This is a genomic window from Spartinivicinus ruber (assembly GCF_011009015.1).
GTDB lineage: Bacteria > Pseudomonadota > Gammaproteobacteria > Pseudomonadales > Zooshikellaceae > Spartinivicinus > Spartinivicinus ruber.
In genome coordinates this window covers 5,214,941-5,272,611 of sequence record NZ_CP048878.1, presented here as the reverse complement: position 1 = coordinate 5,272,611, position 57,671 = coordinate 5,214,941, and the positions used below count along the sequence as shown (strand labels likewise).

At 38.6% G+C, this 57,671-nt stretch carries 48 protein-coding genes (1 of these 48 cut by a window edge); 23 read left to right on the top strand and 25 right to left on the bottom strand.

Features of this window, described 5'->3' with window-relative positions; translation table 11 throughout:
- Window positions 1-946: the 5' portion of a polysaccharide deacetylase family protein gene (locus G4Y78_RS23895; protein WP_163835393.1), read on the bottom strand. 47 nt of this gene lie to the left of the window's left edge; the window shows 946 of its 993 coding nt (coding positions 1-946); the start codon lies at window positions 944-946; the stop codon falls past the left edge of the window.
- A 163-nt stretch (window positions 947-1,109) separates the two neighbouring features.
- Between G4Y78_RS23895 and G4Y78_RS23890 the strand changes: the two genes are divergently transcribed.
- The 5 genes from G4Y78_RS23890 to G4Y78_RS23870 all read left to right on the top strand — a co-directional run bounded on the left by G4Y78_RS23890 (window position 1,110) and on the right by G4Y78_RS23870 (window position 4,262).
- A complete protein-coding gene (locus G4Y78_RS23890; RefSeq protein ID WP_163835392.1) occupies window positions 1,110-1,610 on the top strand; it encodes an HAD family hydrolase in 501 nt (166 codons plus the stop codon).
- 12 nt (window positions 1,611-1,622) lie between these two features.
- Complete coding sequence (locus G4Y78_RS23885) at window positions 1,623-2,120, top strand: cupin domain-containing protein (RefSeq protein WP_163835391.1); 498 nt, start codon at window positions 1,623-1,625, stop codon at window positions 2,118-2,120.
- Between the two features lie 127 nt (window positions 2,121-2,247).
- Window positions 2,248-2,790, top strand: coding sequence for a DUF2058 domain-containing protein (locus tag G4Y78_RS23880; protein ID WP_163835390.1), 543 nt, complete (start codon window positions 2,248-2,250; stop codon window positions 2,788-2,790).
- A 3-nt stretch (window positions 2,791-2,793) separates the two neighbouring features.
- Window positions 2,794-3,285 (top strand): gamma-glutamylcyclotransferase family protein, encoded by a 492-nt coding sequence (locus tag G4Y78_RS23875; protein ID WP_268935016.1) that lies wholly within the window; start codon window positions 2,794-2,796, stop codon window positions 3,283-3,285.
- 143 nt (window positions 3,286-3,428) lie between these two features.
- Window positions 3,429-4,262, top strand: coding sequence for a type 2 periplasmic-binding domain-containing protein (locus tag G4Y78_RS23870; protein WP_222937571.1), 834 nt, complete (start codon window positions 3,429-3,431; stop codon window positions 4,260-4,262).
- Between the two features lie 47 nt (window positions 4,263-4,309).
- Here G4Y78_RS23870 and G4Y78_RS23865 read toward each other — a convergent pair whose 3' ends face one another.
- Window positions 4,310-5,254: an AEC family transporter gene (locus tag G4Y78_RS23865; RefSeq protein WP_163835388.1), complete on the bottom strand. Its 945-nt coding sequence runs from the start codon at window positions 5,252-5,254 to the stop codon at window positions 4,310-4,312.
- Window positions 5,255-5,492: 238 nt separating this feature from the next.
- Complete coding sequence (locus G4Y78_RS23860) at window positions 5,493-6,362, bottom strand: LysR family transcriptional regulator (protein WP_163835387.1); 870 nt, start codon at window positions 6,360-6,362, stop codon at window positions 5,493-5,495.
- Window positions 6,363-6,962: 600 nt separating this feature from the next.
- Between G4Y78_RS23860 and G4Y78_RS23855 the strand changes: the two genes are divergently transcribed.
- Window positions 6,963-10,346, top strand: a complete 3,384-nt coding sequence (locus G4Y78_RS23855) for a trypsin-like serine protease (RefSeq protein ID WP_163835386.1) — start codon at window positions 6,963-6,965, stop codon at window positions 10,344-10,346.
- Between the two features lie 306 nt (window positions 10,347-10,652).
- Here G4Y78_RS23855 and G4Y78_RS23850 read toward each other — a convergent pair whose 3' ends face one another.
- The 4 genes from G4Y78_RS23850 to G4Y78_RS23840 form a co-directional block, all read right to left on the bottom strand.
- Window positions 10,653-10,961: a PepSY domain-containing protein gene (locus tag G4Y78_RS23850; protein WP_163835385.1), complete on the bottom strand. Its 309-nt coding sequence runs from the start codon at window positions 10,959-10,961 to the stop codon at window positions 10,653-10,655.
- Between the two features lie 88 nt (window positions 10,962-11,049).
- Complete coding sequence (locus tag G4Y78_RS31440) at window positions 11,050-11,178, bottom strand: hypothetical protein (RefSeq protein ID WP_268935015.1); 129 nt, start codon at window positions 11,176-11,178, stop codon at window positions 11,050-11,052.
- A gap of 224 nt (window positions 11,179-11,402) precedes the next feature.
- Complete coding sequence (locus tag G4Y78_RS23845) at window positions 11,403-11,813, bottom strand: GNAT family N-acetyltransferase (RefSeq protein ID WP_163835384.1); 411 nt, start codon at window positions 11,811-11,813, stop codon at window positions 11,403-11,405.
- A gap of 345 nt (window positions 11,814-12,158) precedes the next feature.
- Window positions 12,159-12,593 (bottom strand): universal stress protein, encoded by a 435-nt coding sequence (locus tag G4Y78_RS23840; RefSeq protein WP_163835383.1) that lies wholly within the window; start codon window positions 12,591-12,593, stop codon window positions 12,159-12,161.
- An 86-nt stretch (window positions 12,594-12,679) separates the two neighbouring features.
- On the opposite strand from G4Y78_RS23840, the gene G4Y78_RS23835 reads away from it, so the two are divergent.
- Entirely contained in the window at window positions 12,680-13,057 is a 378-nt protein-coding gene (locus tag G4Y78_RS23835) for a SpoIIAA family protein (RefSeq protein ID WP_163835382.1), read from the top strand.
- 112 nt (window positions 13,058-13,169) lie between these two features.
- On the opposite strand, the gene G4Y78_RS23830 is transcribed toward G4Y78_RS23835, so the two are convergent.
- From G4Y78_RS23830 to G4Y78_RS23820, 3 genes are all read right to left on the bottom strand, one after another.
- Window positions 13,170-16,268, bottom strand: coding sequence for an efflux RND transporter permease subunit (locus G4Y78_RS23830; protein WP_163835381.1), 3,099 nt, complete (start codon window positions 16,266-16,268; stop codon window positions 13,170-13,172).
- The gene (locus G4Y78_RS23825; protein WP_163835380.1) at window positions 16,246-17,307 is read right to left on the bottom strand and encodes an efflux RND transporter periplasmic adaptor subunit; all 1,062 of its coding nucleotides are present in this window, start codon (window positions 17,305-17,307) and stop codon (window positions 16,246-16,248) included. The genes G4Y78_RS23830 and G4Y78_RS23825 overlap by 23 nt, the downstream gene beginning before the upstream one ends.
- 104 nt (window positions 17,308-17,411) lie before the next feature.
- Complete coding sequence (locus G4Y78_RS23820; protein ID WP_163835379.1) at window positions 17,412-18,005, bottom strand: TetR/AcrR family transcriptional regulator; 594 nt, start codon at window positions 18,003-18,005, stop codon at window positions 17,412-17,414.
- 293 nt (window positions 18,006-18,298) lie between these two features.
- Here G4Y78_RS23820 and G4Y78_RS23815 point away from each other — a divergent pair, with 293 nt between their 5' ends.
- Complete coding sequence (locus G4Y78_RS23815) at window positions 18,299-18,973, top strand: ParB N-terminal domain-containing protein (protein WP_163835378.1); 675 nt, start codon at window positions 18,299-18,301, stop codon at window positions 18,971-18,973.
- Window positions 18,974-19,019: 46 nt separating this feature from the next.
- Here G4Y78_RS23815 and G4Y78_RS23810 read toward each other — a convergent pair whose 3' ends face one another.
- The gene (locus G4Y78_RS23810; RefSeq protein ID WP_163835377.1) at window positions 19,020-19,865 is read right to left on the bottom strand and encodes a hypothetical protein; all 846 of its coding nucleotides are present in this window, start codon (window positions 19,863-19,865) and stop codon (window positions 19,020-19,022) included.
- 523 nt (window positions 19,866-20,388) lie between these two features.
- On the opposite strand from G4Y78_RS23810, the gene G4Y78_RS23805 reads away from it, so the two are divergent.
- The 3 genes from G4Y78_RS23805 (at window position 20,389) to G4Y78_RS23795 (ending at window position 25,566) form a co-directional block, all read left to right on the top strand.
- Window positions 20,389-22,461, top strand: coding sequence for a bifunctional diguanylate cyclase/phosphodiesterase (locus tag G4Y78_RS23805; RefSeq protein ID WP_163835376.1), 2,073 nt, complete (start codon window positions 20,389-20,391; stop codon window positions 22,459-22,461).
- Window positions 22,462-22,584: 123 nt separating this feature from the next.
- Window positions 22,585-23,463 carry a type 2 periplasmic-binding domain-containing protein gene (locus tag G4Y78_RS23800; protein ID WP_163835375.1) on the top strand — a complete coding sequence of 293 codons (879 nt, stop codon included), beginning with the start codon at window positions 22,585-22,587 and terminating at the stop codon, window positions 23,461-23,463.
- Between the two features lie 51 nt (window positions 23,464-23,514).
- Window positions 23,515-25,566, top strand: a complete 2,052-nt coding sequence (locus G4Y78_RS23795) for a bifunctional diguanylate cyclase/phosphodiesterase (RefSeq protein WP_163835374.1) — start codon at window positions 23,515-23,517, stop codon at window positions 25,564-25,566.
- 59 nt (window positions 25,567-25,625) lie between these two features.
- Here the strand turns inward: G4Y78_RS23795 and G4Y78_RS23790 are convergent, their stop codons facing one another.
- Window positions 25,626-27,782, bottom strand: coding sequence for a M14 family zinc carboxypeptidase (locus G4Y78_RS23790; protein WP_163835373.1), 2,157 nt, complete (start codon window positions 27,780-27,782; stop codon window positions 25,626-25,628).
- Between the two features lie 569 nt (window positions 27,783-28,351).
- On the opposite strand from G4Y78_RS23790, the gene G4Y78_RS23785 reads away from it, so the two are divergent.
- From G4Y78_RS23785 to G4Y78_RS23750, 8 genes are all read left to right on the top strand, one after another.
- Window positions 28,352-29,548 carry a putative manganese transporter gene (locus G4Y78_RS23785; protein ID WP_163835372.1) on the top strand — a complete coding sequence of 399 codons (1,197 nt, stop codon included), beginning with the start codon at window positions 28,352-28,354 and terminating at the stop codon, window positions 29,546-29,548.
- Window positions 29,549-29,621: 73 nt separating this feature from the next.
- On the top strand, window positions 29,622-30,461 hold the full coding sequence (locus G4Y78_RS23780; RefSeq protein WP_163835371.1) for a 23S rRNA (adenine(2030)-N(6))-methyltransferase RlmJ: 840 nt from the start codon (window positions 29,622-29,624) through the stop codon (window positions 30,459-30,461).
- A gap of 221 nt (window positions 30,462-30,682) precedes the next feature.
- Window positions 30,683-31,585, top strand: coding sequence for a penicillin-insensitive murein endopeptidase (gene mepA, locus G4Y78_RS23775; RefSeq protein ID WP_222937570.1), 903 nt, complete (start codon window positions 30,683-30,685; stop codon window positions 31,583-31,585).
- 439 nt (window positions 31,586-32,024) lie between these two features.
- A complete protein-coding gene (locus tag G4Y78_RS23770; RefSeq protein WP_163836584.1) occupies window positions 32,025-33,293 on the top strand; it encodes an ABC transporter substrate-binding protein in 1,269 nt (422 codons plus the stop codon).
- A 9-nt stretch (window positions 33,294-33,302) separates the two neighbouring features.
- On the top strand, window positions 33,303-34,274 hold the full coding sequence (locus tag G4Y78_RS23765; RefSeq protein ID WP_163835369.1) for a carbohydrate ABC transporter permease: 972 nt from the start codon (window positions 33,303-33,305) through the stop codon (window positions 34,272-34,274).
- A 279-nt stretch (window positions 34,275-34,553) separates the two neighbouring features.
- On the top strand, window positions 34,554-35,396 hold the full coding sequence (locus G4Y78_RS23760) for a carbohydrate ABC transporter permease (protein WP_163836583.1): 843 nt from the start codon (window positions 34,554-34,556) through the stop codon (window positions 35,394-35,396).
- Window positions 35,397-35,406: 10 nt separating this feature from the next.
- The gene (locus tag G4Y78_RS23755; protein WP_163835368.1) at window positions 35,407-37,026 is read left to right on the top strand and encodes an alpha-amylase family glycosyl hydrolase; all 1,620 of its coding nucleotides are present in this window, start codon (window positions 35,407-35,409) and stop codon (window positions 37,024-37,026) included.
- An 86-nt stretch (window positions 37,027-37,112) separates the two neighbouring features.
- Entirely contained in the window at window positions 37,113-38,168 is a 1,056-nt protein-coding gene (locus tag G4Y78_RS23750; RefSeq protein WP_163835367.1) for a LacI family DNA-binding transcriptional regulator, read from the top strand.
- Window positions 38,169-38,223: 55 nt separating this feature from the next.
- Here G4Y78_RS23750 and G4Y78_RS23745 read toward each other — a convergent pair whose 3' ends face one another.
- From G4Y78_RS23745 to G4Y78_RS23735, 3 genes are all read right to left on the bottom strand, one after another.
- Window positions 38,224-38,721, bottom strand: a complete 498-nt coding sequence (locus tag G4Y78_RS23745; RefSeq protein WP_163835366.1) for a hypothetical protein — start codon at window positions 38,719-38,721, stop codon at window positions 38,224-38,226.
- A 17-nt stretch (window positions 38,722-38,738) separates the two neighbouring features.
- Window positions 38,739-39,542: a zinc metalloprotease gene (locus tag G4Y78_RS23740; RefSeq protein WP_163835365.1), complete on the bottom strand. Its 804-nt coding sequence runs from the start codon at window positions 39,540-39,542 to the stop codon at window positions 38,739-38,741.
- 180 nt (window positions 39,543-39,722) lie between these two features.
- On the bottom strand, window positions 39,723-40,247 hold the full coding sequence (locus G4Y78_RS23735) for a hypothetical protein (protein ID WP_163835364.1): 525 nt from the start codon (window positions 40,245-40,247) through the stop codon (window positions 39,723-39,725).
- A gap of 193 nt (window positions 40,248-40,440) precedes the next feature.
- Here G4Y78_RS23735 and G4Y78_RS31800 point away from each other — a divergent pair, with 193 nt between their 5' ends.
- A complete protein-coding gene (locus G4Y78_RS31800) occupies window positions 40,441-40,689 on the top strand; it encodes a DUF6316 family protein (protein WP_222937569.1) in 249 nt (82 codons plus the stop codon).
- Window positions 40,690-40,797: 108 nt separating this feature from the next.
- On the opposite strand, the gene G4Y78_RS23730 is transcribed toward G4Y78_RS31800, so the two are convergent.
- A complete protein-coding gene (locus tag G4Y78_RS23730) occupies window positions 40,798-41,763 on the bottom strand; it encodes a hypothetical protein (RefSeq protein WP_163835363.1) in 966 nt (321 codons plus the stop codon).
- 505 nt (window positions 41,764-42,268) lie between these two features.
- Window positions 42,269-44,287, bottom strand: a complete 2,019-nt coding sequence (locus G4Y78_RS23725) for a DUF7507 domain-containing protein (protein ID WP_163835362.1) — start codon at window positions 44,285-44,287, stop codon at window positions 42,269-42,271.
- A 187-nt stretch (window positions 44,288-44,474) separates the two neighbouring features.
- Between G4Y78_RS23725 and G4Y78_RS23720 the strand changes: the two genes are divergently transcribed.
- Window positions 44,475-45,410: an IS1595 family transposase gene (locus tag G4Y78_RS23720; protein ID WP_163830705.1), complete on the top strand. Its 936-nt coding sequence runs from the start codon at window positions 44,475-44,477 to the stop codon at window positions 45,408-45,410.
- 277 nt (window positions 45,411-45,687) lie between these two features.
- Here G4Y78_RS23720 and G4Y78_RS23715 read toward each other — a convergent pair whose 3' ends face one another.
- Window positions 45,688-47,676, bottom strand: a complete 1,989-nt coding sequence (locus G4Y78_RS23715; protein ID WP_163835361.1) for a DUF7507 domain-containing protein — start codon at window positions 47,674-47,676, stop codon at window positions 45,688-45,690.
- A gap of 791 nt (window positions 47,677-48,467) precedes the next feature.
- Between G4Y78_RS23715 and G4Y78_RS31895 the strand changes: the two genes are divergently transcribed.
- The gene (locus G4Y78_RS31895; protein ID WP_456242948.1) at window positions 48,468-48,716 is read left to right on the top strand and encodes a CBU_0592 family membrane protein; all 249 of its coding nucleotides are present in this window, start codon (window positions 48,468-48,470) and stop codon (window positions 48,714-48,716) included.
- 76 nt (window positions 48,717-48,792) lie between these two features.
- Here G4Y78_RS31895 and G4Y78_RS23710 read toward each other — a convergent pair whose 3' ends face one another.
- The 3 genes from G4Y78_RS23710 to G4Y78_RS23700 all read right to left on the bottom strand — a co-directional run bounded on the left by G4Y78_RS23710 (window position 48,793) and on the right by G4Y78_RS23700 (window position 52,829).
- Window positions 48,793-49,833 carry a metallophosphoesterase gene (locus tag G4Y78_RS23710; protein ID WP_163835360.1) on the bottom strand — a complete coding sequence of 347 codons (1,041 nt, stop codon included), beginning with the start codon at window positions 49,831-49,833 and terminating at the stop codon, window positions 48,793-48,795.
- A 142-nt stretch (window positions 49,834-49,975) separates the two neighbouring features.
- Window positions 49,976-51,160 (bottom strand): hypothetical protein, encoded by a 1,185-nt coding sequence (locus G4Y78_RS23705; RefSeq protein ID WP_222937568.1) that lies wholly within the window; start codon window positions 51,158-51,160, stop codon window positions 49,976-49,978.
- Between the two features lie 781 nt (window positions 51,161-51,941).
- On the bottom strand, window positions 51,942-52,829 hold the full coding sequence (locus tag G4Y78_RS23700; protein ID WP_163835359.1) for a LysR family transcriptional regulator: 888 nt from the start codon (window positions 52,827-52,829) through the stop codon (window positions 51,942-51,944).
- Window positions 52,830-52,923: 94 nt separating this feature from the next.
- Between G4Y78_RS23700 and G4Y78_RS23695 the strand changes: the two genes are divergently transcribed.
- Window positions 52,924-54,186, top strand: coding sequence for an FAD-dependent oxidoreductase (locus tag G4Y78_RS23695; RefSeq protein ID WP_163835358.1), 1,263 nt, complete (start codon window positions 52,924-52,926; stop codon window positions 54,184-54,186).
- A gap of 26 nt (window positions 54,187-54,212) precedes the next feature.
- On the opposite strand, the gene G4Y78_RS23690 is transcribed toward G4Y78_RS23695, so the two are convergent.
- The 4 genes from G4Y78_RS23690 to G4Y78_RS23675 all read right to left on the bottom strand — a co-directional run bounded on the left by G4Y78_RS23690 (window position 54,213) and on the right by G4Y78_RS23675 (window position 57,575).
- Window positions 54,213-54,803, bottom strand: coding sequence for a thymidine kinase (locus G4Y78_RS23690; RefSeq protein WP_163835357.1), 591 nt, complete (start codon window positions 54,801-54,803; stop codon window positions 54,213-54,215).
- A gap of 132 nt (window positions 54,804-54,935) precedes the next feature.
- Entirely contained in the window at window positions 54,936-55,676 is a 741-nt protein-coding gene (locus G4Y78_RS23685; RefSeq protein ID WP_163835356.1) for a substrate-binding periplasmic protein, read from the bottom strand.
- 233 nt (window positions 55,677-55,909) lie between these two features.
- The gene (locus tag G4Y78_RS23680) at window positions 55,910-56,554 is read right to left on the bottom strand and encodes a lysophospholipid acyltransferase family protein (protein ID WP_163835355.1); all 645 of its coding nucleotides are present in this window, start codon (window positions 56,552-56,554) and stop codon (window positions 55,910-55,912) included.
- 97 nt (window positions 56,555-56,651) lie between these two features.
- Window positions 56,652-57,575, bottom strand: coding sequence for a phosphatidate cytidylyltransferase (locus G4Y78_RS23675; protein ID WP_163835354.1), 924 nt, complete (start codon window positions 57,573-57,575; stop codon window positions 56,652-56,654).
- Window positions 57,576-57,671 lie beyond the last annotated feature (96 nt).

The window sequence follows — 57,671 nt, the reverse complement described above, 5'->3', positions numbered from 1 at the left end:
TATTATTCGCTGTTGTATAAGCTTCAAACAGGTCCACTGCATCGCGGATACGATTAATGTATTTAGAGGCAGATTCTTGATGGAAGCCAATAGAAATATAAACGTTTTTATCTGGGTTTTGACGCCACTTTTTCACATTACGTTTTAAAACAGTAAGCATTTCTTTACCTGTGATATAGTCTGCCAATATCCCGTTATCAGGCAGCTCCCACAAAGGAGCCTCACTAGGACCAATGAAATATGGCTGTGAAACTGTATTGATATTTCCCCACAGTTCATTTAACCAGTTGTATAAACGGTCAGACCACCGTCTTCCTTTTAACAGAATGGGGGCTGCTGCTGAGGAATCAAATTGAAAGCCTTCTGCTGACAGTGCATTGATGACATGAGGGGCAGCCATCCACCCACCTGCACGAAAACTGATAGGATAATCAAAACCTGCATTAAGCAAAGTGAGGCTGCTAAATTGGATGAGATCACGTAACTCGTAATAGGTGTAGGCACTGATAGGAACATTATGGCCGCAATCACCTGTTAGATGACAATTGTTTAGAGTGATAGGCCCTGGATATGACCAGTTGGGTTCTGTACGAAAGTTGACGCCTGCTGCTTCAACTAAAGAACGCCAAGCATGGATATGTAAGCCGTGTTCATCATTAGGCTTTAAGACTGAGCGGATAGCTTGAGTAATAGCTTGGTGATTAGCATTGGGTTTCGTATAGTAAGCAGTATTTAAAAACTGTAAGAGACCCACATGGGGGTAATCTTCACGAAATGCTTGCATCGCTTGTAAATTTTCGGTTTCTAAGGTCCTGCCTTCCCAATCAACACTAACAATTGCTATTACTTTTCCTTGTGCGCTTACCGTATTCCATAGAGTTGCGAATAAAAGAAGAAAAAATATGATAATTTGAATTGATGTAGGGTGGTATTTACTTGCTTTCATTTAATGTCCTTTTATATTGCATGTCCATGGGTATTACTTCGTGATTATAAAATAATCTATACTTTCACAGTATTGATTAATATCATTACACTATTAAGCTTTGGTAATAATACTTAAATATGGCGTGAGATGGTAGGAATTCACAGAATGGGCTTTTGATAAAATGACGAGTCAATTTGCACACATTTTGTTTGACTGGGGTAACACCTTGATGGTGGATAATCCTGATATGCAAGGACCAATGATGGCATGGCCGGAATTATCAGTAGTAGAGGGAGCGATAGAGACCTTAATTATGTTAAATAAGAAAGGTATTTGTTGTCATTTGGCTACCAATGCTAAAAACTCAAATGAAGAACAAATTCGTTCTGCTTTGTCGAGAGTAGATATAAATCAATATATTCAGAGAGTTTTTTGTTATACAACAATTGGCCACGCTAAACCTTCACAAGCATTTTTTGATGCCATTGCCTTTTCACTTGGTTGTACCAAAAGTGAGCTGTTGATGATTGGTGATAACCTTGATAATGACGTGAAGGGAGCGTTGGCTTGTGGTTTATCTGCTATCTGGTTTAATCCTGCGAAGTTGCCTACACCGACAGGAGTAAACGACATTTACAGGTTAACGGAACTGTTTGATATTTTCTTTGTAAATGACGTTTAGAGGCTAAAACTCATGTTATATAAAGCTGAAGATATTATAAAGTTGTTAAGGTTAGAGCCTCACCCATTTGAATCTGGCTATTATCGTCGAACTTATGAGTCGAATAATCGGATTGTAGAGAGTACCCAAGTAGGTAGTAGTAGACGGCTGTGTACTTCAATCTTTTACCTATTAACTAAAGATTATCCAGTAAATATCTTGCACCGTAATAAGTCGGATATTATTCATTACTTTCACTTGGGGGGAGCAATAAGGTATACAACTGTAACTGAACAGGGGGTACTACGGCAGCAGTTGCTAGGGGCAAACCTTGATCAGGGGTATCAGTTGCAAATGGTGGTACCTGGTGGGGTATGGAAAGCGGCAGAATTGTGTGAAGGTGATTATGGATTAATCAGTGAAGTGGTTACACCTGGTTTTGAGTATGCTGATAATGAAATAGCATCTAAAGCCCATATTCAGTCATTTAATAGTGAGGTAAGGGCTGTATTAGAACCATTAGTAAGGTAAATAGCGACTATCTTTGGTAAGATAACGTATAATGTAGCAACTTAATTCCTTATATATTTTGGACTATTGGGGTTGGCAAGCATTCTTGGTGAGAGTAGCCAACCCGTAGAAGAATCAAGGTTACAATATGAGCAAGTCATTACAAGATCAGTTACTCAATGCGGGGTTGGTGGATAAGAAAAAGGCAAATCAAATAAAGAAAAGCCAACATAAGCAGAAAAAAACCAAGCAAAAAAGCAAAGAAGCAACGATTGATGAAACTAAGCTGAGTGCTCAGCAGGCTATAGAAGAAAAAGCTGAGCGGGATAGACAGCTAAACTTAGAGCGCAAGGCTGAAGCAGAAAAAAAGGCTATTGCTGCACAGATTAAGCAGCTAATTGAGCTAAATAAAGTTGCTAAGGGTGATGGTGATATCGGATACAATTTCACCGACGATAAAAAAATTAAAAAAATCTATGTAACAGAACAGATACAAGTTGATCTTAGTAAAGGCCGACTAGCAATTGTTAAACTAAGTGAAGGCTATGAATTGATACCAAAAGGTATAGCAGAAAAAATTAAATTGAGAGATGAGTCATGTGTTGTGTATAGTGCTGACAATACGCAACAAGGGATTGATGAAGATGACCCATATGCCGATTATCAAATTCCTGATGATCTGATGTGGTAAACCGTGCTGTATTTTGCTTACGGTTCAAATATGTCTGTGCTGCGCTTGCAACAGCGTATTGGTGCGGTCAACCTGGTTGATATCGGTAGGTTGACACGCTATCAGCTGCGATTTCACAAGTGTGGTATGGATGGATCGGGTAAATGTGATGCTTATTATACAGGGAGTAGTGATGATTCTGTTTGGGGAGTCATTTATCAGCTGGAGCCGGATCATAAAAAGCAGCTCGATAAAATTGAAGGACTTGGTAAAGGGTATTTAGACAAAATCATTAATATTATTAATCACCAAGGTGATACTTACAAAGCTTTTTTATATTACGCTACGAAAATAGATAGTTCTTTACAACCATTTAGCTGGTATAAAACCCACGTTGTATATGGTGCAAAATCCATAGGACTACCTAGTCACTATATTCAAATGTTAGAGTCAGTAAACACAATAGAAGATCCTGATATTTCGCGAGTAAAGCAAGAAATGTTAATTTACAGTTAATATTCTAAAACTGAAAATTGTAACTATCACTTATTAGTCAACTGTACGTCATTATTTAGACTTAGCCTATAACAAGTATTTAGGTTTGACTTACTATAAAAATAAACTAGCCTTACCAAATATACTTGTCTTTTGAAATCTTCATGGCATTTGATAACATGTTTTACTGGCTTCGTGGGTGGTCATTGTTATTTTTAACATTTATTTGTCTATTAGTTTATGGAGAAAAAAAATCCGTAGTTATTCATGTGGATGATAGCTATAAGCCCTATTCTTACAAACTGAAGCAACAAGCAGAAGGTGTTTATATTGAGGTTTTAAAAACCGTTTTTAATAACATGAAAGGTTTTCAAGTTAAAATGGTCCCTGTTGCTTGGCAGCGTGGTAAGCAAATGATGGAAAAAGGGCAAGGTTTTGGTTTGGCACCTGTTTTTTTTCATGGTCATGATTGGCCTTATTTATATCCTTACTCGATCCATTTTTATGAAGAAAAAATATTAGCTGTCTGTCAAGAAGAAGTGATGGATAAGGAGAGAACACTTTGGCCTGATGATTTCATCGGCTTACATATCAATAATATTGTAGGCTTTGATGGTTGGGGTGGGAGCCGCTTTAGAGAGTTTATTCAGCAAGGTAAAATTAAGTATGGCGAGGTGAGAGGTATTGAAAATGTTATTCTTATGACCGGGTTGGGAAGAGGGGATTGCTTTCTAGCAGAAGAATCTTCATACGATGTAATTTATGCTAAGTTAGTAAAATCGAGGCAATTTGATGTAGGTGTAAGGTATGTAAACTTGGTGAAAGGACCGGTGGTTGGACTTGATCCAGTTTATATTGGCTACTCGCAAGTGGCAATTGATCAAGGTAAATATCCTTTTTATAAAGAATTTATGAAAAGTTTTGATGTTGAACTATATAAGCTTAAGAAAAGTGGAATGGTTAAAAAAATTATGCAAGAGGAATTATTAAAACATTGAAAAAATAGCTTGAATATTATCAAAAAAATAATTTTTTTATCATTTAATTATAAGCTGCTGTTAAACACAAAAAATTGATTTGTCATCCATAATGATACCGGCATTGTTATAAATGATAATAACGTTTGTGTGGTGATAATAGATGCCATTGATTGATGATCTCCTCCCATTTGCCGTGATAAAATATAAGAAGAGGGGGCTGTTGGGACACTAAAAAAGATTATGATTACGGTTGCAGTTATAGGTGTTAGTGAAAAATAGCTGATAATAAATACTGCAGCAACAGGCTTAAAGGCAAACTGTACAAAAGAAGCTAATAAAGATGGTTTCCAGTCACTAAATAACCGTTTTAGTTCTAATCCTGCACCCACGGCCATTAGCCCAATGGGAAATGCAGCACGACCTAATAATGAAATAGAATCCGCTATAGCTTTTGGTGGTTGAATATTGAGGATATTGATCAATAAGCCCACCAAGCAAGCAATAATTAATGGGTTTCTAGTAAGTTGAGCGATAAGAGAAGGTGAGGTGCTGCTATCACTTTTAATTAATAAACAAAAAATAGCCACACATAAAATATTAATAAGAACAATCATTGTGACAGCCACTAAGGCGCCAACGATTAATCCTTTGTCGCCAAATAGAGCATTGGTAATCGCCAGAGCTATAAAAGTATTAAACCGAATTCCCCCTTGAAAAACAGAAGTAAATGTTGGTTTTGATAAGGATTTGTCAAACAGTAACCAAAAGGCCAACAAGAGACAACAGGCAAAAATTGTAGTGTTTGTTACCATAACAATGGTTGGCCATGGTAACTCTGCTAAAGAATGTCGAGTAATAGTATCGATAAGAATAGCAGGTGCGAGCAGGTAGTAAGTGACCTTTTCGATACCAGACCATACACTTGTGTGGATGTTTGCTAAATGTTTGATGATATAGCCACTGGCAATGGCAAAACAGATAGGGATTAGTGCTTCAATAATTGTATTCATGGTCAGTTTAAGATGGCTATAAAACAAGTTTTTCTTTAGGGACTGTTAACACTATTTGAATATCACTATATGGCATTCCTTGTGCGTTGCTGGGCGAAAAAATAGTCTACGGCAGTGGTGATTCAAATAGTGTTAACAGGTCCTAGGCCGCCGCAAAAGCGACTTTGTTCCTCTCTAGCATACAGCTTAAACTGACTTAAAAAAATTTTTATTTTCTTGATAGATAGTTTAAAAAAACTCAACTAAAAATATGCTTCATCATTAGCTCATATACAAGCTTAGTCACAGGAGCTCTACTGTTATTAGGTTTTTGATAGACCCCAATGGTGCGCTTTAAAGGCGGGCTGCCAAAAGGGATTAGCTGGAAGGACTTTGCCAGCTGTTGCAACCGTTGCTTGTTTAAAGGCATGATTGTAATACCTAAGCCATATTCTACCATTCTTAGTGCTGCCTCCATCGAGTCCAATTCCATCCATTCATTGACCTGGATACCACGTCGCATTAGCTCGTCATCAATAATGGCGCCAGCCCAAGCACGCTTATCAAAACGAATAAAAGGGACTTCATGCAGCAACTTGGTTTCATCGGATAGTGTCGTACCTTGATTCGCGACTATATAAAATGGCTCTTCAGTATAGGGAATAAAAGTACAACTGGAGGCGTAATGAGTTAGAGGTTCGGTGATTAAAGCAGCATCGAGTCTATTTTTTTCAACGCCATTAGCCAGCTCAGCTGATTGACCTCTTCTGACCCTAATCTGCAAGTTTGGGTGGTCTTTATGCAGGTTTGCCAAAATAGGCGCTAAAGGACCAATTTGCACACTATGAATTGCTCCAAGGGAGTACTGCCCGGAAAAGTGCTCACTGTCACCTAGGTCATAACTAAGCTGATTATAGAGATTAAGTATTTGTTCAAATACCTGTTGTCCATTATGATTCAGCTTAGCATTTCGGCCAGATCGATCAAATAAAGCAGTATTGAGTTGCTGCTCAAGGGCTTTTATTTGCAAACTAACAGCAGAAAGGGTTAATCCTAGCTGATCCGCAGCAGCAGCAAAACTGCCTGTTTCTGCGATGGCTTTTAGTGCTCGTAGGGCTTTGATGGACATAGGTTCCTTGTTTTATGGTCTTGTTTAGTGACTATTATAACTAAATTATAAGGTTTTAGGGGGATTCTGCTGAGATAAAGTATACGCTGGTATTATTTATTTGATAAAAAATAAAAAACGATTATTAAATTAATAAGTGATCTTGATTTGTTGATTGTTTGTAAACTATTTGAAAACTCATTCATCCCATATTTATGAGATAAATAATTAGTGCTGCCTATAAATAATTTGCACTTATTTTATGAAGAACAGCTAAAAAATAGCTTAAAAGCTAATGCTGTCTTAGTTTCTTGTGCTTTAGTGTAACAGTTACTATTTTATTGCTAGCGTTCTGATTAGTCTTTACGACAATTGTGATTTGTTAAATGTTAATACCCTAGTGTTCCATGCGTAAAGTTGGTTAACAGTCTTCAAAGTCACTTATTTTCTGGCAAGGTGTTTTTTACAGGCATAGTGGGCCTAGATCGAGAAAAAGTAACACAGCTAGAGAGTAAATGGAGAAGAAACTTTTACCTTATTTTGTTCGTGGGCTACTAATTTTGGGGCTAACTGCACCACATTTCTAGTATTTTTCCGCAAAGATTAACAGGACTCACAGTAATGAAAGTGAAGCCACTTCCCACATATTCTATACGATTAACACTGTCTACATTATGTTTAGCTGTTATTGGTACCGCTCATGGAGGTTCTATAAAAAATGAAGCAGGTCAAAATAAAGCTGAGCTTATTAAGAATAAGCCTACAATGGCGGCAATTGTAGGAGGCCGAGAGTCCAACTTTGCTGAGCGAAAATTTATGGCTTGGTTAAATGGCTGTGGCGGAAGTATTTTAAATAAAGAGTGGATTTTGACTGCAGCTCACTGTAAAGGGGTGAATAGGGTTACCGTAGGACGCTTTGATCGAACCAATAACCGTGAAGGAGAGGTAATTTCTATTGAGCGTTTTATACCGCATCCGGAGTATAATAGCCGCTCTTCTGATAATGATATTGCTTTAGTTAAGTTGAACCGTCCTATTAAAGCTGATGTTGCCCCTATAAAAATAGCTGATATCAATGTTCACCATTCAGCTGCACAGCCAGGTGCAATGATGACCGTAGCGGGTTGGGGAGATACTCGACAGAAAAATATCGCTGCTTCTTTAGGGTTGCCTAATAAATTGCGAGAAGTGGATGTGCCAATTGTTAAACAGCAAGAGTGTCAGCAAGCTTATTATGGCTTAACTGAGAATATGGTGTGTGCTGGTTATAAGCAAGGAGGGAAAGATTCTTGTCAAGGGGACAGTGGTGGTCCGCTATTTGTTAAATGGTATAACGAACTATATCAAGTAGGTGTCGTGAGCTTTGGTCAAGGGTGTGCTAAACCTGGTTATCCAGGTGTGTATACCAAAGTGGCTAATTACACTGACTGGATTAAAAAGTATGTGGATTTAGCTGATAGTCCCAACCCAAAACCAGATCCAGATAAACCAGGCCCTAATGATCCTGATGGCCCGGATTGGCCAGACCAACCAGATCCAGATAAACCAGACCCAAATGATCCTAATGGCCCTGATTGGCCAGACAAGCCAGATCCGAATAAACCAGACCCAAATGATCCTGATGGTCCTGATTGGCCAGACAAGCCAGATCCGAATAAACCAGACCCAAATGATCCTGATGGCCCTGATTGGCCAGATAAGCCGGATCCAAATAAACCAGATCCTAGTGATCCTGATGGACCCGGTTGGCCAGATCCTGACAAGCCAGATCCAAACGGGCCAGGAAAACCTAATCCAGATCCAGACCAACCAAACACAGCATGTAGTAAACCTGATTTACTCAAAGGCAATTTACTTGGGCAACCGGATTTTAATCAGCTGACTAAATGGCGTGCTTATTACACTAAAGCAGTCAAAATAAAACAAACATCAATGAAAAAAGACTGCGGTACTGATTATCAGGTAAATATTAGTGGCCGTGGTAGTTATTATGATGGCATTATTCAAAAAATTAAAACGCCATTAAAAAAGGGCATAACCTATCAGTTCAGTGCCAAAATGCAGTTAGAGAAAGGAGATGTTAAAGATTTTGGTTTTGCTGCTTTGGCATTAAAAAGCGAAATAGGCGTTTACTATTACCAGTATATTGGTATTGATCAAATAACTGATCAGCAAAATACTTTAAAAGGAGAATTTCAGTTAAATACGGTGGGGGGAGAGGTAAAAGCAGCTCACTTATTACTATTTGGCCCCAAAGGTAAAAAGAATCTAATTATTGATGAGGTTAAAATTGCAGAAAAAGACGCTAGTCAACCAGATCCTGATTTAATACTGAAGCATGACTTTGAAGCGGATACTCAAGGCTGGAAAGCAGCCTGGAAAATGGGTGAGTTAAGTCAAAGTACTCACCGCGCCAAAGATGGCCAATTTAGTTTGCATATTGGAAAGCGGAATCATTGGTATGCTGGTGGAGGTTTAGCTGTTACGGATAAAATAACGGGCAATCAAGGTTATACTTTAAATTTATCTGCCAGTTTGGGCGAGTCAGTTAAAAAGTCTCAAACTCTCGATATACGTCTATTTTATGTGGACGAGAAGGGATATCATTGGAAAACGATTAATACCAGTAAAATTCCTGTGGGAGAAAAGTGGTATGACATTGCTTCAGATTTTGCTATTAATCCAATGGGCAACTTGAAAAAAGCAGAACTTTATATTTTTGGACCAGAACCTGAAGCAGACTTCTTTATTGACTCAATAAAATTAGTCAAAACTGATAAAGTGCCGAAGCCAGATCCGAAGCCAGATCCGAAGCCAGATCCGAAGCCAGATCCGAAGCCAGATCCGAAGCCAGATCCGAAGCCAGATCCGAAGCCAGATCCGAAGCCAGATCCGAAGCCAGATCCGAAGCCAGATCCGAAGCCAGATCCGAAGCCAGATCCGAAGCCAGATCCGAAGCCAGATCCGAAGCCAGATCCGAAGCCAGATCCGAAACCAGATCCGAAACCAGATCCGAAACCAGATCCGAAGCCAGATCCGAAACCAGATCCGAAACCAGATCCAGGTGATAATGATAAACCTGATGATGACAGCAATGGCTCAGGGTTATTTGAAAAAATGACCGCAGCGAATTGTGTGGATGGTCAATATAAAGAGTCTGGAATGGGCAATCCGGCAGTCAATATTGATCATATTATGAAAAAACATAGAACTAATGCCCCACTGGCAGAAGTGTCAAAAACTATTTTTGCTGCTCTGGATGCTCGTTATCCGTTTGGTGCAGAAATACTACGCAAGGCACCTAAACATGGGGGGCAAAAATGTTCTGACTACTGGATTAAACGGGCAACAAGTATTTGGAAGGGCCTGCCAGCAAAAGAGTTATTTCATGCAGCTGACTTAGCGGTTCATGAGTGTGGTCATGGCCTGGCTCATGAATTATCTAGCTGGTCAGAACAGGCGCACCCAATAGCAAAAGGGGTAACGCCAACCTGTCCATTAAGGGAATCACGCAAGTACCCTGCGTTGTATAATATTCAGCGTGACAAGTTTTCAGCTGATGTACCTAAAAACCACTATGATGACACCTATATTAATAAAGGTAGTCCAGTTGGTGATCAAGGCTGGGAGTCGGTAATGGATGAAGCTGTACAATATAGCCACTCACTTTCTATTGGTTATGCTTTTTATGATTACACTACTTATGGCAGTGAAGCCGATGCTGGGTTGAGCTTTGTCTGGTATATCCAACGCTATTTGTATTTCCTGCGTAACAATCATAAGGAAATTTATGATGAAATTATAAATAATGACTGTTGGCGCAATACTATTCTGACATTATGGGGAAAAGTCTGGCGTTATGAAGACAAGTCATTATCAGTAAAAGAGGACCCTAGAGAAGATAATTTAACTTCTGAAAAAACCAAGCTGTTTTTGAAAGCAGTACAACGACCTGAATTAATGGCAGAAATTAAAGCCATTCGTAGTGCCCATCAATGTAAGTAGTAATCAGTAACCAATCCACGGCAAACCAGAGTAGCCGTGAAATTACTATCTTGTTATTAGGTATATTCTAAGGGTAATATCAATATGAGGTTCGCTTAAGTTTGATTGTTTTGTGATCAGCTGACTAAAGAGCCTAACTGTAGGAAATATTGACTAAATATAAGTTACAATGTTGTTGGGAAGTTCTGAAGACTCTGTTTCTTTCTCATAGCAAGGTCACGCCAATAAGTATTTAATTAAATCAAAAATAAATAACCAGGCTTTAGGCCTGGTTATTTTATGAAAAATCGACATCAGTAAGAAAAGTTAATCATCTTTTTCTACTTCTAGAACAGCACCCGTTTGGGCATTGATTTGAACTTCCCATAAGATGTTTTGTGCATCCTGCACTTTGGCTTCGTATTCATACGCGCCAGTATCATCGTCTTGCTCCAGGTTAGAGTAAATAACAGTTGTGCCCTTTACCTGGTTTTTTGCTGTGGTTTCTAACTCAGTAAGTGGCTTGATTTTTCCTGTTTGTACCAATTGATCTGCTTGTTGTGGGCTGATATTGATATCTGCGAAAGCATTAGAAACAGCAAAAACTGAAATAAAAGCGACTAGCATTGGTTTCATAATCATATTCTCCATCTATATAAATAACATGGGTTAGTTGATGGAGAGAGATGATAGAGTAGTAAGCTTAATTCAACCTTAAGCCCTTTTACTCTTCTTGATATCTTTTTAAATACTTTGTTGCAACAGACTCTATTAGTCCTTCATCTCTGATTTGGGTCAGTGCAACTGTTGCGCGTTCTACTACGTCATCTGGAGTTTGCAGACTGAATGCCAAATAATATCCCTCCTCATCTCTCCACAAAAGAAATACTTTTTCTAACTGGTTATAAGACAGACCGGCTGCTTTCACTTTAATTGGAAGAGTTAACTCTGTCCAAATAATTAGGAAATCTTATGAGTAGCCCAAAGACAAGGAAAAAATTGGTGAAAAAGCAAGTAAATATTAAGTTTAACATACAGCTTGCTAGCGATACATCACACTCAAAGTATGTGTAAGGCTTAAAAGCGCTTACACATAAGTTGGGCTTTATGGAATTCATAGCCTAGGCCCTTGTAAAAATCCACTACATCTAAACGGCTGTCTAAAAATATGCCCCCAAGGTTTTTTTCAGAGGCAATGCTTTCAACATATTCCATTAGCTTTCTGCCAATACCAGCAGATCTTTGGGCTTTTGAAATCACCAGATCGTCAACGTGAATATGTGGCCCTCTAGCCATGGTTTCAACGTCTCGAAAGCCAATGAGTCCAACAATTTCATTTTCAATTGCACCATGTAGCTCATAGCCATGTTGTTGTTGCCTTTCCAGGCGCGCTACAAAAGCCTCAAATTCTAATGCTGACCGCAGTTCTCGCATAAGACTAAAAGCCTCTTCATGTTGTTGCCTGGTAATGCGACAAATCGTTAGCACTTTTTATTACCTCAATACTGTAGTCCGTTTCTGGTTGTATAATGATATATTAAGTCAAAGATAAAAGCTGCGAGAGTATGATTGACTATCTTGATCATGTCGTCATAGAAAGTAATCTTTAGAAAGCATAGTAAAACGGTTTTACACTCAATGTCCATATTAAGAACTACTACTATAGTCTTGTATTGCTATATCACCTGATGGTGAAAACTTTGGGCAATAAATTGCTCAAATTAGTACAACAAAATTAGTGTATTATGATCTTGGGGTTGAGGAAAATATTGAAAATAGTTAATTGGTAAAGCAAGATCTAGTTCTATTAATTTAAACGATAATTTTTGTAATTTAATCCTTACGCTTAAGTATTAAGACAGGACAAGAGGCTAAATTAATTACTCGATCAGCGACTGAGCCTAACATGAGTCGTTTAAATCCATGATAACCATGAGTGGGAATAATAATTAAACTGGCATTATTTTTTTCAGCGTAAGTTGCAATTTCATTACCAGGGTCACCTGATAATACTATACTTTCAATATTTTGCCAGCCATGCCGAAGAATAAATTGTTGCAGGCCGGTTTCAACTTCTTGTTTATGTCTTTCTTCATCAATGTGTACATAAGCGGTACCGGCATTAATGTAACTGGCTGGATATTTCACATGTAGGAGGGTAACCTTGGTGGGTTTTTCTGCAAGCTCTAGGGCTACATTGACAGCTTCTGCACACTCTTCAGAGAAGTCTACTGGAACAATGATGCTGTTAAGTTGTAGTAAGTTCATAGAGAAAAGCTCACCTAACGGGGTTAAAAGACTATAGGTACACTATAGTGTAATCTTGGATAAAGTGGAGAGTGGAGAAATTAATAATGATATCAATTGATGTTGATGAGAACGCGGGTATTGCCATATTGGAGCCACATGGAGCATTATCTGCAGAGGATTTTAAACGGATTGCTGATACCATTGATCCAATGATTGAAAAGAGTGGTGAGTTAAAAGGACTATTAATCCACTCTAAGTCATTTCCTGGTTGGGAGAGCTTTTCGGGTTTTATCTCCCATATCAAGTTTGTTAGAGATCATCATCAATTGGTAAGAAAAGTGGCAATTTGTACGGATAGCCATCTTGCTGATTTGGCTAGATATTTAGGTGCTCACTTTATTAAGGCTGAAGTAGTAGTTTACCCTTTTAATAAGTTGGATGAGGCAAAAAGCTGGGTAAGCAGTTATACCCTTCCCGAATGATTTCTAGGTTTTGTTATCTTCATTCCTCACCCCAATCACCTATTATTTATAGGCTCATGGAGCATCGTTACTCGATGGCCTCACCTAAAAACCATTCGTATTGGGTATAGAACTAAACTATTTGCTTTTTAGCTTTTCGTTGCATCGACATTTGATATAAGACTGGCACTATAAATAGTGTTAAGAATGATGAAAAAACCAAACCCCATACAATAGCGGTAGCAACTGGTGACCATATCAGTGAGTGGCCACCCAAGCCCACGGCTAATGAAAATAACCCTGCGATAGTTGTCAGTGTGGTAATAATAATAGGTAACATCCTTCTTCGGGCAGCATAGAAAGTAGCATGCATTAAACTCATGTTTTTGGCTAAGTTATTATTAGCGGTGGAAATTAATACAATTGCTGCATTAACTGCTATACCCGCCAGGGCGACAATACCGTACATGGTAAATAAACTGAGGGGATTACCTGAAACCAGCAAGCCTAATACTACCCCAACAAATGCCATGGGGACTGTAATAAGCACCATTAAGGGTTGGAAATAACTTTGGAATTGAGTACTTAAAATTAAATACATTAAGCCAATTCCAAGTAAAAACAGCATGGCTATTGCGTCAATACTCTCTTGTATGTCATCCAGCTCGCCAGAAAAATCCAAGGATACATTCGGGTAGTTTGCAGCAATGGTTGGCCAATGGCCTTTAATAAGTTCATTGGCAGCAACTGTATTGATGCGTAATTTATCTATATCGGCTTCTAAGGTGATGGTGCGTAAGAAATTATAGTGACGTATATTGCCTTTCACTTGTTCGGTATTAATAACAACCAACTCTCTAAGTGGTACATTATTCCCTGTTGGTGTTGGCACTGAGAGCCTTAATAGGGCTTCAGTATCATGAAACTGATTATTCACAGCAGCTGTTGACTTGAGCCGTAAGGCTGTTTGATCGCCTTCATGCTGAACATAACTGACAATTTCACCATCAATCAGCATTCTCACAGTGCGATAAATATCATCAGGGCGAATGTTTAATTGGTTGATAGCATCATAGTTTAATTTTAACGTTAACCCGTAACGCCCTTGGCTGTCATCATCAGAAATGTCTCGAAACCGATTATCATTAGCCATAAATGTTTTTAGAGCATCAGTGGCTTGTCGCAATTCGTTGTAATCTTTTCCTCTGACTTTAACGCTAATTGGTTTGCTGGTTGGTGGGCCTCCTGCTAATTTCAGGAAGGAGATATTGGTGGGGCCAACCACGGTTGCAACATCAGCACGCATGTCCTCAATTATTTGTTCAACACTACGAAATCCTTCAGCAGGTGGTTTTAAGCTGACTAAAATTTGCCCTAGATGCTCGCCAAATAAGGGTGCTGTTTCAGTAAACATTTGGCCAGAATAACTTACAATTGAGCGTGTTTCTTCAGTAGATAAGTCTTGGTATGCGAGCTTTTCCACTTCTAACACCTTCTCCATGGTTTCATCCAGTGAACTAGTCGTGGGCATTTCAACATTAATGTAAAACAGACGGATGGTATCTGCTGCAAAGAAGTCCATTCTGATTAAACCGCTCATCACTGCAGATAGTGATAAGATAAATAGTAATACTAGTGTCGTTAGTGTTTTTATTGGGTGTCGCATAATTTTTATTAAGGCAAACCCATAATACACTTTTAACTTATGAATAAAGCGTTGTCGGTATTTATCTACTTTTGATGGTTTGGCGAATGAGACTTTGGCTGCCAGAATATGGCCTGGCAGCATCCAATAGGCTTCGATTAAGCTGATAGCTAAGGCGGTTGTTACTACCAACGGAATAATCATCATAAACTTGCCTAAAATGCCGGGTAGTAACATAAGAGGCAAAAAGGCAGCAATAGTAGTGAGAACAGAAGCAGTAACTGGGCTAATAACTTCTAATAGTCCTGTCCAGGCAGCTTCTATGCCGGTGATTCCTTGCCTTAATTTACTGTAAATAGATTCTACAACGACTACTGCATCATCAACCAACATCCCTAAGGCAATAACAATGGCTAATAACACTGAGGTATTTAGGGTTTGATCAAGAATATTTAAAGTAATAAATGTGCCCGCTAAGGTAAAGGGAATACCAATGGTTACTAAAAGACTGATGCGTGAGCCCAAAAATACCCAGGAAACAAAGAGTACGAAAATTAAACCCAGTAATGCATTGTTCTGCATAATATTAAGGGCATTACGGGTAATCAGAGTTTGGTCATCGATTAAACTGATATTCACCCCAAGTTCTTCTGCATAAGTGTTTTTTTGTTGCACAAATTGATCAATACGTTCAACCAGCTCTAGGGTATTGGTGCTTTCTTGCTTCATGATGGCAAACATGACAGCTGGTCGACCTTGAAAGCGAACGAGCCGATCTGCTTTTGCGCGGGCTCGTACTACAGTAGCAACATCTCCTAAACGGATTTCTGATAAACTGCCTTCATTAGTGAGAATAGGTAATTTGGCCAGTTCATCTGGATTAGTGGTGGTGCCTTCAATGCGAATTAACCACTGATCTTTACCTATACGGGCACTGCCTGCTGATATGTCAGAATAAAAATTGCGAATGGAGTTAGCAATAGTAACGGGTGAAATACCTAGCAGCTGAATTTTATCGATATCGAATCGAATTTGTATTTCGGGGTCTTTTTCTCCAGTCAATTGTACTCTATCAACACCTGGTATTCTGGCTAGCTCATTTTCTAAAATACTAGCCTGACGGCGTAAATTTTCATCATCGGATGGGCCTGCAACTACCACAGTAGCGGTTGGAAATGCATTGGCTGAAGTAATTTCAACAATGTTAGGGCGTTCAATTTCTTCGGGTAGCTCATCTTCAACATTGTTAATTTCTCGCCGGAGATCAGCCATCCGCTTATCAAAAAGCCGTTGGCTGATGTCTTGAAAGCGCACTAAAATGCTGGATACGCCTTCACGGCTAGTGCTGGAGACAAACTTAATGTCTTGTACTTTTTCTAAGGATTCTTCGAGAATATCAGTGACTTTTTTTTCGATATCTTTTGCTGAAGCACCTGGCAGCAGAGTGGTGATTTGCACCCAGTTAAAATTAATACTAGGGTCTTGTTCCCTGGGCAGTTGTTGATAAATTAAATACCCCATTAACAACACTAGCCCAAACAGTAGGTTAGTTAACTTGTGGTTTTCAATTAAACTGCGAAGCCACATTATTATTGTGCTCCTTGGTATTGGTCAGTTTAATAGATTGTCCATCTATAAGGCCATGGCGGCCATCAATTATCACTAAATGGTTACCATCAATATTTAAAGGAATTGGACGACCTTCCTGCGCTTGGTTTGCAGGAATAAACTGTGCCTTATTATCATCAATAATAAACACACCGTATTTCCCATTACGCTTTTGCAGTAGGTGCGCAGGTAAGTGAGGGGTAGGGCTTTGCCATAATAAGCGACCAGTGGTGCCTATAAGAGTGCTTTTAGTGTTAAAGACTAAGCGTGCTTCGCGACTTCGCGTACTGTTTTCAATAAAGGGTAAAAAAGAGCGTAATTTTAACGGATACTGTACACCATTGGTTTTTAGTGTATAGGATGATGCTTGTTTAAATGAGTTTTCATCAGTTAACGCTATTTGGGCGGAAACTTCTACATGATTGGTTTGCAACAATTCTATAATGGGTGTGCCAATGGCTAGCATTTCTCCAACATTCGCTACTTTCTTAGTCACCAGACCAGAAAAAGGGGCAGTCACTTGGCAGTGTTGGGTATTTAATTTAGCGATGGCTAAAGCAGCTTGTTGCGCTTCTAATTGTGATTGAATATCCACTACATTGGTTTTATTGCGATCTAGCTCTGCCTCACCAATATTTTTCTGTCGAGCCAGTTTTTCACTGCGTGAAAGTTCTCGTTGATTAAATGCCAGCTGATTTTTTAGTTGAGCATACTTAGCTTGTTGTGTTTCAAGATTTAATTTGGTTTGTTGACAGTCTAAGGTAGCCAGTAGGTCCCCTTTGTTTACAGAGTCACCTACATTGACTGGCATATGAGTTAAGCGGGCGGCAATTTCTGCAGGTATCAGGCTTTTATTAAGTGCAACGACTTTGGCTGGTGCAGATTGGGTTGGATAAAACTGTAATTGATGTACGGCTTTTGCACTGACCAGGGTAGGGGTATCCGACCAACCAACTTGGCTCGCAAAGGCAAGCCATGTAATGGTACAAGCTTGGAGAATAAATGAAGAAAATCTCATGTTAAAGCCTGCTCTTTTACGAAGACATTGCAATGACGTTAACACCGACCGACCAGTCGGTCAATAGGTTGGTAGCTAATTTCCTCACCCTGTGAGGTAGTTTGTTAGGGTCTGTTTAGGTAATCCTCTAGCATATCGACAAAGTCTTGCCAGATAGCTTGATAGCGTTGCTTATCTTGATAAATGGTTTGATGCACACCAAAGCCGATACTGAATATGTCCACCATGCGTATTGCTCTGGTCACTTTTTCATCGCTAACCTTGTTGCTGTAAAACTGTTTGATGGCTGGGGATATCTGGGCGCATACACCATCTAATAATTCTTGTGCTTGAATACGAAATTGTGGGTCTTGCATGCCTTTTGGGAGAAAACCATAAACCGTATTGATCAGTCGAGAATCCTGAAAAAAACAGTCAAGCTGGTATTCACCAATGGCATAGAGATATTCACGCATAGAGCTAAATTGTTTGATTGGCACACTGTTCATGCAATCTTCAACAATTTTGCTAATCATTGCATAGATGACTTCATCTAAATTTTTAAAGTGGTGGTATAGCGTGCCTTTTGCTATACCTGCCCGCTGAATTAGGCCGTTGGTGGTTAGAGCCTCGTAGCCTGAATCGCCAACAATTTCAAATGCAGCCTGAATGATATTTTGTCGGGTAATTTCTGCTGAAGCTTTACGCGTAAGTGACATATGCTTTCATAACTATAATATGTTAAAAAACCATTGTAGGTTTCACCGACTAAGCGGTCAACGAGTTTGTTAGCGCGTATTCAAACCAATATATCATAAAATATCTGATTTTTCGCATTAATGTAATAAAGAGGGCACTAGAGTACCTTACAACTAAGAGAATTATTACATTGTAATAGTGGGATTTAGTTTGCAGAAAAATAGGCAAAAGTAAAAGCTTGATTGAATTAAACAACAGTAGCATGATATATCAAATATTTTATTTAAATTAGATAATAATTATAAGGACGTACATGCTAACTTCAATTGATCAGTCGTATATTAATTGTGTTAATAGCTACTGTATTGAAATGGGTAGTGTCGATACAGGGAGTGTTAATAATAGTAGTAAAGTGGAGAATCCATTAAAGGAAATCATAAATACTAAACAGCATGGGAGTCGAAATAAGAAATATACTGGTTTAATAAAAGACAAGATTAGTAAATATAACAAAGCTGCTGTATCTCGTAAAAATGAAAATAAAATAAGTAAGACCAATCCCAAAAGCACACTTAGATGCCTGATAGCTGACTTAGTATCAGCTGATAATAGTCGGTTAAAAAGTGTTAGCTTCAATAAGCTGTTATTCAATACAACTGGTGTAGGAGATGTGGTGGCAAGGACTACATTGCCAGAAGACTTTCCTGATATCAAGCCTGCTCAAGAAGCAGTTATTCCCTATGTGCTTGAACAAAAAAAGCATTACCTTAATGGCTCAACTAAACCAATTATTATTGATGTATGGCAAAATCCAAAAGATAAAGCCTTATATATACAAGATGGTCAACATCGTTTTGTTGCTGCCTGTTTGCTTGGTAAGCAAATTATCTTGCGGTTAAAGAAGATAGGGTTTCCTGCATTTAATGGTAGTTGGGATCAAACCCGATATATTGATACATTGGCAGCCAAAGACCGGATTAAACCTTGAAGAGAAAACAAATCCAGAGGTAATATATTGAAGGATACGGTAAATATTAATCAGAATTTAATGTTATCCAATCTTTAACTCTTTTATTGAAAAAACCAGATTGATAAAAAGCTTCTTGGAGTTCCCTGCTTTCACGTACTTTTTTCAGACCCATATTAAGGGTCTGAAAGATCTTTTCACTATCAGGGTGTTTTTTTGAAATGATAAAATGGCGACTTCCTTTTAAAGCAATCTTAACACCTTTAACTGGAATCAAGTTGTAACCTGCCACATCAGATGCGAGATCATCTCTGCCGGAAAATTTCCAAAGTAAAAAATCTGCGCGATTATTATCAACCATAATGGCCATTTGTTCGAGTTTTGGTACAGAATAAACATTTTTCAGATTGAGACTGTTAAGAATTTGCCAATCTATCTTCCAGTTTTCTGATGAAACTGCTGAAAAGTCTTTTAAATCATTTTTAGACTTTATATTCTGTACCGCCTTGTTTGATGGTGTTGTATATAAGCCTACTTCAAATTCACCTTCCTCTATTACTGGTTCACTGACGTAAAATCCACTTTTAGGAACTTCTACCTTCCAGATGGATTCTACAGGCATCATCGCATACCCTTCAGCAACAAGAGCTAAGCTGCGTGAGTAATTAGGGGCTTTCACTAACTCAATAGTGGCAATATCATGTAATATTTTGCAGGTGAAAATCAGTTCTACGATTCCTCTATGAGGTACATTAGTAAAATCAGTAATTTGATGGCACTCTTTATTTTTGGTGAGTTCACTGTATCCTTGAATAATCTCTTGCTGAGCCGTCAGTTTAACCAAGGTCTTACCAAAAATTGATATTGGCGCCAGCATTAATAAGCAGCTGACTACATAAGCTACATTTTTCATATCAGTTCCTATGGCTGCGGTTGGTTATCCACATCTGATGGGTATAGGAGAGCTGCACCTTATCTTGTAAAATTGCAGTTTACTTTTCATATTCTAGACTATGTTTTTCCTAAAATGGCTTGATTTATACTCTGAGCAGTTATTCATAGAACTTGTATAAGGGTACCTCTTGTAATAGTTTACTGGTTTGATAGAAAAGAAACTCTAGAAACCAAACAAAAGCCTGTTAGATCAGCTAAATATTGGTACTTAGCGAACAGCGATGTTCTCTTACCTGAACATAACCGGCGAAAGCTGCTAACAGCGATTATAATTGTTGTAGATAACACCTAATTCATTAGGATTTTCGAGAATGGTTAGCTCGTTTTGGTGATAAATCTCTATCTGTTATATGGAAGTAATAGATTTAAGCAGTTTTCCATTCACTTTTAGAATATGAACAAGTGGCAAAGATATTTGATACAACTATGATATATCTGTATTGTCCTTTTGTGCTGTTCTCTTGCAGTAGATCTGATCAATTATGTTAATGCCTAAACGTATTACTCAGAATCAGTCGTTAGCAAAAAATACCCTCGCTCATATTTTACTGATTAGTTCTGTTATTACTTTAGTTATTGTTTGTGCGCAAATATATTCAGATTATCACGCAGATTTAAGTGTAATTGATGAGCGACTAGATAATATAGAAAGAAGTTATTTGTCCACCATTGCTAAGCAAGCATGGGAATATAACTTTGAAGCATTGAATGTGATTATTGAAGGTATTGGCCAGTTGCCGGATGTGGCCTCTGTGAAGTTTGTTAATATAGAAAACAGAGAATTTTCTACACAAGAAGATGATGAAATAAAGTATCCTAAGGAGCGGGTATATCAGGTTGGCTATAGATCAGCGGATAACTTAGTTAATGTTGGAGTATTAACAGTAGTTGTTGATATGGCCAATGTTTATGACCGCCTGATTAATAAGTCAATATTTATTGCATTGTCTCAAGCAGTGAAAACCTTTTTAGTTTCAGCTTTTATTTTATATTTTATCTACAATTTGATTGTTTCTAGGGTGAATAAGGCGACGGACTTTGCAAGTTCGTTTTCATTGGAAAGCCTCACTGATGTTGATAAGTCTAATTTTGATACTAAAGATATCACTGGAAATGATGAAATATCTAAGTTGTTGAAAGCGATGGATCGTATGAAAAAACAACTTAAGGAAGAAATCAGTAGACGTGAGGAAGATCAACAAAAGTTATTTGAACAGGCTAATTATGATTCATTAACAAAACTTGTTAACCGTAAATGTGCTCTTGATAGACTGGAGTTGCTGCTGATCCATTCAAAACGATATAAACAATCATTAGCTGTTATTTATTTAGATATAGATCATTTTAAAGATATTAATGACTCACTTGGTCACGATGCTGGTGATGAGTTATTAAAATTATCAGCAAAGCGTATTCGTGATACTGTACGTAAAGGAGACATTGCATGTAGATTAGGAGGCGATGAATTTTTGCTTATTTTGGCTAATTTGAATACTCCAAATGCCGTTGAAATTGTTATTGAAAAACTAGAGAAATATTTTTCTGAGCCGATGAATATCTTAGGGCATACTATTTATGCATCTTTAAGTATTGGAATATCTATTTACCCTACAGATGGTGAGTCGGTTAAAGAGCTAATTAAAAATGCTGATATAGCATTATACAGTGCTAAGAAGGCAGGGAGAAACTGTCACCGATATTTTGAATCAAGAATGAATACTTGGGCTGAGCAAAGGTTAGAGATGAGCTCAAGGTTGCGTAAAGCGATTTCTAATGAAGAGTTTACTATTTTTTGCCAGCCGTTATTAAATATAAATAATAAAATGGTAGTAGGTGCTGAGGCGCTTATTAGATGGTTCAATAAAGAAGAAGGTGTAACTCCTCCAGATAAGTTCATTCCTTTATCGGAAGAAAATGGTTTAATTGTTGCGATTGGTGATCAAGTGGCTGAGCTGGTTTTGGCAACTGCTGTTAAGTGGAGTTTGATTTGGGGAGAGCAGTTTAAGGTAGGGATAAATATTTCAGCAAGAGAGCTGAGAGAGGCTAACTTTGTTGAACGACTTTCTGGGCAAATGAAAAAATATAATATAAAACAATCCTCAATTGCAGTAGAGGTAACAGAACGAATTTTATTGGATAAAAATGATAAATCAGTAGAAAACCTATTAAAATTATCATCTCTTGGTATCAAGTTGTCGTTAGATGATTTTGGTACCGGTTATTCATCGTTAAGCTATTTACAAAAATATCCATTTAATACATTGAAACTTGATCGGTCATTTCTTAAAAAAGTACCTGCTGATACGAAAAGCGCGGCATTATCTTCAGCTATTATTCAACTGGCACACTGTTTAGGGTTTGAGGTAATAGCAGAGGGAGTTGAGACTGAAGAGCAGTATAAATTTCTTGAGCAAGAGGGGTGCGATATTGTTCAAGGATTTTATATAGCTAAACCTATGAGTATACAAGAATTTGAAGAATGGATGGACCTCTGTAATGGGGTGGTCGATATTAAATCTGAAGAAGTGACTCATACTAAACAAGCAAGTATGTAGTAGTTGTAAATTGTATATTGCTACCTATTTGCTTACCTAAACTATAGTTGAATAGAGATGGTGTTTGCTTTGCTGATGAAAGTTTGGGCGTGTATATAAATCTAATTATTTAGGGTGAATTAGATGATAAGCATTTGTTCTGTGTTATTGCTTTTTATACTTATATCTGGGCAGGTGATAGCTTCAACTACTATTTTCACATTTAGAGCGCCAGAAAGTGGAAAAGATACACGGTTCAACTACGATAACTCTGCTTTGGAGCTTGCTTTGAAGAAAACCCAAAAGGAATATGGAGAGTATATACTAAAACCAAGTCCTGTAATGAACTTTGCTAGAGCAATGCGCTCTGCTCAACTCAATCAATACCAGAACTTTTTTTTTAAGCAGTCTTATGATGAAGAACTTAAAGAAAAGGATCTAGCCTATGTTCCTTTCCCCATTGATCTGGGTATTGTTGGATATCGAGTTTGTTTTCTTTCTGAGACAATTAAAGACAAGGTCGCCAGCGCAAAGACATTTGATGAATTACGCAAGTTTTCACATGGTCAAGGAGTAGGTTGGGCAGATACTGTAATTCTTCAAAATAGTGGCATGAAGGTTATGACTATTTCTAATTATGAAAGCCTTTTTCATTTGGTTGCTGCAAATCGTTTTGACCTATTCTGTCGTGGGGCTAATGAATTACTTAATGAGTATAATTCATATAAGCATATTAAAGACTTAACATATGATACTTCAATGTCTATAGCCTATCCTCTACCACGTTTTTTTTATACCCATAAGTCAAATAGTGATGCTATTGAGCGGGTTTATAAAGGACTAATTGCTGCTTATCAAGATGGCTCATTAAAAGAGTTATGGACAAAATATTATAAAGAAAGTATTGAGTTTGTGAAGTTGCATGCGCGGAAAATTTATTGGATTGAAAATCCTAACCTAAAAGGTATTGAGTCTAATCAGTACCGTCAGTACTTCTATGATCCATTTTCTGAAAAAATGTAAAAATAGGGTTGTTAATAACAAAAAGGATGTATCTTAAAGATAAGCTTTACTATGCGTAGTCAATCACTGGCAAAAAAAACTTTAGCTCATATTTTGTTAATTAGCTCTGCAATTACTTTGGTTATAATTTGTGCGCAAGTATATTCTGATTATAACGCAGATTTGAGTGTCATTAATGAGCGGCTAGATAATATAGAAAGAAGCTATGTTTCATCAATTGCCAAGCAAACTTGGGATTATAGTTTTGATGCTTTGAAGGTGACAATTGAAGGAATTGGACAATTACCAGATGTTGCTTATGTAAAGTTTATTAATAATGAAGAAACGGAGTTCACGGTCAGTAATTTAAAGGAAATAAAATATCCTAAAGAAAGAGTTTATCAAGTTGACTATATGACAGGAAAGAATGCAGTTAATGTTGGTGTATTAACCGTTGTTGTTGACTTGGCTGATGTTTATGAGAGATTAATAAATAAATCAATTTTTATTGCTTCGTCTCAGGCTATAAAAACTTTTTTGGTTTCTGCTTTTATTTTATATTTTATATATAAATTGATTATCTCTAGGGTAAATAAAGCAACTGATTTCGCAGATTCTTTCTCACTAGATAGTTTGACTAATCTTGAAAAGCAAGATTTTGATAGTAAAGACATTATAGGTAGTGATGAATTATCTAAGCTACTCAAAGCAATGACACATATGAAAAAGCAGTTAAAAGAAGAGATTAGCAAAAGAGAAGAAGATCAACGAAAATTATTTGAACAGGCTACCTATGACTCACTAACCAAGCTCGTTAATCGTAAGTATGCTCTAGATAAGTTGGAACTACTGCTGATTCATGCAAAACGATTTAAACATTCTTTGGCGGTTATTTACTTGGATATTGATCATTTTAAGGATATTAATGACACGCTTGGTCATGACTTTGGTGATGAACTTTTAAAATTAGCTGCGAAACGCATTCATGATACTGTGCGTAAAGGAGATATTGCATGTAGATTGGGTGGTGATGAATTTTTATTAATTTTAACCAACTTGAATGCACCTAATGGAATTGAAATTGTCCTTGATAAGCTGGAGGAATGCTTTTTGCGGCCATTGCAAATTTTTGAGCATACAGTTTATGTGTCGTTAAGTATAGGAATATCTCTTTATCCAGTAGATGGAAGCTCTGTTAGAGAACTGATCAAACATGCAGATATAGCATTATATAGTGCTAAGAAGGCAGGAAGAAATTGTCATCGATACTTTGAATCAAAAATGAATACCTGGGCCGAAAAAAGGCTTGAAATGAGCTCAAGATTACGAACAGCAATTTCTAAGCAAGAGTTTACAATATATTGCCAGCCCCTGTTAAACATTAAAAATAAAAAAGTAATAGGAGCTGAAGCACTGGTCAGATGGTTTAACAATGAAGATGGAATAACACTTCCAGATAGTTTTATACCTTTGTCTGAAGAAAATGGTTTAATTGTTGTGATAGGTGATCAAGTGGCTGAGTTGGTTCTAGCAACTGCGGTTAAATGGGGGTTGACTTGGGGAGGGCAATTTAAGGTAGGAATAAATATCTCAGCACGTGAGTTACGAGAAGCTAGCTTTGTTGAGCGTCTTACCAAACAAATGAAAAAGTATAATATGAAAAGCTCGTCTATTGAGGTAGAAGTTACGGAAAGAATTTTGTTAGATAAAAGTGATAAATCAGTAGAAAATTTGTTAAAATTGGCATCATTAGGTATTAAACTATCATTAGATGACTTTGGTACCGGTTACTCATCGTTAAGCTATTTACAAAAATACCCATTTAATACATTAAAGCTTGATCGTTCCTTCCTTACAAAAGTACCTGCTGATAGTAAAAGCGCGGCATTGTCCTCAGCTATTATTCGTTTAGCTCATTGTTTGGGATTTGAGGTAATAGCAGAGGGTGTTGAAACCGAAGAGCAATATCGGTTTCTTGAGCGAGAAGGGTGCGATATTGTTCAAGGGTATTATATCGCCAAACCGATGAGCATCCAGGATTTTGAAGAGTGGATGGACCAGTGTGGTGGAACAGTGGACTTGAAATTAGATGAGTTGCCGTCTACCAGACAGGCCAGTATATAAGTGTATAAAGAAGCACATGTCTTTTAGAGCGACATGTGCTACAAGTTTATGGTAATTGATTATGGTATTAGCTGAATTGACCAGCTGATAATAATTCCAGTGACAGGCTCTGAGTTGTCAGATGTGTCTTTAAAAGCAAGTTGCCAATTTTTTCCTTTTAATGTGCTGAGGACGTTAGTAGGGATAGTGGAAGTATAGGATTTTTGTATACCATCTGAGCTATCGCCATCATTTCTCATGATAAAGTAGCCTGTTCTTGTCGCTTGGCTAACTAAGGCTATTCTTAGCTTACTATGGTCTCGATGTTTGACAGTAAAGCGAACAACGGCTGATTTTGAATTTGGTGCATTATTTGGTATATCAAGCCCTCTACTGAATTCGTATTTACCAGGTTTAATGCCGTAGGCTTTATGATCCTGATAAACATATTGACCATTATTATTGCTATCGTCATCATCATCGGGGTTGGTACTGCCTTCTTTAATCTTTAAAAATTCGGCACTGACCGGTCCCCAGATACCACTACTATCTTTTGACCTTACATACACTATATGTCGTCCAGGCTCTAAACCAGTGGTGTCTATAGTGCCACTAATATTATCTCGTCTTCCTGTTATCTCTAGCGGCACTGCTGTGTGACCTGCAGTCCAGAAAGGAGTATCAATTGAATATTGGGCTTCGTTAACACGTTGAGTGTCTACCTGGCCATTTATTTGGTTGAAGTTAGCATCAGTTGCTTGAGCAGTTAGTTTAACTTGAGTGCCAGCTTCAACTTCGGAATTATCAGAGCTAAGGGTTAAATTGAGTGTTTCAGGGCCTGAAGGAATTTTATAGGGTGCTCGGACAACTTTAGCTGCATAAAGTAACGCTTTTAGATTGTCGGGCTTAATTTTATTTTCAAATTCTTGGCAAGGCTCAAAAAATTGTTTACCTAATTCAAAGGTGAAACCTGCTACTCCAAGTTCACCATAGGCGAAGTCGTCACTGGCACCATCTGTTAGATATAAACCAGTAGAAGCCTGTTGGGGTTTGTAATTATTAAACCAAGCAAAACGACGTCCTAGTGTTTCAAGAGCTGTCCCATTAGGTGCAGGTTTGACTGAATCACCCCAAGGCCACAGTACTAAGCCGGCAGCACTATGAATATCAATAAAAATACCGCTGGTGTCGTCAGGTGCTTTGTCGGTTTTTCCTGGGCCGCGATTATCTTGCCAAAGCTGTTTCATATAGTTTTGTACGGCTTGTGTTTCTGGCTCCGATGCTGCTTCTGTACCGTGGTAGGTAATTTCACATTGATTATCACTTGATCCTCCATCAACACTATTCCAGCCGTAAGTAAAATTGCGGTTTAGGTCAACGCCTCGTCTGGTTGTATTTGTGCAGTGGTTGTTATTAGTATTTTTGCGCCAGGATAAACCTTGCTCAGCCCACTTACGGCCATCAGGGTTAGAATGCAACATGAGGTGAACTTCATGGTGGTCTAGTATCCAGGTGATGTTAGCATCTTTACCATAATTTTCGGTTAAGTGTCGTGCAAATGCCAGTGCTAGTGGAGCAGTCGTGTACTCCCTTGCATGCAAACCACTGTTTAAAAATAATTTAGGTTTGTTGCCGCCGATTTTTTTGTTGGTTAGCTTCAATACTCTTATATCATAGCCTTTTGTTGGATCTTGCTGTTTTTCCCAGGAATCACCTACATCTAACCATTGAGCGATTGAGGGAAAGTTTCTGGCGATTTGCTGAGCTTCGGAGAGAGTTTCTTCAACAGTTTCATAGCACTGATAGCTGGGGATACCATCCGTTTGTTCGTTTAAACCGGATCGTAAAGATATAGAAGGCTGTTGCATTTTATTCTTTATTTTTTCTAGCTTACGCCTTCTGTTTTCAATCCACTGTGTTGCTTCCTCTATATTAACTTTAAAATTTTGTTGTTTAGCTAAATCGGTTAATCTTTTTTTATCATCAGGGGAAAGTTCTAAAATTAAGCTAAATGACTTATCGTTTGATTCAAGCATTTGAGCATGATAGCTTAATTTCGCCTTATTAAATATTTTTTCGTTAGCAAAGGTTACTTTATATGTATTAGATAGAGCCGTTTGTTCTTGTTCAATGAAAGTAATTGCCTCAGGGTTTTTCTCATCATTAGCAGTAGCAACTGTTAAGTTGGAAATACCTATCGTTAGACCAATTACCGATGCAAGTGTACTCTTTAACATGGAATTCCTTACTAAAAATATAAGCTAATAATTGAAATTAATTTCGTAAATAAAGCGACTTTAATAGGTCGGCTTATTATATGCAGCTAAATACATAGGTTGTTAACTGTTCTTTAATTATATGTTGCTGTAGCAGGGTAGATATTTAACTGTTTCATTAACTAAATTAGTAAATGACTTTTTGTTTTGTTATGTGATAAAGAACGCAGGGCTTGTGTATTTAGTTTGTAGTATTGGCTACAAAATATGTCTGATTTTTTCTGGTTTAGTGAAAGTTTGCTTTTATTATTATCTAATGACTCTATTATTATTTTACTCAAATAATAATAGAGTCATTCTTGAGTATTTTTTCTAGAAATTGTTGTATTACTCGCTTATTCCTAAACCCATTTTTTAAGTTGAAATCTTGTATCTATGTATAAGTTCAGTCTGTGTTTAATTTTAGATATGTAGCCAATGAACTGTGGCGCTGATAGTTTTTAACTATTTATTTAATAACACTTATCATTTTCATTTATTGGCTGGGTTTCCTTACACTAATGATATAGCGCATCACGGGAGGTCTGGCGATGTTCATGCAATTACAACAAGGGTTACGCAATTCATTTGCTCAGCAAGGTTGGCAGCTAACCAATAAGCGCCTGTTATTACCGACCGTTTTGTTTGCTTTATTGCTTGCTGGTGATAACACGCGGGAACTAACAATTGGTGTACTAGCTGATGCATTCTGGCAAGTGGCAGCGTATGTAGCGGCTACTTTAGCATTATTCCATTACTTAACAGAACGCTTTGATAATAATGGCCTTTTTAAGGCTAAGCTGGCTAATAGTAATACGTTACAGGTGTTGTTTGCTGCTTTTATGGGGGCTTTACCTGGTTGTGGTGGGGCAATCGTAGTTGTTACTCAATATGTAAAAGGCAATTTAAGCTTTGGTGGGGTAGTGGCAGTATTGACTGCCACTATGGGCGACGCGGCATTTTTATTGTTAGCTAGCAGGCCAATTGATGGGTTGTTCATCGTGAGTTTAGGTTTTGTAGTGGGCTTTGTTTCTGGGGTGCTAGTAGACAGAGTCCATGGGGCTGATTTTATGCGTCCTAGGTTAAAAGCGCAGACAGTACAGAGTGATTGTAGTAAAGCAAATACATGTAACCGAGAAGTCATCAAGTTACAGGGAAAGTTCTGGCAGTGGATGCTATTACCTGCCATGGTGTTTGCCATTTTAGGTTCATTTCAAATTGATACTGACCAGTTATTTGGTTTCAGCGAAGGTTCCTCTGCGGTGTTAGGGGCCGTTGCGGCAATGATAGCCATTGTGTTATGGGCAACCACGCGCGATATAACTGATTATGAGTCTGCGGTTGCTGAAGACCCTAAAGCCAACAGTGCTGCCTTATTTCAGCGAGTGGCTCAAGATACCAACTTTGTGACCAGTTGGGTAATTGCAGCCTTCTTAATCTTTGAGCTGATTGTATATTGGCTTGATATTAATTTAGCGTCAGTATTTTCTGATTGGGCACTGTTAATGCCGTTAATGGGGGTGGTTGTTGGGCTATTACCGGGTTGTGGTCCGCAAATCTTAGTAACCAGCTTATATATCAGCGGAGCTATTCCGATGTCTGCGCAGGTAGGGAATGCTATTAGTAATGATGGTGATGCGCTGTTCCCAGCCATTGCATTGGCACCTAAAGCAGCAATAATGGCAACGTTATACTCTACTATTCCTGCAGTGGTTGCTGCTCACAGCTATTTCGTTATCTTTGAGTAAATAAAGCACCAGGGTAGGTGCTTTATCAGGTTTTCACGATTAGAATTGGCGCTTTTAACAGTGAAGCGCCTTTATGCTTAGTTATCGCCATGCCTTTCATGCTGGCAACCATGCCGATGTGCTCAAACATCTTACTGAAGTTTTGATATTAGACCACTTACTGCAAAAGCAGGATAAGCCTCTGTGTTATATCGACACCCATTCCGGCCCAGGGATGTATGCACTTCAACAAGGTTATGCCCAGCAAAATGCAGAATATGAAACAGGTATCAGGAAGCTTTGGCTGCAAAATGATTTACCTAAACCACTGGCACGCTATGTTGAGGTTGTCGCTGCCAATAACTCTGATAACTCGCTTAGTTATTATCCTGGCTCTCCCGCCATTGCCAGGCATTTGCTGAAATCGGCTGATCGGCTCCAGCTTTTCGAGCTGCATCCAAAAGACTTTGACTTGCTGAAAGGTTGGTCTAGAGGTGAACGGCGTATTCTGGTACAAAGGGAAAATGGCTTTGAGCGTCTAACGGCAATACTTCCTCCTCAAGAACGACGAGCATTAGTGGTAATCGATCCACCTTATGAAGTTAAGCAGGATTATCAGCAGGTAATATCAGTGTTACAGCAGGCAATAAAACGCTTTGCTACGGGTGTTTATCTGCTGTGGTATCCATTATTAGCAAGGCCAGAGCTTCAAACAATGGAACGCAAACTAAAGCAACTATCCGTTCGTTATTTGCATGCCAGCCTACAAGTAAGAGATGAAGATCTGGGAGGGATGTACGGGAGTGCGGTGTTTGTGATTAATCCGCCATGGCAGCTAAACGAGCAATTGGCCCAATGTTTACCTGTACTTCAGCAGCTGCTTGGTCAAGATGCAAAAGCTAAAATAAGTTTGACTACTCATGGCTTAGATTGATGTAAAAGTGACTATGCTTTAATTGTTGTATAGGGCACCTATAAGTCAGTAGTGAGTGGCTGCCTATAAGAAAAATTGGCATGACTTTGGCGTTATCAAAATTAATTAAACACGGCTAAACAAAACTTTGTCGCTTTTTAATAATAGCGATGCTGGCCTCTCTTGACAGGGTGTTTACCCCAGTCATAAGGTTCATAGAGCTTACAACATTAAAATGGTGGATGATGTTTAATTCACGTAGACAATTAATAACGGTAACGCTGACTACAGCACTTTGTAGCTCTCCACTATTAATGGCGGCTAAAAGTCCGTTTTGGACCAAGCTCACTATACCTAATGATGCGCCAGCACAAGCAATTGGAACCTATCAAGCTGGCTGCCTTGCTGGCGGTGAGTCTTTGCCACCTAATGGTAATGGTTATCAGGTAATGCGGCTAACAAGGGGCCGTTTTTATGGTCATCCTAACTTAGTTGGTTTTATCAAAGACCTTGCGGGCAATATGGATAAGTATAATATTGGTACCTTATTGGTGGGTGATTTATCCATGGCCAGAGGAGGTCCCTTCGTTAGCGGTCATCGCAGCCACCAAAATGGGTTGGATGTTGATCTTTGGTATAACCTGGAAAAAGATCGCCCCTTATCATTACATGAGCGGGAAGCCTTGGGAGCCTATTCTCTAGTAGCTTCGAATGGACGGAGTGTTAAGCCTAGGCTATGGAGCCAAAACCATCGGCAAATGTTGAAATTTGCTGCTTCTAACCCTAATGTCGCTCGAATTTTCGTTAATGCCGCTATTAAAAAGCAGCTGTGTAAAAGTAAAACCAGTGCAGATGATGGTTGGCTAAGAAAAATCCGTCCATGGTGGGGCCATGCAGATCATTTTCATGTCAGAATGAAGTGCCCAGCTGACAGTCCTCAGTGTAAATCACAAGCACCTATACCGAAGGGGAGTGGTTGTGATAAGTCGCTCGATTGGTGGTTTGCCAAACATAAACCAGTTAAGCCCAAAAAGCCGACTAAAAAACCTGCTAAACCAAAGCCTAAGTTGCCCTATTGGAAGCAGGTTAAACTACCTAAAGCATGTAGTCGGATATTTAGAGCTAAATCCAAGTACTTGCATTAATAGCTTATCTCCGTTGGTTTATACCCTGCGATGGGTATAAACCAACGTCATAACCTCCATCTTTCTCACTTGCGACAAAACTTGTCTTCATTCTCATAATGACTATTGAACCAACTGTTATAGGTTTGTTACACTCAAATTATCTTAAACGATTTAGATAGAATATTTAGTTGAATAGCCAGATTATAGAACGCTTATAAGCGTTCATTATGTGTACAGTTGTACTCAAAGTGGCATAAAGCAAAATGAATAAGAAAAATTGTTGAAAGTAAAAACGATAAGAGCCTTAAAACCATAAATAACAAACAAAAAATTACATAACAATAAATATACCTAAAGTGTAGGGTGTAACAGCCAGGAAGCTCTAAGCTTACAAAGCCTGTATAGGTTGTAAGAAATAGGCTGGGCTGATAATAAATATTAGGAGTTGCCCATGAAAATGATCGCTCGCTTAGTATCAGGTGGATTTTTTGCTGTTTTACTGTTTTCCGCTAATTTGGCCATTAGTGAAACACTAACTATTTCCTGTGGAGCAGTAGGAGCTGAATTGTCTTTATGTAAAGAGGCTGTAGCCTCTTGGAGTAAAAAAACAGGTCATCAGGTTAACGTTATTTCAACCCCGAACTCATCCACTGAACGGTTAGCTTTATATCAACAAATATTTTCTGCCAAAAGCAGTGATATTGATGTCTTTCAAATAGATATTATTTGGCCTGGGTTATTAGCTAATCATTTAGTTGACTTATTTCCATTTACTAAAGGTATAGAAAAACAGCATTTTCCTACGTTAGTCGAAAATAATACTGTCGCGGGAAAATTGGTTGCTATGCCCTGGTTTGTCGATACGGCGCTTTTATATTATCGGAAGGATTTACTAGAGAAATATAATCAGCCGGTTCCTACTACTTGGCAGCAGTTGTCGGATATTGCTAAAACAATTCAAGCGAAAGAACGCGAAAATGGTAATGCTCAGTTGTGGGGATATGTATGGCAAGGGCGTGCCTATGAAGGGCTGACCTGTAACGCTTTAGAATGGCTTTCCAGTTATAATGGTGGTTCAATTGTTAATAATAAAGGCAACATTACCGTTAACTCAAAAGCGGCTCAATCGGCACTCTCATTGGCAGGACAGTGGGTTGGTCAAATCTCACCACCAGGGGTTTTAAATTATACTGAAGAAGAAGCCAGAGGGGTTTTTCAATCAGGCAATGCTGTGTTTATGCGCAACTGGCCTTATGCTTGGGCATTAGCTCAGGGAAAAGATAGTGCTATCAAAGGTAAAGTGGGTATTGTTGCATTACCTAAAGGGGGAGATGAAGGCAAGCATGCATCTACTTTAGGTGGTTGGCAATTGGCTGTTTCAAAATACTCTAATAACCCTAAACTAGCAGCTGATTTAACTCTATTCTTAACCAGCTACGACATTCAAAAACAGCGACTCTTAAAAGGTGCATTTAATCCTACTATTAAAAACCTATATGAGGATAAAGAGATAGTTGCTTCAGCACCAGTGGCTGAAACGTTAGTAAAATCTTTAGAGCAAAGTGTGGTACGACCATCCACTGTGACAAAATCAAAATATAATCAAGTCAGTAACTTATTCTTTAATGCTGTACATAATGTGCTGGCAGGTAAGGTAACACCGAAGCAAGCGTTGAAAAAACTGGAGAAAAAGCTGAAGAGAATAAAGCGTAAAAAGTGGAGCTAATATATAACAATGGAACAGACGCTTGCTAAACAACAAGTCCCTAAACGAACATTAACATTGCTGCTAAATAATTTGTCTGCTCAGCAGCAACGGGTGGTGTATGCTTGGGCTTTTTTGGTACCTACTATCATCTTGTTGCTTTTAGTAGCAGGTTGGCCATTATTAAGAACAATTTGGTTTAGTTTTACTGATGCCAGTTTGGCTAATTTAGATGAGTTTGAGTGGATTGGCTTTGGAAATTATTTATATTATGAAGATGGCGAGTATTATGGCCTGTTAACAGACAGTGAATGGTGGCAGTCGGTTTGGAATACAGTATTTTTTACTTTAATGTCAGTCAGCATTGAGTTGGTGTTAGGATTATTGATTGCCTTGGCATTAAATCAGAAATTTCCAGGCCGTATTATTTTCCGTACGGTAGTATTAATCCCTTGGGTTATACCCACCATTGTTTCTGCTAAAATTTGGGGGTGGATGCTCCACGATCAGTTTGGTGTGATTAATCACCTATTAGTTTCGGCGGGGTTGATTGATAAACCACTCGCTTGGACGGCAGACTCAGATTTATCTTTGTGGGCGGTGGTTATTGTGGATGTATGGAAAACCACTCCCTTTATGACCTTGCTTATTTTTGCTGGGCTACAAATGTTGCCGACTGACTGCTATCGTGCAGCAAAAATTGATGGTATTCCACCATTAAAATTGTTTTTTCGGGTGACTTTGCCATTGCTGGCTCCCACTATTATGGTGGCGGTAATTTTTAGGGCATTAGACGCATTAAGGGTATTTGATGTTATTTATGTGTTAACTGCAAATAATACTGATACTATGTCTATGTCAGTGTTTGCCCGTCAACAGCTCGTGTCATTTCAGGATGTGGGTTATGGCTCAGCGGCTTCTACTTGTTTGTTCTTTATTATTGCTCTGATTACTTTGGTATATTTGTATTTAGGGAGGAAGCAAGTGGGAATGGATAAGTGAATACCCTTCGAGAATGAAGTTTATGCTTTTTTATCTTCGTTTGAACACCAAGGAGGGTGGGAGTGTAGATTATTCAGGAGAATTTATCTGCCTGTTACTTATTATGCATAAGATTCTGGGGACAAGTCTGAAATAGCAAGACTTGTGGTAGCAACCTTAACTTATAAGAAAGTGCTACTGGGACTCATCACTTGATGACCTCGCCTAAACTATCTGTCACTGTGGGTATAAAGGTTTTGTTGTGTTTAAATACAAGTTATAAGAATACCACCTTGAGGTATTGTTGTGAGTAAATTAAAAGCAATAATTTATAAAGTGTTTTTTTATTTGTTTTTACTGGTGGTTACAGTGTTTTCACTATTTCCATTTTATTATGCAATAGTGACATCGCTAAAAAGTAAAAGTGAGTTGTTTAGTGTTGACTTGTTGCTTAATAAAATTCAACTGGTTAATTACCAAAGTGTGTTGTCCAGTGAGAGCTTTTTATGGTCAATAGCAAACTCTGTATTAGTGGCTAGCGCTGTGGTCGGTATTTCATTACTCGCAGCTATAACTGCAGCTTATGCGTTAGGACGAATTGAATTTAAAGGCCGCCGTGCTTTGTTGGTGATTGTATTGGCTGTGTCGATGTTCCCTCAAGTTGCTGTATTGGCAGGTTTGTTTGAAGTGATCCGCTGGTTTGATTTATATAATAATTTATTAAGTTTGGTTATTTCCTATACGCTATTTACGCTACCTTTTACAGTTTGGGTTTTAACCACGTTTATGCGACAACTGCCAAAAGAATTAGAAGATGCTGCCCTTATTGATGGGGCAACACCTTGGACTACGTTAACAAGAATTTTAATGCCATTAATTTGGCCAGCAGTGATCACAACGGGCTTATTGGCTTTTATTGCTGCATGGAATGAGTTTTTATTCGCGCTGACATTTACGTTAACCGATGATCAGCGAACGGTACCGGTTGCTATTGCTTTGATCAGCGGTAGTTCCCAGCATGAGTTACCTTGGGGAAATATTATGGCGGCTTCGGTAATAGTAACTATACCATTAATTATCTTGTTATTAGTTTTTCAACGTAGAATTGTCTCTGGATTAACGGCAGGTGCTGTTAAAGGTTAGGAATAAAAATATGCAGCAAAATACCGACTGGTGGCGTGGTGCTATCATTTATCAGGTGTACCCACGTAGTTTTTTTGATAGTAATAATGATGGTGTTGGGGACTTACCAGGGGTTACTGAAAAACTACCCTATATTGCCAGTTTAGGCGTAGACGGAATTTGGCTTTCGCCGTTTTTTAAGTCGCCCATGAAAGATTTTGGTTATGATGTGTCAGACTATCGGGCAGTTGACCCGATGTTTGGTCATCTTGATGACTTTAAAGAGTTATTGGAAAAAGCCCATCAGTTAGGCTTAAAAATATTAATTGATCAGGTGTTAAGCCATACTTCTGATCAACATGTTTGGTTTCAAGAAAGCCAACAAAATAAAACTAACCCAAAAGCTGATTGGTATGTATGGGCAAATGCAAAACCTGATGGCAGCCCGCCTAACAACTGGTTGTCTTTATTCGGTGGTTCAGCCTGGCAGTGGGATTCCCGTCGCCAGCAGTATTATTTGCATAACTTTCTGGCGAGCCAACCTGATTTAAATTTTCACAATGAAGCTGTTCAGCAGCAGGTTTTAGAAGAAGTTAAATTTTGGCTTGATCTGGGGGTTGATGGTTTCAGGCTTGATACGGTTAACTTTTATGTGCACAGCAAAAACTTGGAGGATAATCCACCACTACCTGCTGGTGCCAAGAAATCATTAGGGGTGCGGCCAGATAACCCTTATTCATTTCAACGGCATGTGTATGATATTTGTCAGCCGGAAAATATTGATTTTATTGTTAGACTGCGTCAATTATTGGATCAGTACCCTGGCACCACAACGGTTGGTGAAATAGGTGCTGATGATACCTTGCAAGTGATGGCGGACTATACGTCAGGTGGCAATAAGCTGCATATGGCGTATACCTTTGATTTACTTAACAGACAACACGATGCGGATTATATACGACAAGTAGTTTGCCAGCTTGAGGCGCAAATTGGTGATGGCTGGCCATGTTGGGCACTAAGCAACCATGATACAGTGCGTAGTGTTACTCGGTGGGGGGAAGGGCATCCCTCGCAAGCGTTTGCTCAAGTTAGCCTGGCCATGTTAATGAGTATGCGTGGCAGTGTTTGTTTATATCAAGGTGAGGAATTGGGCCTACCCGAAGCTGATGTACCTTTTGAGCTGATTCAAGATCCATATGGCATTCCTTTCTGGCCGGAGTATAAGGGCCGTGATGGCTGTCGAACGCCGATTCCCTGGGATAAAAATGCTACTAATGCCGGGTTTTCTCAAGAAAAAACTTGGTTACCCATGTCTGAACAGCATGTCGACTTAGCGGTTAGTGAACAACAGGTAAACCCTAATTCCAGTTATCATTTTATCCGGCAGTTTATTAAATGGCGCCAACAACAGCCAGCATTACGCAATGGTACAATTGAGCTGTTTGAAAATACGGGTGAGGCTTTAGTTTGGTGGCGGCGTCACCCAGATCAACAGTTATTGGTTGCAGTTAATTTAACAGCTGATACCCTGACAATACCTTTATCAATCAACAAGATTGAACAGTTGGCTGGGCATGGTTTTGAAGGTCATTATGAAAATGGCCAGCTGGTTTTGCCTGCTTACCAAGCATTTTTTGGCCAGTTATTTTAGATAATGTGTTTTCAGTTAGTGCAAAGTAGCAAATCATCTTTACACTAACTGAAAACAACTGATGTTATTTTGAAGGTTCAATATGCATGCCACGAGTAGAAGTAAAAAAATTAACCCTTAAAGATTTATCAAAAGCGTTAGGAGTATCTACGGCGACGATCTCTAATGCTTTTAACCGGCCAGACCAATTATCAGCAAAATTAAGAGATAAAATTTTAGCTGAGTGTGAACGGTTAGGTTATACCGGGCCTAATATTGCGGCCAGAGCATTAAGGACAGGGGAGACTGGCATTGTAGGGGTGGTATTGTCGGATCCGCTACGATACAACTTTAATGATGCTGTTGCCCATGGCTTTTTAAGTGGTTTGGCTGAAGTGTTTGATGAACAACACGTCAGTATGTTACTACTATCCAGTAAGGAAACACCTTATCACAAACCAAGTATTGAAGCCGTACCCGATTATTTTATTGTGTATGGTGAACCACGTAATGCCACCGTATTAGAGCGCCTTGAGCGACAGCATAAAAATATTATTACTGTTGATTTTGATTATGGTGGTTACCCTTCAGTCAATATCGATAATTTCCAAGGGGCTTTTGATATCGCCCAATATGCTATTAAGCAAACTAAAGATTGTCAGGTAGCTATCTTGGGACTGAGACTCATTGATGAGCCTCAGTTGACCAATGTGGCTGGTCGGCAACTGTTGGATTCCAGTCGCTCCATTTCCTCTCGTCGCTTAGATGGCTATTTAGGTGCGTTGAAACAAGCGGGCTTGAAAGTAACTCCTGAGCAAATATGGAATATTCCAACCAATGAGGCAGAGATCAGTTATCAAGCCGCGAAGCAGTTACTATTGGCTAAAGACAGACCAAATTTATTATTGTGTATGAGTGATCGAGTCGCTCTAGCTGCGATCAAAGCAGCAGCTGAATTAGGGATATCTATTCCTAGTCAATTACAAATAGTTGGCTTTGATGATATTCCTGAAGCGGCAGTTTGCCATCCTGGTTTGACCACAGTGCATCAACCATTTGTTGAAAAAGGACGGGTAACGGCAAACTTGTTATTACAGGAGTTATCACCTAAAGAGCAGAAAGTTGTTTTACCGGTTGCAGTGGTGAAGCGTGAGAGTTGTTGAGTTGAGTCTATGAGTCATTCGAGAAGGGTATAGAATGTACTTTTTTTATGGGAGGTTACGCTGATTTATCTATGGAAACGTCTTCTGCTAACTTCACTCTTTTTACATTCAGCCCTTCAATAGTCACTGACTCGCTTGGGCCGATCCCTGCACAACAGGCTCTTAAAAACTCAATATCTCCTGTATACTCTATTTCTACAGTATTAGATAACATCATTGAAGTAGCAGATGTGGAGTTTATTTCCTCAACAATTACACCAAACTCACCAGTTAAATCCTTATAAACAAGCATAAATGCAATTTTTTGTTTGGGTGGTGTGACAAAATGAAGCCAAACCACAGCATTTAGTTTTATTGTGTGTTTTGTTTTTTTTGAGCTTTTTGGTTTACTTTGTTTTTGAGGTTTGGGGCTTCTCAGTAGCTTAAAGAAAAAACTGCGTTTTTCTTGGTCTAATAAATCAGTATTATTAGTAGGAACATCAATAAATTCAGATCGAGGAATTTCTCCCAGTTTATACAATTTGAGGTTTTTTACTGAAAATCTTTCGGACATAACCTAACTCTACGTATTTAGTGCCCTTCTGGAGCTAACCGGATATGGTGAACCCATAAGCCGCCATCACGTCTTGGTGCCACCCATAATTCATGACTACGCCCCTTGTGCACCCGGATACCCATTGGTGGAATATCGTGGTCTAAGTTATTATTTCCTTGTTTATTGCAGCCTTTGCCAGCTGGTGCATTGCAACTACTTCCTTCATTAGTAGTTTCTCCCTCATGTTGATAACTGTTATATAAATCAAGATGCTGATAAAGCTTGGCTAGTTCCTCATAATCATGTTGGTTGGGCCACTGGCTATTAGGGTCCGTTGAGTAGTCCATACATGTTTGTTGGCTTGTTCCATCTTCACTGGTATGGTCTAAACCTAATACATGGCCAATTTCCTGACATACAACATGATTTTTTTCACCTGGTATAGCCCAATAAGATGAGTAGCTATCATTCATTTTGGCAGTACCACGGTCGATATGGCCATTAGCATCTAAGCCTATGGTTGCTAAGCCGAGCCATCCGTTAAAACCATACGTTGCATTGCATAAACGCATTTGGCCTTTGACCATGCGACATCTTTTCCGCGTACGTTGATTATCATCAAATGTATCAACACTAAGATTTAACACTACAGAATGAGACCACCTTGATAAAGACTCAACTAACTCACCTTCCCAGCTAGAGGTCATGCTATCAATTACTTTTAGATTGAAAGGGTTTGCTGTTCTAGCCCAATGGTAATTGTTCCAATTATGTTCTGAAAATGCTTGACTTGAAGTGAAAAAGTAAAGAAATAAGACAGAGATTACATGCTTAAACATAAACTACCTATAACTTCTAAAGAATACCTCTAGGAATTTTCATAATTAAGTATAGATAGTTTGAGCCTTAATAGAGGGGGTAAATAGCTATTAAGCGAAGTTACTAATTTTTTATTGGTTATAAAGCATTATATTTTAACTTCTAATCGAAATACAACAAGGGGCATAGCCCCTTTATTACTACTTACGGAGCGGCGGCTTTTGCTTGTAAAAAATTAAACAGGCTAATAGTAACATCAGGAATAGTGATAGTATTTTAGGCTCAGAAATTCTGATTAATCTAACAATATAACTACCATTTATATTATTTGAAGCCCAAGTATTATCAGGGTTAAAGGTAAGGCTATTGCCGCTAGGGGGAGTAGGTGGGATAACGGTATCAATAGAGCTAAAGTCAAGTGTAGATAAAGTAAAGTTTGATAAGTTAATAAAAGCCGTTGCGTTGATAACAGTATCGACGGGAGTATAAATACCCGGTATACCTTCCATGTCAAAAAAAGCCCAGTCAACTAAGGGTTGAAAACCAGTTCCATAGTTTGAGTCAGAATCATCAACACTAAACATGCCTGACAAAAGCATTGGGTTATTGGTATCTGTTACTTGGAATAGTAATAGCGCTGAAAATCCCTTTATTGGAATAAAGAGAAAGCTAGACACTAACACACTGCAAAACAATAACTTTTTGATTGATTGTAATGAGTTCATTTCTGCCGACCTATGTATTGAAGTTATTTAATCCGTTTCTCTGTATTGAGCAAATGTTATACCAGTACCAGTTAATCGAGGAGATAGAAGGAAGTTGATGTACAAATACTATTAGTTTGTATAAAATATAAACATAAGATCGAGTATTGCTGCAAGATAATTTTTTATAACTTTGTTTAGTTTATATGGGAAAATGATGGCTATACGAAGTGATGACAATTCTAGTCAGTGTAATATATATTCAACAAGACTAAATGGTCGTTATTATCAATCAAATCACAAGTGGTATTTTTATACAAGAGAAGGCCCAACTCTTGGACCTTACACTGATAAGGAATCAGCTAAACAAGGTCTTAATGATTATTTGGATTTTTTGACTCTTGCATCATTTACGACACTTGAACTTTATTTTAAATATACGCAAAGGAAAAACGACTCTTAAGTGATATATACTGAGTGACTTAGAAATTTATACAAAGCTAAAACTAACCCTGGCCAAGGTTTTGTAAAAACTCATGGCCAGTTGATACACTAGTTATATTTAATTTTTTTATTGCCAGTCCCAATAAGTACTGAAAGTACCGTCATCAAAAAACATGCTATGAATAGACTCTGTTGGCGGAACTGTACCACCACAAGAGGGATAATGGTAAGGTGTAACAATACTATCGCCATAAGAAAATTGGAAAAATATATTGTAATACATCGTTTTGAATACGCCGTTATAATAACAAACCTGGTCAGCATTAATAGTTAAATTAGCTTTATCTGTACGCCTAAAAAGGACTTTTTGATTAAAACCTATTCTTGTTGGGCCGATCATATAGTCCGTACCGATTCCCATAAGAGAACATGCTGGAATACACTCGCTCATCCATCCTGCCCCACCAGGTTTATGATTATTCCAAATAACAATGTCATTACGTGGAAAGTCTTTCGGGTGTAAATATACAACATCCCAATAGGATTTATAGCCATCGTTATATGCTGCATTGACTTTTGTAATACCCACATCTTTAAAGCCTGGATGAGTATCAAATCTATGAGGCCCATGCCAGTTGGATTGTGACCATACCCAAAAAATTTCCCCTTGAGCAATAATAGATGAATCATGCCCATATTTGGTAGTATTCCATGCGGCTGTTAAATCGGGATCATTTGCACCTGCTAGAGGACCGCTTTCCCAAGTACTGTTACCATGTAGTGAAAACCAGTTTGTAGTCCATTTTGATCCAGTGGAGGCTTCAGACCTTATACGACAAGAATAATTTCTTGTGCATAGCAAGGCATCACCGTTACTGGAGTTCCAAGCCGCTGAAATATTTTTAGTTGAATAAAAAACTTCACCAGCTCCGCCTGACCCTCCATCACCATCAATCTGTTCACAACGTTTATTTATACAAATATATAAGTCATCATGAAGTCTAAATCCCGCCATATCAGCTGCTTGTAAATGAGTTGAAAGCGTTGCAAGCAAGCCACCATAAGCTACTACATAGCCAATTGTATTCTTCATTGAATTTTCCTTAATTCAATTTAATTTTTTGATATCAAAGAATTAACTAAATATATTAGGTAAAACGGTGAAATTGGCTGCAATAAAATACAAACAAATAGAGGTTTGATTTTGAGCAGCAAACTACAGCCATCAAACTATTAGTTTACTTCATAAAATTTATTATAAAATCGTACTAAAAATAATCTTTAGTTAAAGTTGCTATATGTTTTGAGTATTTAGTTATCTTAAAAATAAATTCTGGTAATTTAATGATAATCATTTGCTAGTAGTTGAAGAGTAATATGTATATATAGAGCTTGATGATTCTGTACATGTAAAGGTTTTGATTTCTAAAAGGCTTATCTTGTTAAAAAAATGCTAGTGGTTTATTAACTGTAATGATTTATATTAATAAGTATTTTCTTGTTTTTGAATACTTTTTGTGTGGATGTAAAGTAAAAAACTCTATTTTGATAAAAAAAGAGCCAGCATAAGCTGGCCTTTTTCAAGTTGTAATGAAAAATTATTGCCAAGAGACTGTTGCACTGCCTGTTGGGGTAGCAGGTGCGGAACCATCATCGTCAGCAACAGTTGCAGTTATTGTATTAGTGTGAGGTGTGTTTTCCACTAGGGCATCAAAAGAACAAGAATAGCTATCACCAGGACTTGTAGCAGGTTGCAACTGTTGTGGAACAATACAGGTAGTATTTTTTACCAGGCCTTGTACTTTGGTAATGTCACCAAACTGATCGTCGATTAAACTGGTAACAGATAGTGCTTCGGCATCGGAACTATTAGTGACTGTAACCTGATAGGTGGCAACCGCCTGTGTCACTGTTTTAGTCAGGCTGGCTGCAGGAGGAACATTGCTAATATTAACAGTGGCATCATTTTTAGCTATTAGATACTCTCCGTCATCATCCATGCCTTCGGAAGTGGCGACATTGGTAACCGAGCTATTACCATTGCCCCCTACAAAAACAGTGACGCTACAGCTATAACTGGCTCCAACGGCAAGGACTTGTGGTGTAAGACAATTACCTTGTCCATTAAGATTACCCAATTTGTCGTCCGTCAGGGTGTTGATGGTTACTGTGTCGACAGATGAGGTATTGGTAATGGTATATTGATAGGTAACATTACCACCAGGTTCAGCTAGTTGTGTTGGAGAGGCAGTTTTGACTAGCTCTATAGTAGAGTACATGTTTTGTATTATAACTGTTGCAGAGTCACTACTAGTAATTAAATTACCTTCATCATCACTGCCGCTAGCAGTAATGGTATCGGTTTCTGAGTCACCAGCATTACCATTCACCATCATAGTGAAAGAGCAGCTATAGCTGCTGTTTGGATTAATGGTTTGTGGTGTGATACAGGAACCTACATTATTTAAATTGCCATAAATATTGTCAGTGAGGTCAGTGATGGTAACAGGGTCACTGCTAACACTATTATTACTAACCAGCATGGTAAAGGTAACATTTCCACCAGGTTCCATCACTTCTGTGGGTGATGCGGTTTTCACAACACTAATTTTTGGTAAAACATCACCAATAGTGACAGTAGCAGTATCACTACCAGTTAATGTATTGTTATTATCATCTATTCCTTTAGCAGTGATGGTATCTGTTTCTGTAACGCCAGCATTGCCGGAAATTGCTACTGTGAATTGACAGGTGTAGGTGTCGATTCCGCCAGGGTTTCTATCATCGACAGGAATGTTTTGCGGTACACTACAGTTAGTGCTGATAATATTATTTTGCCCTGCTTGGGTGATATTTCCATAAATATCATCAGTTAATGTGTTAAGCATAACCGCATTATTCGGATCTATGCCCACGTTAGTGACAGAGACGGTAAAGGTAACATTACCACCAGGTTCTTGTAATTGTGTGGGTGAAGCAGTTTTGCTAACGAGTAATTTAGCGGGTGGGACATCAATTGGAATATTAAAGGTTTCATCACATTTACATTTGGCAGGTGAGCCTGGGAACGTATCAGTAGGCTGTATGCAAAGTTCGTTGGCTCCGGATTGTCGCCAACTGGTACAGTAAGGCAAATTTAGCATGCCATCATTATCAGGGTCTATACAAGTAGCCGTTAAGGTAAGCTCGGGGTAAAGTGGATTATGCCCAGGTTTACCTATATCACCACAAGTGTCTTGAATGCCAGATGGGGTAGAGGTTCCTGGAAATGGATCATTGGTGCCATCAAGGTCTAGCCAGGGTGGATCAGGCTCATAGGGTAATGTGGAAATACTACAAAGGCCACTAATAGCACCATCATTATTGGGGTCACCATCAGTAACAAAATAAATACCCACGTCATGTCGTTCTTTGGCTGTTGTTTCCAGTTCAAATGTCGCTGTAAAAGTGACTTTATCCCCTGGGTAAGCACATCCATCATCCATTATGGTAAGTAATGGCTCTCCAGTATCTGGATGAGGAGCAACGCCAGCAATTCGTACATCATTTGCTGTACACTTTAATTCGAAGCCTGCTGTTTCCTGCATACAGAAGCCTTCTTCGGTTTGCATTGCCATATTTGCTGCAATTAAATAATTGCTTTGCAGTATGCAGGATAATATTAAAATTTTTTTGGGGAGATAATATTTTTGAAATAAGTTAGGGGTAGGTTTGAAAATATATTTTCCTAATTATCACTATACCTAAGCCATTAACTGCTGTATATTTGAACAGCATGGAAACTTAATTGAGAAGGTATAAATAATGGCTATCAACAAAGTTCAATTTCAAAAAGGCCTGAGTTTAAACGAGTTTCTCAAACAATATGGTACAGAAGAACAATGCTTTAATACCTTATACAAATTGCGATGGCCAGAAGGTTTTCAGTGCCCCAATTGTGGATACGACAAATGCTGTCAACTCACTACTAGAAAGCTTCAGCAGTGCTATAAATGTCACCAGCAAACATCTGTAACTGCAGGTACTATCTTTGAATCAACCAAATTACCATTAAAGACTTGGTTCCAAGGGATGTATTTGATCTCCCAAGACAAAAAAGGTATATCAGCCATAGAATTACATCGCCATTTAGGTATTTCCTATCAAGCTGCCTGGAGAATGAAACATAAGCTCATGAAAGTGATGCAAGAAAGAGAAGGCACCAAGCAATTGTCGGGTTTTATTGAAATTGATGATGCCTATCTTGGTGGTGAGCGTACAGGTTGCAAAAGAGGTAGGGGAGCAGATGGGAAAATACCTTTTGTAGCAGCCGTAGAAACAACAAAACAAGGTCAACCGACACGAATTAAACTGAGCATTTTAAAAGGGTTTAATAAAGAAGAGATAACGGCTTGGAGTAGGCAGAATTTGGCCAAGGGCAGTACCGTAATCTCCGATGGACTGGCCTGTTTTAATGGTGTCATAGAAGCAGGTTGTCTTCATGATAAAATTGTATGCGGTGGTGGTCGTGCATCAGTAGAGGAACCTGAATTTTATTGGGTTAACACCATCCTTGGAAACTTAAAAAGTGCTTTACGTAGTACTTATCATGCTATTCGCGCTAAATATGCACAACGTTATCTTGCTGAATTTCAGTATCGATTTAATCGAAGATTTAGCTTAGTAGAATTTATTCCTAGGCTAGCATTTGTAGCACTGAGAACACCTCCACTACCAGGTAAGCTACTAAATATAGCTTAGGTATGATGATAATTAGGTATATTTTTGTGACAACATAAAAAACTACTCTCCAATAAACTGCATTAGTTATCCACTATTTTTTCTGATTTGAGTATATCAGTTTTATGCTTGTATTAAACGAAAAATAAATGATTGGATTATTAATGTTTTTCAAGAATTTTATGTTGCTAATGTTTTTGTCTTTATGTTTTTAATTGATCTTTTATGAAAATGTAAATTTTTTTTTAATAAAAAAAGCGCCAGCATAAGCTGGCTCTTTTCAAGTTGTAATGAAAAATTATTGCCAAGAAACTGTTGCGCTGCCTGTTGGGGTAGCAGGTGCGGAACCATCATCGTCAGCAACAGTTGCAGTTATTGTATTAGTGTGAGGTGTGCTTTCCACTAGTGCATCAAAAGTACAAGTATAGCTATCACCAGGACTTGTAACAGGTTGCAACTGTTGTGGAACAGTACAGGTAGTCGTTTTAACCTTGCCTTGTACCTTGGTAATGTCACCAAACTGGTCATCCATCAAGGTATTAACCGATAGTACTTCAGCATCAGAACTATTGGTGACCGTCACCTGATAGGTGGCAACTGCTTGTGTCACAGTTTTAGTTAGGCTAGCCGCAGGAGGTACGTTGCTGATATTAACAGTGGCATCATTCATGACAGTTAATGGTTCGCCATCATCATCAATACCTTGTGCGGTGGCAACATTGGTAACTGAACTATTGCCATTGCCTCCTACAAAAACAGTGACGCTACAGCTATAACTGGCCCCAACAGCAAGGACTTGTGGGGTAGTACAATTACCTTGTCCACTGAGATTACCTAGTTTGTCATCTGTTAGTGTGTTAATGGTTACTGTATCGACAGGTGAAGTATTAGTAACAGTATAACTGTAGGTTACATTACCACCGGGCTCAGATACTTGGATTGGATTAGCTGTTTTTATCAACTCGATAGCAGAAGGTACATTTTGTACAACAACAGTTGCTGAGTCGCTGCTACTAACTGCATTACCTTCATCATCAGTACCACTTGCGGTAACGGTATCGGTTTCTGAATCACCAGCATTACCATTCACCATCATAGTGAATGAACAGCTATAGCTACTACCTGGATTAATAACCTGTGGTGTGGTACAGGAACCGACATTATTTAAGTTACCATAAATATTATCATTTAAAACATCAATGGTAACAGGATCACTCGTTGCACTACTTATATTATTAATTTGCACTGTAAAGGTCACATTACCGCCAGGTTCAATAACTTCTGTGGGCGATGCGGTTTTCACAACACTAATTTCTGGTAATACATCACCAATAGTGACAGTAGCAGTATCACTGCCAGTTAGTGTGTAGTTATTATCATCTACGCCTTCTGCAGTCACAGTGTTGGTTTCTGTATCATTTGCATTACCTGATAGCGCTACTGTAAATTGGCAAGTATAAGTATCTATACCTCCTGGGTTTCGATCATCAACAGGAATGTTTTGCGGCACACTACAGGTGGTGCTGATGATATTGTTCTGTCCTGCTTGAGTGATATTCCCATATATATCATCAGTCAGGGTATTAAGTGTAACTGCATTATTAGGGTCAACCCCTACATTCGTGACAGAAACGGTAAAGGTAACATTACCACCCGGTTCTTGTAGTTGGGTTGGTGAAGCGGTTTTGCTAACGAGTAATTCTGCGGGAGGTACATCAATGGGAATATTAAAGGTTTCATCACATTTACACTTGGCTGGCGAGCCAGGGAATGCATCAGTAGGCCTAACGCAAAGCTCATTGGCTCCAGACTGCCTCCAGCTTGTGCAATACGGTAGATTAAGCTTGCCGTCATTATCTGGGTCTATACAAGTCGCTGTTAATGTTATCGTTGGATAAAGAGGGTTATGGCCCGGTTTATCAATATCCCCACAAGTGTCTTGTATTCCAGAAGGCGTAGTAGTGCCAGGCAATGGGTCATCCGTACCATCAAGGTCGAGCCAGGGTGGATCAGGGGTATAGGGTAACGTCGATATACTACAAAGGCCACTTACTGCTCCATCATTGTTAGGGTCGCCATCAGTCACAAAATAAATACCTACATCGTGACGCTCTTTAGCCGTAGTTTCCACTTCAAAGGTTGCTGTGAAGTTTACGGTATCACCCTGATAGGCACAGCCATCATCGTGTATTTCAATTTTTGGTGTATCGTCAGAGTTTAATGCAACACCTGCAATACGTATGTCGTTGGCTGAACACTGTAATTCAAAACCAGCTGTTTCCTGCATACAGAAACCGTCCTCTGTATCCATATTGGCTGTAGTCATACTGCTGGGTAGTAAACAACAAAAAAATAGGGGACTTCGTTTAATGAGATATTTATATAAGTTGGGGGATACATACTGAGATAAATTTTTTGATGATATCATAGACTTTACACTCCATTGTGTGTTGGCATTTCATGGCCTATTTACTGTAGCAATACTGCGGCACAGTAATTTAAAGTTTCAATTAACTTTAAGTTAAACTAATAAAACTTTCTGATGAGGACAGCTTTTTGTTGGTGGAATTTTTTGAAGTGATAGTTGGTCTGCTATTTAAAATTATAACAGAGTGAGCTAGAAAGAAGGTGAAAGTTTTTATGTTATATTGAAAGTTGTATAGTATTTAATTTTATAGATTTAAATGGTGTGTTTTTTTAATTTTGTATGGTTGGCTGTTTGGTAGCTAAAATCGTCCTATTTTACACTGTTGTTAAATGGCTGAAGCTAATATTTTTATTTGTTAAAGCTAAATTCTTTCTAGGAAACTCATATGATTTATATGGCTGTCATATACCTAACTGGAATTATTATGGTAGAAACGAAGTGTGGTGTAAATAAAAAAGCAAATAATTCTTCTGATTTTTAAGAAGAAATTCTGGTAGGAGGTGAAATTAAATAATTCGCTCCTTTTTTTATAAAAGACTTTGGGTATGCTTAAAAAGTAGAGAGTTTTTAAGTTGAGTTGTTATAGTAGTATTTGACTATTTGGTTGGTTTTGTAAAATAGAGAATTTATCAGATAATGATGAAGTTTATATGAATTGGATATTCGATGGTATAGGGTTAATCGGAGTAGGCTGTATATTAATAGCATACTCATTTATTACGCTTGGTAAAGTAACTGCGGAGAGTATAAATTACCATTTAATTAACATTGCTGGTTCAATATTAGTGCTTATATCTTTATCTTGGACACCAAATTTAGCATCTATCGTAATTGAGGTGTGCTGGATAGTTATAGGAGGATATGGCGTATATAAAATACTGAAATCAAGAAAATTTTAATTTTCCTATTTAAGAAATGCAGGTTGTAGAGTTCATAATAAAAATAAAAACGTTATATTGCTCCTTTTTTAGTAGGCTAGGATTTTACTGATCTTAGTGTTAAACGAGCAATTTCTGGCTTTGAGCCCACTCGCATAGGTGGTCCCCAATAACCAGCCCCGCGGTTGACATACAAATGCGTTTTTTCATGAATATATAAACCTGCAACATAGCGCTGCTGTAATCGTACCAACCAAGCCAGGGGCCATATTTGCCCACCATGAGTATGGCCTGAAAGTTGAAGATCGACGCCCAATTGTGCCGCTTCAACAACAACTTTGGGTTGGTGGGCGAGTAATACAATAGGTCGTGACTGGTCACGACCTAACAGTGCACGAGAAAGATCATGTCCATGTCCTGCAAGATTTGCTTCAAGGTCATCAACTCCAACAAGATCGAAGCTATTTTTTCCTTCTCCTATTGAAACACGCTCGTTGTGTAATACCTGTATTCCTAAGCGATGAAGCTCTTTAACCCATAGATCAGCTTCAACATAGTATTCGTGGTTGCCTGTAACAGACCAGACTCCATCGCGAGCCTTCAAATTGGCAAATGGGGCAACAACGTCTTGTAACTGATTAACCCGTCCATCAACTAAATCGCCTGTAATTGTTATTAAATCACCTTTTAGTGAGTTAGCGATTTGAACAATTCTTTCTGCATAGCTACGGCCAATGGTCCGCCCTAGATGAACGTCAGATATTTGAATAATGGTGTAGCCATCTAATTTATGTGAAAGTCTATCAATAGGGACTTCGATCTCAGAAATACTTGGTTTGCTAATAGCGGTGACCACCCCAATTATTGCTAGCACAATGGCAATAATTGCAGCAGTTCCACTAGCAGCCTGTGCAAGAAATAATTGATGTTCTTGGTTAATGATAATGCCAAAAAATGGCAGTCCCCACTCCAATAACAGGCGAAAGGGATAAGTGATAAAAGTGCAAATTAGTAGAATACTTACAAAGCCAAGTGTTAGATAACCTGGCCAGGCTGACCAATGTACGGCATCATGGTGTTTAATTCTAGATACAATAAATGAAGCAATCAGCAAAAGATAAATCAATACAACAATCATTAAAAAAGTATCAGAAAGAGAAGTATCTCTAAAAAGTGTTGCCCACAGAAAATAGTGACCTCCTATAACTAGGAGGCCAAGACAACATAGGATAACGATGATTTGGTGAGTTTTCATCTTTAATATTTAATAGATAATTAGGCTAAAAATAACTCTGTAGCTCACCTGTACGTCGAACATCTAAGGTGGCGCAATGGAATGCTCCTCCGAAAGGTAAATAATCTGCAAATTTACAGGGGATAGGTTTGAATCCATATTTCTTCAGTTCCTTGATCAGAGGAACTTGGTCTTGCTCTACAATAACTCTCTCTTCATCAAGCATCAATACGTTTAGACTAATCCAAGCGCTAGTCATAGAAGCAAATTTAAATAACATCCCTTTAGGAATAACTGGACGTGGAGCAATAATTATATCCCACGATTTAAACATAGGAGGCAGTTTTGCTACATCAAGATAGTCTGGATTGACTAGCAACTTTCCTGGAGCGAGGGGCATGAAGCTGGAGTCGATATGCATAGGTGTGCGACAACGAAACTCGAGTGTATGAATTCGATAGGTATCTCCAAGATGTCGTTGTAACCACTCGATTCCTGATAAATTTGTTACGTTTGAGCGCATTGCAAAAATATCGCGACCGCACCTAATAAAATCTGCTGCATCGAATACTGGTTCAAATTCAGTAAGAAGGTAGCGCATTGGCTCGCCTTCTAGTGGTGGAGAATAACTTTTGTCAAAAAGCTCATCTAATAGTTCAGGGCGAGGTGCTGCAGTCCATCGAGCGCCTTGAGAAAAATATTCTTTAAATAGGGATCGATAGGCATAACCCTCGAAGAATCTAGAACGCCAAGCCATGGGTGTTTCAATAATCTCATTACCAACTACGAGAAATCCATCGCGAGGACATGCTGTACAAAAACCACGATTTTTCCATGTGGGATGGATGATTGGTTTTCTGCCATTCAAAACGTCTGGACGCCGTACTTTAATACCTTCTGCTATAAGTATTTCTATAAAGGCAAGTAGCTGCTTTTGAGCTGCGTGGTATAAATATCTAGGGTATCGGTGACCAGAAAAGAGACGAAGAATACGTCCACTAAGCTTGGGTAAAGTAAATGTTACTGATGGGTGAGCAGGTGGAACAGTTGCTCCCTCAAGCCGTCCAACGATGACTTCTTCTAATGGGTCCCAGCCATTGTACGATTTGATAGGACATCTCGTAGTAAACTTGGGTAATATTTCAAGCTTTGAAGTCTCTGCATTGGGTTGTAGTGGGGGCTCAGTAGTTTCTAAATAAGATTTCTCAAGTGTTTTGGCTTGTAGGCTCATGATCGCTCCTAATCAGATAACTAATCCTTTGGGTAAATGTTAATGATTTAGTGCCATTTCACTCTCTTTTCTCTTTAGCGTTTGGACCAAATAGATAAAGACAACATGTTGGTTTACAATGAATATTTTGTCTGCCTTAGATATTGCTTTGTTATATCCTCCTATAGTAAAAGTAAAAAACTAAAGTATTAAATTAAAGAATATATGTTTGTTGGAATCTTATCTTAATTATTTATCGTTCTTATATAATAAGCCTTTAATGTGTTGTGTGTCATATTAATTGTTAGTGATTATATGGTTGGTGAAAATAATATATGAATTTATATGGTGCAGTAATATACTGATTTACTTGAAAAATTAATATTTTTGATTGTGGCGTTTTGAAGGATCGTCTATATGATGTGTTTTTTTTATTGAAAAAATGTCTTTGCTGTAATTTTTTTAAATAATGAGTGTGGTATTTGATATAAAGATAATTAGAAATATATTTATAATGAATGGATTTTATATTCACTATTAGATGTAATTGCTTCTATTTGGTTGTCAAAATAATCACTTAAGTTATATGCTTCAAGTGTGTGATAGTCAAAATGTCGATTTGAGGTAATCTTGAAGAGTGATCTATATCTTCATTTTTAGCCGTATAAATCTTAGCTTAAATTTTCTCATAAAAATTTTATTTAAAATATCAATAATGATTCCTTGTGCCTTGCTGAGCGAAAAAATAGCTTACGGCAGTGGTTGTCCAAATAGTGTTAACAGCCCCATTGTTAATGAGTGATTAATAATCAGGTAATACTTCACGTAGAGCATTAATAAATAACCGAGCTGGCTGTGATAATGCTTGATAACGTCGGTAGACTACGCCTGATGATACATGTATCTCTGGCACTATAGGCAATACTTTACAATCTCTCGGTATCAAAGAGGGGATTGAGTAACGGTCTACTAAAGCTATACCTAATCCCTGGGCAGCCATGCGACAGGCTACTGAAAAGTAGTTGACCTGGTTTTGGCTCTTTTCCTGTTTTAGTCCAGGTAACTCGCGTGCGATTAGGTTTGCCCACCAAGTATTTCCAGAACACCAGATAACAGAAGCATTCATCAGTTGTTTTCGTGTTAAAACCTCAGATGATGCTAAAGGGTGATCCTGCTGCATTAACGCAACAATACAACTGTTACCCAGTGACTCTATCATTAGCCCTGGGTTGTCGGCTGGAAAATGGACAATGCCAAGTTCTGCTTCTCCTTGGGCTATACGGTTGGTAATGCCTGCATTTTGTTGTACATCTAGTCGTATATGCAGCTGAGGAAAGCGCTGTTGAAACTGGCTGATTTGTGAGGGTAATAGCTCTTGCGCGAGTGCTGGTGGTGCCATTAACTCAAGTGTTCCTTGCTCAAGCGTTGCCATTCGCTGTCCTAGTTGGTTTAACCGTAGTAGAGAACGTTCCACATCTTGAGCAGCGTTAAACAAGGTTTTCGCTTCTGGTGTAGGTTGTAGCCTGCCGCCAAGCCGTTGAAATAGAGGATAGCCAAGACGTTGTTCAGCATGTTGCAATGACTTAGTTACTGCTGGTTGGGAGATATGTAGTTGCCGGGCAGCTTCGCTTAACGAGCCGGCTCGCATAATAGCAATGAAAATCTCTATATGACGGGCTGAAAGGAACATAACTTTGAGTTATACCAAATGTATTTATTTCTATTATTCCTTATGGTTGGTTTCTTCGACAATAGCTAGTTAAACCAGCTTAGGATTTTGAAAAATGAAGGTTGTTGTCATTGGTGCAGGAGTTATAGGTCTTAGCTCTGCCTGGATGTTATTACAACAAGGGGTTGAGGTGGAGCTACTGGATCAGGCAGCTGAGCCAGCAGCGGGTTGTAGCCATGCCAATGGTGGACAGCTCTCTTACCACTATGACATTCCAATTAACCAGCCGACATTACTTCGGCAGATTCCTATGGCCATTTTGGGGCGAGATCCGGCGCTAGCAATAACCCATGAAATAGGTGCTGACTTCTTAACTTGGGGCTTAAAGTTGTTGGCCTGTTCCCGCAGTGCTCGCAGTAAAAAATCTGCTTTTTTCATGAAACAGTTGGGTAGTCGCTCAAGAGAGCTAATGGCTTCATTGCAGCACGAGTTGGGATTGTCATTTGAACACCGTGCTTCTGGAAAACTCTATCTCTACTTTGATCAGAATAGTTGGTATCAGGCCTGTGAGAATTCTGCTAACCAGCAACTTTCTACACAACAACTGTCTACACAAGAACTGCAGGAAATTCCAGGTATTCATGGTTGGGCGGCCAATGCGATTGGTGCATTAATTCAGCCAGCAGATGAGTGTGGTGATGCTGCACTTTTTTGTCGGCAACTTTACGGTAGACTTCAGCAGCACCAGGGCTTTAAAGCAAGGATGGAGAGCCCTGTGACTGATATCCAGGTTGAATCGGGGCGGGTTTTGCAGCTGAGTACGTCTACTGGACCAGTACAGGCAGATCAGTATTTGATAGCTGGTGGATGTGGCAGTGTTCAGTTGGCTCGAAAGGTGGGTATCAGACTGCCGATTTATCCAATGAAAGGTTATAGTTTGACTGTTCCAGCAACAGATAAATGCCCAGATATTTCAATTACTGATACCCAAAGAAAAATGGTGTACTGTCGTCTTGGCAACCGATTACGAATTGCTGGATTTGCTGAATTTTCAGGTTGGGAGTATCGTATTCGTCCAACAGCCATCAACAAGATGCTAGCTGCTGCACGTCAGTTGTTGCCAGAGGCAGGCAATTATAACCAGATATTGGAGCAATGGTGTGGAATGCGCCCGGTTACTCCTGACAGTCTACCACTGATAGGCCAAAGCAAGTTTGCCAACCTCTGGATGAATACTGGGCATGGAATGTTGGGTTGGACCCATGCGCTAAGTTCAGCTGAGCTTATTACCCAGCTAATTACTTCGAAAGATGCCCAGGATACACCTTTTGATATACAGCGAAAGATGTATATCAAAAGGCCTGTAAACACTATTTAAATATCACTGTTTTGACTGTAAAAACACTAATTAATCGACTTGGTTTGCTGCGCTTGATGAAAATGTAGGCGGCATAACGAGACATAGCGTTCGTTGCCGCCAATTTCTACTTGTGAACCTTCGGTTATCACTTGTCCATCAGCCCCTGTGCGAACGACCATTGTTGCTTTGCTGCCGCAGTGACAAACGGTTTTCAGCTCGCTAAGTTTTTCTGCCCAAGCAAGCAGGTAGCGGCTACCTTCGAATAGCTCACCCTGAAAGTCGGTTCTTAAACCATAACAAAGCACTGGGATATTCAGCTTATCCACCACATGACACAGTTGTTGTACTTGTTCGCGGGTTAAGAACTGGGCTTCATCTAATAACACGCAATCAATTGTTTCTTGGTCGTGAAAGGTAGCAATTTCACTCAATAAATTGCTGGACTCGTTAAAGAGTTGTGCTGGCGCCTGTAAGCCTATTCTTGAAGTAATCGTACCTATTGCATAGCGATCATCAATGGCAGCAGTAAACAGCAAGGCATTCATTCCACGTTCTTTATAGTTATAAGCCGATTGTAATAAAGAGGTGGACTTGCCTGCGTTCATGGTGGAATAGTAGAAGTAAAGTTGCGCCACTGTATATTAAGCCTAGTTAGGTGATTTATGTTGGCACAATATACCTTTTGCCTATTCAAGAGGCAAAAATAAAAAGCCACTGCAGTTGCAGTGGCTTAGGCTATGATAGCTATATTCTTCGCGAATGATTAACTATTTATATTCATTAATGATCTTTTGTACTTCACCCCGGCTTTGCATTTGCTTTAATGTTGCATTTAACTGGCTGATAGTTCGATCATCAGTTTGTTTATTCATGGCTAGCCATAAACCATTTGAATGAAAGGTGAACACATTAGTTAGCTTCATGTTTTGACGCTTGGCTATATAGGGGCCTGAAAGTGAGCTGGTTGCCCATACATCAATTTTCTTTAGTTTTAATTTAGTGACATTAACTACATCATTTTGCGCAGTGTCAACTTTAATGCCTTTCTCTTTCAGGTAGTCGCTGATGGGGTCAGATGCAAAACTACCGACCCGATATTTTTTTAAATCTTCTAGATTGGTAATTTTAATATCACTTTCGGGGTTGGTTAAAATAATCCAATCTTCTTTAAATAAAGGACCAACCCATTTAAATTTTTGCTCACGCTCCGGGGTTCTGAATGCAGAGTAAATACCATAGCTTGGTTTGGTTAGAGCTTTGTTAAAGCCGCGATCCCAGGAAGCATATAAAGTAATTTCTAGCTCGTTTTCAAGAGCTGAACGGTTGAATACTTCGCGAACAATATCAGTGGCAAAGCCAGTAACTTTTTGATTGCGCCCAAAGGTGCTGTCTGTAATTGTCATATTTAATGGAGGGAATGGCTCAGTCACCAAGTGAATGGATTGAGCAGAAGTATTTGCTAAAGCGAAAATGCTTAATAAACCGGCGATACAGCGACCAAGCTTCATTGAAGAGTTCCTCGTACGTAACAATTTGTATATATGGTTAAATTTTGTGCAATTTTATATGAATCGTGTCACTATTAAATTGTGAGGCTCACCTATTTTGTTAAGTAATTACCGAAGTGTGTTGAAAAAAGTGCTAGTAAAATAAATTCTACTGATAAAGAATGCAAGGCGATGATAAATGGTGTTTATTTTGGTAGGTATCGTTCCTTGCTTTTCTATAACCAATTGATCTACTAGTCCAAAATTCGTCCAGTATTCACCTGCTTTGCCAGTTGTTGCATTTGCTGATTAAGTGCAGCCATGAATGCTTGGCTTTCGTCATGTTGGGCAAGCGGTGAGCCAATGACAACATCACTAAAGAAAGGAACCAGTAGCTTTTCCCCTTTAGGTAGTGATTTGCCTAAACCGTAAGTGAATATAGGGATAACCTTGGCGGTTTGATGAGTGCTTGCCAGATGAAAAATACCTTTTTTAAATTCACCTAATTGTTCAGCTTTACCACGGCTCCCTTCAGGAAATAGGATTAAAATATCTCCATTGGTTAACGCTTGATGGCACTCATCTAATACCGATTCTTTGGGAATAGAGCCATCTCGATGGATGGGAATAATATTTAATACTTTTGATGAAAACCAGCAAAGCCAACGGTTTTTCATAAAATAGTCTGCGGCAGCAACCGGTCGTAATCGGTAAAGTTGCTTAAGAGGAAATAAACTCATTAATACCATTGTATCTAAATGGCTATTATGATTAGCTGCCAGAATAGCGGGACCTTGGTTAGGTAAATTTTTCTTGTTGTGAACATTCAGGCCAATAATGAAAAAGACGATCGGCCTGACCAATAATGTAAAGAATAAGATTTTTAACCAATTTTTCATTAGTCGGTTTTTCCAATACTTTCAAATTAGTTAGTTAATGATGCTTTTTTAGCCAAAGTATAAGGTTTAATATAAAAAGTACATTTTTTGAAATGTCTTAATAGTGTAAATAACGAATAAAATGAAAAAACAAAGGGGCAGTAAAGGTTAAACTGTCAACACGGTCTAAAACACCACCATGGCCGGGTATCATTGAGCCGGAATCTTTGATACCTAAGTCGCGTTTGACTGCTGAAATAGAAACATCACCAATAAACCCAAAGAGGCTGATTAGTAATCCCGCACAAATACTATAGGTCAAATTAAGTGGGGTTAATAAGGGAGCGAGCAGAACAGCCAGAATGGTTGTTGCAAATATACCGCCTAATAAGCCTTCGATAGTTTTTTTCGGGCTTACAGCTGCAAGTACTTTATTTTTACCAAAGAGCTTACCAAAAGTGAACTGTGCAACATCATTGAACTGAGTGAGTAGCAGCAGAAAAAGTACCAACCCTAAGCCTGTAAATACGCTTTCATTGGTTGGTAGCTGAATTAAATAAGCCATATGGCCTAAAGAAAAGACAGTGAGCAATAATAGCCAGTTAATAGTACTGGCAGCAACAGTGAACTGTTTGGTATTGCCGATGAGCACCATTCGCATCGGGATAAATAGCATCATGTACATTGGAATAAAAACAATAAACATGCCGTACCAGCCGATGTATATCCAATAAAACTGAATGGGAATAGCAATATAAGCCCAAAAGATTGGTCGATGATCAGTACGACGGGTGGGAATAATAGAAACAAACTCTTTAAATGCTAAGTAGCTTAATACACCAATGGCGGCAATGGTGAATCCTTCGCCTATAGCAAAACAAGCAAGAATTACTGACACCATGACCCACCAAGAGTTGATGCGTTGCTTAAGTTCTGTTACATCTCGTTGTTTCAAGCCCAGCCCATAACAGACGAGCGAAGCTATGATCAACAGTCCATAAATACCTGCAAAAACCTGTAAGATAACAGGAGGTAATGACATAATGCCTACTCCAGACAAAACACAAAGTGAAAACCAAGTGAACTATAGTATAGTTTTATTGCCTTACTAAACACAGTTAGTGAAGTATAACTACAT

What these genes read in the sequence shown, in the direction of transcription:
- G4Y78_RS23890 (WP_163835392.1), top strand. Translation starts at nt 1,110, where the DNA reads ATGACGAGTCAATTTGCACACATTTTGTTTGACTGGGGTAACACCTTG.
- G4Y78_RS23885 (WP_163835391.1), top strand. Translation starts at nt 1,623, where the DNA reads ATGTTATATAAAGCTGAAGATATTATAAAGTTGTTAAGGTTAGAGCCT.
- G4Y78_RS23880 (WP_163835390.1), top strand. Translation starts at nt 2,248, where the DNA reads ATGAGCAAGTCATTACAAGATCAGTTACTCAATGCGGGGTTGGTGGAT.
- G4Y78_RS23870 (WP_222937571.1), top strand. Translation starts at nt 3,429, where the DNA reads ATGGCATTTGATAACATGTTTTACTGGCTTCGTGGGTGGTCATTGTTA.
- G4Y78_RS23865 (WP_163835388.1), bottom strand. Translation starts at nt 5,254, where the DNA reads ATGAATACAATTATTGAAGCACTAATCCCTATCTGTTTTGCCATTGCC.
- G4Y78_RS23860 (WP_163835387.1), bottom strand. Translation starts at nt 6,362, where the DNA reads ATGTCCATCAAAGCCCTACGAGCACTAAAAGCCATCGCAGAAACAGGC.
- G4Y78_RS23855 (WP_163835386.1), top strand. Translation starts at nt 6,963, where the DNA reads ATGAAAGTGAAGCCACTTCCCACATATTCTATACGATTAACACTGTCT.
- G4Y78_RS23850 (WP_163835385.1), bottom strand. Translation starts at nt 10,961, where the DNA reads ATGAAACCAATGCTAGTCGCTTTTATTTCAGTTTTTGCTGTTTCTAAT.
- G4Y78_RS23840 (WP_163835383.1), bottom strand. Translation starts at nt 12,593, where the DNA reads ATGAACTTACTACAACTTAACAGCATCATTGTTCCAGTAGACTTCTCT.
- G4Y78_RS23835 (WP_163835382.1), top strand. Translation starts at nt 12,680, where the DNA reads ATGATATCAATTGATGTTGATGAGAACGCGGGTATTGCCATATTGGAG.
- G4Y78_RS23830 (WP_163835381.1), bottom strand. Translation starts at nt 16,268, where the DNA reads ATGTGGCTTCGCAGTTTAATTGAAAACCACAAGTTAACTAACCTACTG.
- G4Y78_RS23825 (WP_163835380.1), bottom strand. Translation starts at nt 17,307, where the DNA reads ATGAGATTTTCTTCATTTATTCTCCAAGCTTGTACCATTACATGGCTT.
- G4Y78_RS23820 (WP_163835379.1), bottom strand. Translation starts at nt 18,005, where the DNA reads ATGTCACTTACGCGTAAAGCTTCAGCAGAAATTACCCGACAAAATATC.
- G4Y78_RS23815 (WP_163835378.1), top strand. Translation starts at nt 18,299, where the DNA reads ATGCTAACTTCAATTGATCAGTCGTATATTAATTGTGTTAATAGCTAC.
- G4Y78_RS23810 (WP_163835377.1), bottom strand. Translation starts at nt 19,865, where the DNA reads ATGAAAAATGTAGCTTATGTAGTCAGCTGCTTATTAATGCTGGCGCCA.
- G4Y78_RS23805 (WP_163835376.1), top strand. Translation starts at nt 20,389, where the DNA reads ATGTTAATGCCTAAACGTATTACTCAGAATCAGTCGTTAGCAAAAAAT.
- G4Y78_RS23800 (WP_163835375.1), top strand. Translation starts at nt 22,585, where the DNA reads ATGATAAGCATTTGTTCTGTGTTATTGCTTTTTATACTTATATCTGGG.
- G4Y78_RS23795 (WP_163835374.1), top strand. Translation starts at nt 23,515, where the DNA reads ATGCGTAGTCAATCACTGGCAAAAAAAACTTTAGCTCATATTTTGTTA.
- G4Y78_RS23790 (WP_163835373.1), bottom strand. Translation starts at nt 27,782, where the DNA reads ATGTTAAAGAGTACACTTGCATCGGTAATTGGTCTAACGATAGGTATT.
- G4Y78_RS23785 (WP_163835372.1), top strand. Translation starts at nt 28,352, where the DNA reads ATGTTCATGCAATTACAACAAGGGTTACGCAATTCATTTGCTCAGCAA.
- G4Y78_RS23780 (WP_163835371.1), top strand. Translation starts at nt 29,622, where the DNA reads ATGCTTAGTTATCGCCATGCCTTTCATGCTGGCAACCATGCCGATGTG.
- mepA (WP_222937570.1), top strand. Translation starts at nt 30,683, where the DNA reads ATGATGTTTAATTCACGTAGACAATTAATAACGGTAACGCTGACTACA.
- G4Y78_RS23770 (WP_163836584.1), top strand. Translation starts at nt 32,025, where the DNA reads ATGATCGCTCGCTTAGTATCAGGTGGATTTTTTGCTGTTTTACTGTTT.
- G4Y78_RS23765 (WP_163835369.1), top strand. Translation starts at nt 33,303, where the DNA reads ATGGAACAGACGCTTGCTAAACAACAAGTCCCTAAACGAACATTAACA.
- G4Y78_RS23755 (WP_163835368.1), top strand. Translation starts at nt 35,407, where the DNA reads ATGCAGCAAAATACCGACTGGTGGCGTGGTGCTATCATTTATCAGGTG.
- G4Y78_RS23750 (WP_163835367.1), top strand. Translation starts at nt 37,113, where the DNA reads ATGCCACGAGTAGAAGTAAAAAAATTAACCCTTAAAGATTTATCAAAA.
- G4Y78_RS23745 (WP_163835366.1), bottom strand. Translation starts at nt 38,721, where the DNA reads ATGTCCGAAAGATTTTCAGTAAAAAACCTCAAATTGTATAAACTGGGA.
- G4Y78_RS23740 (WP_163835365.1), bottom strand. Translation starts at nt 39,542, where the DNA reads ATGTTTAAGCATGTAATCTCTGTCTTATTTCTTTACTTTTTCACTTCA.
- G4Y78_RS23735 (WP_163835364.1), bottom strand. Translation starts at nt 40,247, where the DNA reads ATGAACTCATTACAATCAATCAAAAAGTTATTGTTTTGCAGTGTGTTA.
- G4Y78_RS31800 (WP_222937569.1), top strand. Translation starts at nt 40,441, where the DNA reads ATGATGGCTATACGAAGTGATGACAATTCTAGTCAGTGTAATATATAT.
- G4Y78_RS23730 (WP_163835363.1), bottom strand. Translation starts at nt 41,763, where the DNA reads ATGAAGAATACAATTGGCTATGTAGTAGCTTATGGTGGCTTGCTTGCA.
- G4Y78_RS23725 (WP_163835362.1), bottom strand. Translation starts at nt 44,287, where the DNA reads ATGGCAATGCAAACCGAAGAAGGCTTCTGTATGCAGGAAACAGCAGGC.
- G4Y78_RS23720 (WP_163830705.1), top strand. Translation starts at nt 44,475, where the DNA reads ATGGCTATCAACAAAGTTCAATTTCAAAAAGGCCTGAGTTTAAACGAG.
- G4Y78_RS23715 (WP_163835361.1), bottom strand. Translation starts at nt 47,676, where the DNA reads ATGCAGGAAACAGCTGGTTTTGAATTACAGTGTTCAGCCAACGACATA.
- G4Y78_RS31895 (WP_456242948.1), top strand. Translation starts at nt 48,468, where the DNA reads ATGAATTGGATATTCGATGGTATAGGGTTAATCGGAGTAGGCTGTATA.
- G4Y78_RS23710 (WP_163835360.1), bottom strand. Translation starts at nt 49,833, where the DNA reads ATGATTGTTGTATTGATTTATCTTTTGCTGATTGCTTCATTTATTGTA.
- G4Y78_RS23705 (WP_222937568.1), bottom strand. Translation starts at nt 51,160, where the DNA reads ATGAGCCTACAAGCCAAAACACTTGAGAAATCTTATTTAGAAACTACT.
- G4Y78_RS23700 (WP_163835359.1), bottom strand. Translation starts at nt 52,829, where the DNA reads ATGTTCCTTTCAGCCCGTCATATAGAGATTTTCATTGCTATTATGCGA.
- G4Y78_RS23695 (WP_163835358.1), top strand. Translation starts at nt 52,924, where the DNA reads ATGAAGGTTGTTGTCATTGGTGCAGGAGTTATAGGTCTTAGCTCTGCC.
- G4Y78_RS23685 (WP_163835356.1), bottom strand. Translation starts at nt 55,676, where the DNA reads ATGAAGCTTGGTCGCTGTATCGCCGGTTTATTAAGCATTTTCGCTTTA.
- G4Y78_RS23680 (WP_163835355.1), bottom strand. Translation starts at nt 56,554, where the DNA reads ATGAAAAATTGGTTAAAAATCTTATTCTTTACATTATTGGTCAGGCCG.
- G4Y78_RS23675 (WP_163835354.1), bottom strand. Translation starts at nt 57,575, where the DNA reads ATGTCATTACCTCCTGTTATCTTACAGGTTTTTGCAGGTATTTATGGA.